The organism is Saccharopolyspora antiqui (assembly GCF_052246905.1).
Classification (GTDB): domain Bacteria; phylum Actinomycetota; class Actinomycetes; order Mycobacteriales; family Pseudonocardiaceae; genus Saccharopolyspora.
The window spans coordinates 168,168-223,332 of record NZ_JBQQBO010000006.1 but is presented as its reverse complement, the minus strand read 5'-3'; the positions used below and the strand labels follow the sequence as shown (position 1 = coordinate 223,332).

59 protein-coding genes (1 of these 59 running past the window's edge) are annotated in these 55,165 nt (G+C 69.2%); 29 read left to right on the top strand and 30 right to left on the bottom strand.

The genetic code is table 11. From position 1 onward, the window contains the following. Positions 1-115 precede the first annotated feature (115 nt). Positions 116-955, top strand: a complete 840-nt coding sequence (locus ACTWQN_RS13195) for a helix-turn-helix domain-containing protein (RefSeq protein WP_443203712.1) — start codon at positions 116-118, stop codon at positions 953-955. A 55-nt stretch (positions 956-1,010) separates the two neighbouring features. Here the strand turns inward: ACTWQN_RS13195 and ACTWQN_RS13190 are convergent, their stop codons facing one another. Then, positions 1,011-1,808 (bottom strand): helix-turn-helix domain-containing protein, encoded by a 798-nt coding sequence (locus ACTWQN_RS13190; RefSeq protein WP_443203711.1) that lies wholly within the window; start codon positions 1,806-1,808, stop codon positions 1,011-1,013. Positions 1,809-1,923: 115 nt separating this feature from the next. On the opposite strand from ACTWQN_RS13190, the gene ACTWQN_RS13185 reads away from it, so the two are divergent. Continuing rightward, positions 1,924-2,286, top strand: coding sequence for a nuclear transport factor 2 family protein (locus ACTWQN_RS13185; RefSeq protein WP_443203710.1), 363 nt, complete (start codon positions 1,924-1,926; stop codon positions 2,284-2,286). A gap of 124 nt (positions 2,287-2,410) precedes the next feature. On the opposite strand, the gene ACTWQN_RS13180 is transcribed toward ACTWQN_RS13185, so the two are convergent. From ACTWQN_RS13180 to ACTWQN_RS13170, 3 genes are read right to left on the bottom strand one after another with little or no spacing between them, the layout of a single operon-like run. Then, positions 2,411-2,581 (bottom strand): hypothetical protein, encoded by a 171-nt coding sequence (locus ACTWQN_RS13180; RefSeq protein WP_443203709.1) that lies wholly within the window; start codon positions 2,579-2,581, stop codon positions 2,411-2,413. After that, on the bottom strand, positions 2,572-3,039 hold the full coding sequence (locus ACTWQN_RS13175; RefSeq protein WP_443203708.1) for an LLM class flavin-dependent oxidoreductase: 468 nt from the start codon (positions 3,037-3,039) through the stop codon (positions 2,572-2,574). Before ACTWQN_RS13175 ends, ACTWQN_RS13180 begins: the two co-directional genes overlap by 10 nt. 1 nt (position 3,040) lies before the next feature. Beyond that, the gene (locus ACTWQN_RS13170) at positions 3,041-3,931 is read right to left on the bottom strand and encodes a zinc-binding dehydrogenase (RefSeq protein WP_443203707.1); all 891 of its coding nucleotides are present in this window, start codon (positions 3,929-3,931) and stop codon (positions 3,041-3,043) included. Between the two features lie 89 nt (positions 3,932-4,020). On the opposite strand from ACTWQN_RS13170, the gene ACTWQN_RS13165 reads away from it, so the two are divergent. Then, positions 4,021-4,596: a TetR/AcrR family transcriptional regulator gene (locus ACTWQN_RS13165; protein ID WP_443203706.1), complete on the top strand. Its 576-nt coding sequence runs from the start codon at positions 4,021-4,023 to the stop codon at positions 4,594-4,596. Between the two features lie 124 nt (positions 4,597-4,720). Here the strand turns inward: ACTWQN_RS13165 and pstB are convergent, their stop codons facing one another. The 5 genes from pstB to mshD all read right to left on the bottom strand — a co-directional run bounded on the left by pstB (position 4,721) and on the right by mshD (position 9,839). Then, complete coding sequence (gene pstB / locus ACTWQN_RS13160) at positions 4,721-5,497, bottom strand: phosphate ABC transporter ATP-binding protein PstB (protein WP_443203705.1); 777 nt, start codon at positions 5,495-5,497, stop codon at positions 4,721-4,723. An 11-nt stretch (positions 5,498-5,508) separates the two neighbouring features. Further along, positions 5,509-6,423 carry a phosphate ABC transporter permease PstA gene (pstA, locus tag ACTWQN_RS13155; protein ID WP_443203704.1) on the bottom strand — a complete coding sequence of 305 codons (915 nt, stop codon included), beginning with the start codon at positions 6,421-6,423 and terminating at the stop codon, positions 5,509-5,511. Further along, positions 6,420-7,382, bottom strand: a complete 963-nt coding sequence (pstC, locus tag ACTWQN_RS13150) for a phosphate ABC transporter permease subunit PstC (RefSeq protein WP_443203786.1) — start codon at positions 7,380-7,382, stop codon at positions 6,420-6,422. Before pstC ends, pstA begins: the two co-directional genes overlap by 4 nt. A gap of 166 nt (positions 7,383-7,548) precedes the next feature. Further along, positions 7,549-8,664, bottom strand: a complete 1,116-nt coding sequence (gene pstS, locus ACTWQN_RS13145; protein ID WP_443203703.1) for a phosphate ABC transporter substrate-binding protein PstS — start codon at positions 8,662-8,664, stop codon at positions 7,549-7,551. A gap of 221 nt (positions 8,665-8,885) precedes the next feature. Then, on the bottom strand, positions 8,886-9,839 hold the full coding sequence (gene mshD / locus ACTWQN_RS13140) for a mycothiol synthase (protein WP_443203702.1): 954 nt from the start codon (positions 9,837-9,839) through the stop codon (positions 8,886-8,888). Positions 9,840-9,898: 59 nt separating this feature from the next. Here mshD and ACTWQN_RS13135 point away from each other — a divergent pair, with 59 nt between their 5' ends. Beyond that, the gene (locus tag ACTWQN_RS13135) at positions 9,899-11,128 is read left to right on the top strand and encodes an APC family permease (protein WP_443203701.1); all 1,230 of its coding nucleotides are present in this window, start codon (positions 9,899-9,901) and stop codon (positions 11,126-11,128) included. A 136-nt stretch (positions 11,129-11,264) separates the two neighbouring features. Here the strand turns inward: ACTWQN_RS13135 and ACTWQN_RS13130 are convergent, their stop codons facing one another. Beyond that, a complete protein-coding gene (locus ACTWQN_RS13130) occupies positions 11,265-12,029 on the bottom strand; it encodes a winged helix-turn-helix transcriptional regulator (protein WP_443203700.1) in 765 nt (254 codons plus the stop codon). Between the two features lie 215 nt (positions 12,030-12,244). Here ACTWQN_RS13130 and ACTWQN_RS13125 point away from each other — a divergent pair, with 215 nt between their 5' ends. The 7 genes from ACTWQN_RS13125 to ACTWQN_RS13095 all read left to right on the top strand — a co-directional run bounded on the left by ACTWQN_RS13125 (position 12,245) and on the right by ACTWQN_RS13095 (position 16,308). Continuing rightward, positions 12,245-12,979 carry an alpha/beta hydrolase gene (locus tag ACTWQN_RS13125; protein ID WP_443203699.1) on the top strand — a complete coding sequence of 245 codons (735 nt, stop codon included), beginning with the start codon at positions 12,245-12,247 and terminating at the stop codon, positions 12,977-12,979. A 57-nt stretch (positions 12,980-13,036) separates the two neighbouring features. After that, positions 13,037-13,840 carry an LmeA family phospholipid-binding protein gene (locus tag ACTWQN_RS13120; RefSeq protein WP_443203698.1) on the top strand — a complete coding sequence of 268 codons (804 nt, stop codon included), beginning with the start codon at positions 13,037-13,039 and terminating at the stop codon, positions 13,838-13,840. Beyond that, a complete protein-coding gene (locus ACTWQN_RS13115) occupies positions 13,837-14,274 on the top strand; it encodes a TlpA family protein disulfide reductase (protein ID WP_443203697.1) in 438 nt (145 codons plus the stop codon). The genes ACTWQN_RS13120 and ACTWQN_RS13115 overlap by 4 nt, the downstream gene beginning before the upstream one ends. A gap of 100 nt (positions 14,275-14,374) precedes the next feature. Next, complete coding sequence (locus ACTWQN_RS13110) at positions 14,375-14,449, top strand: putative leader peptide (RefSeq protein WP_350945149.1); 75 nt, start codon at positions 14,375-14,377, stop codon at positions 14,447-14,449. Between the two features lie 107 nt (positions 14,450-14,556). Beyond that, entirely contained in the window at positions 14,557-15,006 is a 450-nt protein-coding gene (locus tag ACTWQN_RS13105) for a DUF4395 domain-containing protein (protein WP_443203696.1), read from the top strand. Positions 15,007-15,036: 30 nt separating this feature from the next. Continuing rightward, positions 15,037-15,885, top strand: a complete 849-nt coding sequence (locus ACTWQN_RS13100) for a sulfurtransferase (RefSeq protein ID WP_443203695.1) — start codon at positions 15,037-15,039, stop codon at positions 15,883-15,885. A gap of 123 nt (positions 15,886-16,008) precedes the next feature. Next, positions 16,009-16,308, top strand: coding sequence for a DUF1416 domain-containing protein (locus ACTWQN_RS13095; RefSeq protein ID WP_443203694.1), 300 nt, complete (start codon positions 16,009-16,011; stop codon positions 16,306-16,308). 90 nt (positions 16,309-16,398) lie between these two features. Here ACTWQN_RS13095 and ACTWQN_RS13090 read toward each other — a convergent pair whose 3' ends face one another. Further along, a complete protein-coding gene (locus tag ACTWQN_RS13090) occupies positions 16,399-17,196 on the bottom strand; it encodes a class I SAM-dependent methyltransferase (protein WP_443203693.1) in 798 nt (265 codons plus the stop codon). Positions 17,197-17,382: 186 nt separating this feature from the next. Between ACTWQN_RS13090 and ACTWQN_RS13085 the strand changes: the two genes are divergently transcribed. Next, positions 17,383-18,024, top strand: a complete 642-nt coding sequence (locus tag ACTWQN_RS13085) for a heme-binding beta-barrel domain-containing protein (RefSeq protein WP_443203692.1) — start codon at positions 17,383-17,385, stop codon at positions 18,022-18,024. A gap of 258 nt (positions 18,025-18,282) precedes the next feature. On the opposite strand, the gene ACTWQN_RS13080 is transcribed toward ACTWQN_RS13085, so the two are convergent. Beyond that, positions 18,283-19,131, bottom strand: coding sequence for an aminodeoxychorismate lyase (locus ACTWQN_RS13080; protein WP_443203691.1), 849 nt, complete (start codon positions 19,129-19,131; stop codon positions 18,283-18,285). A gap of 123 nt (positions 19,132-19,254) precedes the next feature. Between ACTWQN_RS13080 and ACTWQN_RS13075 the strand changes: the two genes are divergently transcribed. The 5 genes from ACTWQN_RS13075 to ACTWQN_RS13055 all read left to right on the top strand — a co-directional run bounded on the left by ACTWQN_RS13075 (position 19,255) and on the right by ACTWQN_RS13055 (position 23,710). Continuing rightward, positions 19,255-19,686, top strand: coding sequence for a Fur family transcriptional regulator (locus ACTWQN_RS13075; protein WP_443203690.1), 432 nt, complete (start codon positions 19,255-19,257; stop codon positions 19,684-19,686). A gap of 148 nt (positions 19,687-19,834) precedes the next feature. Further along, positions 19,835-20,977 (top strand): CAF17-like 4Fe-4S cluster assembly/insertion protein YgfZ, encoded by a 1,143-nt coding sequence (gene ygfZ, locus ACTWQN_RS13070; RefSeq protein WP_443203689.1) that lies wholly within the window; start codon positions 19,835-19,837, stop codon positions 20,975-20,977. Between the two features lie 189 nt (positions 20,978-21,166). Further along, a complete protein-coding gene (locus ACTWQN_RS13065; protein WP_443203688.1) occupies positions 21,167-21,727 on the top strand; it encodes an RsiG family protein in 561 nt (186 codons plus the stop codon). Continuing rightward, positions 21,724-22,653 (top strand): asparaginase, encoded by a 930-nt coding sequence (locus ACTWQN_RS13060; protein ID WP_443203687.1) that lies wholly within the window; start codon positions 21,724-21,726, stop codon positions 22,651-22,653. The genes ACTWQN_RS13065 and ACTWQN_RS13060 overlap by 4 nt, the downstream gene beginning before the upstream one ends. 247 nt (positions 22,654-22,900) lie before the next feature. After that, positions 22,901-23,710: a methyltransferase domain-containing protein gene (locus tag ACTWQN_RS13055; protein ID WP_443203686.1), complete on the top strand. Its 810-nt coding sequence runs from the start codon at positions 22,901-22,903 to the stop codon at positions 23,708-23,710. A 73-nt stretch (positions 23,711-23,783) separates the two neighbouring features. Here the strand turns inward: ACTWQN_RS13055 and ACTWQN_RS13050 are convergent, their stop codons facing one another. Beyond that, positions 23,784-24,671: a DUF8083 family protein gene (locus ACTWQN_RS13050; RefSeq protein WP_443203685.1), complete on the bottom strand. Its 888-nt coding sequence runs from the start codon at positions 24,669-24,671 to the stop codon at positions 23,784-23,786. Between the two features lie 240 nt (positions 24,672-24,911). Between ACTWQN_RS13050 and ACTWQN_RS13045 the strand changes: the two genes are divergently transcribed. Then, positions 24,912-25,100, top strand: a complete 189-nt coding sequence (locus ACTWQN_RS13045) for a DUF3073 domain-containing protein (RefSeq protein ID WP_010312648.1) — start codon at positions 24,912-24,914, stop codon at positions 25,098-25,100. 659 nt (positions 25,101-25,759) lie between these two features. Here the strand turns inward: ACTWQN_RS13045 and purM are convergent. The 6 genes from purM to ACTWQN_RS13015 form a co-directional block, all read right to left on the bottom strand. Further along, entirely contained in the window at positions 25,760-26,872 is a 1,113-nt protein-coding gene (gene purM / locus ACTWQN_RS13040) for a phosphoribosylformylglycinamidine cyclo-ligase (protein WP_443203684.1), read from the bottom strand. Positions 26,873-27,036: 164 nt separating this feature from the next. Next, positions 27,037-28,626 carry an amidophosphoribosyltransferase gene (purF, locus tag ACTWQN_RS13035; protein ID WP_443203683.1) on the bottom strand — a complete coding sequence of 530 codons (1,590 nt, stop codon included), beginning with the start codon at positions 28,624-28,626 and terminating at the stop codon, positions 27,037-27,039. A 129-nt stretch (positions 28,627-28,755) separates the two neighbouring features. Then, entirely contained in the window at positions 28,756-29,142 is a 387-nt protein-coding gene (locus tag ACTWQN_RS13030) for a sterol carrier family protein (RefSeq protein WP_443203682.1), read from the bottom strand. Between the two features lie 40 nt (positions 29,143-29,182). Beyond that, the gene (locus ACTWQN_RS13025) at positions 29,183-30,052 is read right to left on the bottom strand and encodes a DNA-binding response regulator (protein ID WP_443203681.1); all 870 of its coding nucleotides are present in this window, start codon (positions 30,050-30,052) and stop codon (positions 29,183-29,185) included. A gap of 226 nt (positions 30,053-30,278) precedes the next feature. Beyond that, positions 30,279-31,451 carry a S8 family peptidase gene (locus ACTWQN_RS13020; protein ID WP_443203680.1) on the bottom strand — a complete coding sequence of 391 codons (1,173 nt, stop codon included), beginning with the start codon at positions 31,449-31,451 and terminating at the stop codon, positions 30,279-30,281. Between the two features lie 241 nt (positions 31,452-31,692). Further along, positions 31,693-32,115: a PRC-barrel domain-containing protein gene (locus ACTWQN_RS13015; RefSeq protein WP_443203679.1), complete on the bottom strand. Its 423-nt coding sequence runs from the start codon at positions 32,113-32,115 to the stop codon at positions 31,693-31,695. 202 nt (positions 32,116-32,317) lie between these two features. Between ACTWQN_RS13015 and ACTWQN_RS13010 the strand changes: the two genes are divergently transcribed. Then, positions 32,318-32,896 (top strand): type VII secretion system-associated protein, encoded by a 579-nt coding sequence (locus ACTWQN_RS13010; RefSeq protein ID WP_443203678.1) that lies wholly within the window; start codon positions 32,318-32,320, stop codon positions 32,894-32,896. An 82-nt stretch (positions 32,897-32,978) separates the two neighbouring features. Continuing rightward, positions 32,979-34,856, top strand: coding sequence for a glycoside hydrolase family 15 protein (locus ACTWQN_RS13005; protein WP_443203677.1), 1,878 nt, complete (start codon positions 32,979-32,981; stop codon positions 34,854-34,856). A 191-nt stretch (positions 34,857-35,047) separates the two neighbouring features. Here the strand turns inward: ACTWQN_RS13005 and ACTWQN_RS13000 are convergent, their stop codons facing one another. Continuing rightward, entirely contained in the window at positions 35,048-37,213 is a 2,166-nt protein-coding gene (locus ACTWQN_RS13000; RefSeq protein ID WP_443203676.1) for a putative bifunctional diguanylate cyclase/phosphodiesterase, read from the bottom strand. A 544-nt stretch (positions 37,214-37,757) separates the two neighbouring features. Here ACTWQN_RS13000 and ACTWQN_RS12995 point away from each other — a divergent pair. The 3 genes from ACTWQN_RS12995 to ACTWQN_RS12985 all read left to right on the top strand — a co-directional run bounded on the left by ACTWQN_RS12995 (position 37,758) and on the right by ACTWQN_RS12985 (position 40,851). Continuing rightward, positions 37,758-38,489: a lysozyme gene (locus tag ACTWQN_RS12995; protein WP_443203675.1), complete on the top strand. Its 732-nt coding sequence runs from the start codon at positions 37,758-37,760 to the stop codon at positions 38,487-38,489. A 114-nt stretch (positions 38,490-38,603) separates the two neighbouring features. Continuing rightward, positions 38,604-39,767 carry a pentapeptide repeat-containing protein gene (locus tag ACTWQN_RS12990; protein ID WP_443203674.1) on the top strand — a complete coding sequence of 388 codons (1,164 nt, stop codon included), beginning with the start codon at positions 38,604-38,606 and terminating at the stop codon, positions 39,765-39,767. Then, positions 39,760-40,851, top strand: coding sequence for a pentapeptide repeat-containing protein (locus ACTWQN_RS12985; protein WP_443203673.1), 1,092 nt, complete (start codon positions 39,760-39,762; stop codon positions 40,849-40,851). Before ACTWQN_RS12990 ends, ACTWQN_RS12985 begins: the two co-directional genes overlap by 8 nt. A gap of 61 nt (positions 40,852-40,912) precedes the next feature. On the opposite strand, the gene purL is transcribed toward ACTWQN_RS12985, so the two are convergent. Genes purL through purS form a run of 3 tightly spaced genes read right to left on the bottom strand, consistent with a single transcriptional unit; the run spans position 40,913 to position 44,111 of the window. Next, the gene (gene purL, locus ACTWQN_RS12980) at positions 40,913-43,201 is read right to left on the bottom strand and encodes a phosphoribosylformylglycinamidine synthase subunit PurL (protein WP_443203672.1); all 2,289 of its coding nucleotides are present in this window, start codon (positions 43,199-43,201) and stop codon (positions 40,913-40,915) included. After that, positions 43,198-43,875: a phosphoribosylformylglycinamidine synthase subunit PurQ gene (purQ, locus tag ACTWQN_RS12975; protein ID WP_443203671.1), complete on the bottom strand. Its 678-nt coding sequence runs from the start codon at positions 43,873-43,875 to the stop codon at positions 43,198-43,200. Before purQ ends, purL begins: the two co-directional genes overlap by 4 nt. Continuing rightward, positions 43,872-44,111, bottom strand: coding sequence for a phosphoribosylformylglycinamidine synthase subunit PurS (purS, locus tag ACTWQN_RS12970; RefSeq protein WP_010312709.1), 240 nt, complete (start codon positions 44,109-44,111; stop codon positions 43,872-43,874). Before purS ends, purQ begins: the two co-directional genes overlap by 4 nt. A 261-nt stretch (positions 44,112-44,372) precedes the next feature. On the opposite strand from purS, the gene ACTWQN_RS12965 reads away from it, so the two are divergent. From ACTWQN_RS12965 to ACTWQN_RS12955, 3 genes are all read left to right on the top strand, one after another. Continuing rightward, complete coding sequence (locus ACTWQN_RS12965; protein ID WP_443203670.1) at positions 44,373-44,777, top strand: hypothetical protein; 405 nt, start codon at positions 44,373-44,375, stop codon at positions 44,775-44,777. Between the two features lie 111 nt (positions 44,778-44,888). Next, entirely contained in the window at positions 44,889-45,878 is a 990-nt protein-coding gene (locus tag ACTWQN_RS12960; protein ID WP_443203669.1) for an NAD-dependent epimerase/dehydratase family protein, read from the top strand. 95 nt (positions 45,879-45,973) lie between these two features. Further along, the gene (locus tag ACTWQN_RS12955) at positions 45,974-46,609 is read left to right on the top strand and encodes an MBL fold metallo-hydrolase (RefSeq protein WP_443203668.1); all 636 of its coding nucleotides are present in this window, start codon (positions 45,974-45,976) and stop codon (positions 46,607-46,609) included. Between the two features lie 183 nt (positions 46,610-46,792). Here the strand turns inward: ACTWQN_RS12955 and ACTWQN_RS12950 are convergent, their stop codons facing one another. From ACTWQN_RS12950 to ACTWQN_RS12940, 3 genes are all read right to left on the bottom strand, one after another. Further along, entirely contained in the window at positions 46,793-47,173 is a 381-nt protein-coding gene (locus ACTWQN_RS12950; protein WP_443203667.1) for an ATPase, read from the bottom strand. 94 nt (positions 47,174-47,267) lie between these two features. After that, a complete protein-coding gene (locus ACTWQN_RS12945) occupies positions 47,268-47,987 on the bottom strand; it encodes a DUF2334 domain-containing protein (protein ID WP_443203666.1) in 720 nt (239 codons plus the stop codon). Positions 47,988-48,189: 202 nt separating this feature from the next. After that, on the bottom strand, positions 48,190-49,083 hold the full coding sequence (locus ACTWQN_RS12940; protein ID WP_443203665.1) for a phosphoribosylaminoimidazolesuccinocarboxamide synthase: 894 nt from the start codon (positions 49,081-49,083) through the stop codon (positions 48,190-48,192). A 97-nt stretch (positions 49,084-49,180) separates the two neighbouring features. On the opposite strand from ACTWQN_RS12940, the gene ACTWQN_RS12935 reads away from it, so the two are divergent. After that, on the top strand, positions 49,181-49,831 hold the full coding sequence (locus ACTWQN_RS12935; protein ID WP_443203664.1) for a TenA family protein: 651 nt from the start codon (positions 49,181-49,183) through the stop codon (positions 49,829-49,831). 70 nt (positions 49,832-49,901) lie between these two features. Here ACTWQN_RS12935 and purB read toward each other — a convergent pair whose 3' ends face one another. The 4 genes from purB to ACTWQN_RS12915 form a co-directional block, all read right to left on the bottom strand. Further along, on the bottom strand, positions 49,902-51,335 hold the full coding sequence (gene purB / locus ACTWQN_RS12930) for an adenylosuccinate lyase (protein WP_443203663.1): 1,434 nt from the start codon (positions 51,333-51,335) through the stop codon (positions 49,902-49,904). Between the two features lie 92 nt (positions 51,336-51,427). Beyond that, entirely contained in the window at positions 51,428-52,258 is an 831-nt protein-coding gene (locus ACTWQN_RS12925) for a hypothetical protein (protein WP_443203662.1), read from the bottom strand. After that, positions 52,258-52,800 (bottom strand): RNA polymerase sigma factor, encoded by a 543-nt coding sequence (locus ACTWQN_RS12920; RefSeq protein WP_443203661.1) that lies wholly within the window; start codon positions 52,798-52,800, stop codon positions 52,258-52,260. The genes ACTWQN_RS12925 and ACTWQN_RS12920 overlap by 1 nt, the downstream gene beginning before the upstream one ends. A gap of 186 nt (positions 52,801-52,986) precedes the next feature. Next, positions 52,987-54,213, bottom strand: a complete 1,227-nt coding sequence (locus ACTWQN_RS12915; protein ID WP_443203660.1) for a threonine synthase — start codon at positions 54,211-54,213, stop codon at positions 52,987-52,989. A 196-nt stretch (positions 54,214-54,409) separates the two neighbouring features. Here ACTWQN_RS12915 and ACTWQN_RS12910 point away from each other — a divergent pair, with 196 nt between their 5' ends. After that, positions 54,410-54,676 carry a hypothetical protein gene (locus ACTWQN_RS12910; protein WP_443203659.1) on the top strand — a complete coding sequence of 89 codons (267 nt, stop codon included), beginning with the start codon at positions 54,410-54,412 and terminating at the stop codon, positions 54,674-54,676. 67 nt (positions 54,677-54,743) lie between these two features. Further along, positions 54,744-55,165: the 5' portion of an ABC transporter transmembrane domain-containing protein gene (locus tag ACTWQN_RS12905; RefSeq protein WP_443203658.1), read on the top strand. 1,138 nt of this gene lie beyond the right edge of the window; only the first 422 of its 1,560 coding nucleotides appear in the window; it begins with the start codon at positions 54,744-54,746; its stop codon lies beyond the right edge, outside the window.

Sequence of the window (55,165 nt, the reverse complement as noted above, 5' to 3'; positions counted from 1 at the left end):
AGTATTAATACTCGGTCTCAGTACTCGCTGTTGTGATCATCGTATGCGATCCTCGTTCGGGTGAGAAGGTACCGGATCGCGTCCAGCGGGGTGTGCGGTGCGTAAGAGTCCTACCGTGCATCGCAGACGACTGGGCAGCGAGTTGCGCCGACTGCGCGAATCCGCCGGGCGCACGCACCGCGAAGTCGCGGCCCACCTGGACTGCTCCCAGGGCAAGATCAGTCAGATCGAACTAGGCAGGGTGCCGGTGCGCACCTCTGACGTGCGGCTGATGGCCGAGTTCTACGGCGCCACTCCCGATGAGCTCTCGTCGCTGGTGGACCTCGCGCAGGACTCCAAGCAGCGCGGCTGGTGGCAGCAGTTCCCGAGCACCGCGCAGCGTCCCGGCCTGCAGACCTACCTCGGGCTGGAGACCTCGGCCAAGGCGGTCAGCTGCTACGGCGCGGACCCGCTTCCGGAGCTGCTGCAGACCGCCGAGTACAGCCAGGCGCTGCTGAGCACCGATGCGCACGTGCACGGTCCTGACGAGCTGGCGGAGCGGCTGACCGTGATCTCCACCCGGCAGCAGCGGCTGCTCGGGGAGCATCCGCTGGAGCTGTGGGCGGTGCTCGACGAGTCGGCGCTGCGCCGCGCCGTCGGCGGGCCCGGGGTGATGCGCCAGCAGCTGGAACACCTGGTGCTGCTGGGATATCGCCGCAACGTCACCATCCAGGTGCTGCCGTTCCGGGTCGGCGGGCATCCGCTGATGAGCGACCGGATCGCGGTGTTCTCGTTCCCGGACGACGCCGACCCCCAGGTCGTGCACCTTGGTGACTCGGCGAACTCCCGGTTCCTGGACAAGACCGTGGACACCGCCGACTACCTCAAGGCCTTCGAGCAGGTCTGCGGGCTGGCGCTCAGCCCCAAGGATTCCAGCGCGTTCATCTCGGCCATCGCCGACGAAATCCCGCTGTGACACGTCTTTCCAGCTGCGAGTGGGGCGGGTCCGCAAGGCATCCAGGAAAAGGCGCCTAGCGAGAACCGGCGCTCCGGAGGGTGTCCATCGTGGGTTGGTCGGCGGGGAAGAACGACTCGATGGCCAGTTCGGCGACCGTGATGTCCAGCGGTGTGCCGAAGACCGCTGTCATGCTGAAGAACGCCAGCCGCTGGTCGCGGTGCCGAAAACGCAGTGGTACCACGACATCGCCCGCACCGGGCAGCTCGACTTCGGGTTCCGGCTGGTCGCACGGGTAGCCGCGCAGTTCGGCGAGCAGGTCGGTGAGCGCCGGATCGGCGGTTGCCGCGGCTTGGCGGCGCAGGCGGCCGAGGACGTGCGCGCGCCACTCGCCGAGGTTGAGGATGTTCGGCGCCATGCCCTCGGGGTGCAGGCTCAGCCGCAGCACGTTCACCGGCGGTGTGAGCAGATCCGGGGCTGCGCCTTCGAGGAACAGCTGGATGCTCGCATTGCCGTCGACCAGCTGCCAGGCCCGGTCGACGATCAGCGCCGGATAGGGCTCGTGCCCGGCCAGCACCTGGCGCAGCGCCGCCCGCACCGCGGTGAGCTCCGGCGCGTCCAGGCCGCTCGCCGGATAGGCCGGTGCGTAACCGCCCGCGAGCAGCAGCCCGTTGCGTTCCCGCAGCGGGACGTCGAGGTGTTCGCTGAGCCGCAGGATCATTTCCCTGGTGGGTTTGGACCGGCCGGTCTCCACGAAGCTGAGGTGCCGGGTGGAGATGTCGGCGTCCAGCGAGAGCTGGAGTTGGCTGAGCCTGCGCCGTTCCCGCCACTGCCTGAGCAACGCACCGACCGGGCGCGATTTCACCGTCGTCACACCACGACCCTAACCAGCCGGGCCATTACCTCTGGCGTAATCGACGCGATGACTTCCGGGCAGCAGGCTGGTGTGCACCGACGGCCGCTGTGGCCGCCCGACGAAGGGGAATCCCATGAGCTCCAACGAACTCCTGGACCGCTACATCGCCGCTTGGAACGAGCGGGACGCCATCAAGCGCCGCGCGGCGGTCGACGAACTCTGGACGGCTGAGGGCACCTACACCGACCCGCTGGCGGACGTCGAGGGGCGGGAGGCGATCGATTCCGTGATCGCGGCCGTGCAGGGCCAGTTCCCGGACTTCGTGTTCCGGGCCGGGGAGGTTTTCGACGCCCACCACAACATCGCCCGGTTCACCTGGGAACTCGGCCCGGCCGACGCCGAAGCGGTGGTGGTCGGCTTCGACGTCGCGGTCCTGGACGACAACGGCCGGATCCGCAACGTGCACGGCTTCCTGGACAAGGTCCCGACGATGTGAGCGGAATGGGTGAACGGCTGTCGCCGGGTAGGAGCGCGACTCACTCGGCATCTTCCGCTCACACCCGACTGGTCGTGGGTGCGGAAGCGGGCTCCAATCCGCTTCCGCGCTCACATCTCCTTGTTCAGCTGGGCCAGCAGATCCTTGCCACCACTCGCGGTTCGGCCGCGGTGCGGTGCAGCTGCGGCAGGACGTGGTCGTCCAACGTCCTCGGCCCGGCCCACACCGTGATCGTGCCGTCCGCGAGTTCGCCCGCGATGCGCAGCATGACCGGGCCCAGGGCGGCTACCAGCACCCCGGGCGGCTCGCCCCAGGGACGTCGATCCGCCCTCGGGCTTTCAGCGTCTCGCCGTCGAAGTCCACGGTTTCGCCGCGCAGCACGGGCCGCAGGGCCGTCAGGTATTCGCGCAGGTGGCGGGCTGGTTTGTCAAAGGAATAGCCGAACTGGTCCGTGATGATCGTCCGATGGCTCGTGCCGATGCCGAGGTCGAGCCGGTTGCCCGTGACGGCCTGCGTGGTCAGGGCTTGAGCGCCGAGCGCCAGCGGATGGCGCGGGTAGGTCGGCACGACCGCCGTACCGAGGCGGATGCCGGGGACCGCGCTGCCTGCCACCGCAAGCGATGTCAACGCATCGCCCGCGGTGTGCTGGCCCAACCAGAAACTCGCCAGACCGGCGTCGGCGGCGTTGCGCACCTCCGCCACGAGATCGGTGTGCGGGAGCCCGCGATCGTCAACGCTCAACCCGATCCGCATGTCAGCGCACCACATCCAGCACGGCCTTGCCCGCGACGCGCCGTTGCAGCAGCGCTTCGGCGGCCTCGTCGAGGCGGTTCCACGACCCGCGCCAGCCGACTTCCGGGGACAGCCGACCGGCCGCGACGAGATTGACCAAAGTGGACAGATCTTCGGCGGGCGCGGCCACGTCGCCCCAGGTGTTCATCGACTTCGACGGACCGACCGCGAACAGCGAATACGGTTCGAACACCGCCGCTTCGCCGGATGTCCAACCGATGTTCTGCACGCTTCCGCCCAACTTGACCAACCGCCACGCCTCGACCAGCAGCGGGCCGCCGACGTTGTCCAGCACCAGATCGACCGGCTGCACATCCGCCAACTCGGACACCACCTCGTGCGCGCCCAGTTCGGCCAGCCCATCCTGGCGGTTGGCCTGCGCGATGACGTGCGCACCGCCGAGCGCCGCGAGCTGCACGGCATACCGGCCGACCCCGCCGGAAGCGCCGGTGATCAGCACCCGCTTGCCGAGGATGGGTGCGGTTCGAAGGGTGCGCAGCGCGGTCATCGCCGCCATCGGCAACGCCGCCGCTTCGGCCAGGTCGACCGACTCCGGCACCTCCGCGACGGCGTCGGCGGGCACCGCCATGCGCTGCGCCCAAGCGCCCGCGCCGAAGGCGATCACCCGCGCACCGACCGGCGGGCTGCCGTCCGCTGCCTTGGCGATGACGCCCGCGGCGTCGTAGCCGTGCACGGTGCCCGCGGGAAGCCGACCGGCGAAGGCGATTTCGCCGTGGTTGAGCGAGATGTGCTGGACGTCGAGCAACACCTGCCCCGGTCCCGCAGCGGGCTCCGGGACCTCCCTGATGCGCAACTTCGCCGACGCGGCCGGGTCGACGACGAGTGCTCGCATTTCCCCTCCAAATTAACCGGACCACCAGTCCGTTTCTGTCACGGTAGCATAGGCGGACCGACAGTCCGGTTCATTCGAGGGGAGGAGATGTGCCGAGACAGGAGCGCGCCGACGCGGTCCGCAACCGCCAAGCCGTGCTGCGGGCGGCCGAACGGCTGCTGGTCGAGCGCGGCGGCGACCACGTGTCGGTCGACGCGGTCGCCGCCGAAGCCGGGGTCGGCAAGGGCACGGTGTTCCGCCGCTTCGGCAGCCGAGCGGGTCTGATCAGGGAGCTCCTGGAAGAACGCTCCCGGGCGCTGCGCGAAAGCGTCACCGACGGCCCACCGCCGCTGGGGCCGGGCGCACCCGCGCGCGAGCGGCTGCTGTCGTTCCTCGCCGAGCTGACGACCATCGGCGAGCAGAACGCGGCCCTGCTCTCAGCGCACGAAGCGGCCTGCGCGGACCACAAGCACGAAGACCCCAGCTACCGCTTCTGGGCCCAGCACATCGCGAACCTGATCACCGCGGAACGCCCGGACCTAGACGCGGACTTCCTCAGCCACGCCATCCTCGCGACCTTCGACGCAGACCTCATCCGCCACATGCGAACCCGAGGCCCAGGCACCTTCACCAAAGCCCTGCAATCCCTCGCCACCACACTGCTCACCTCCCCAGTAACCGAGTGAAGGGCACCTTCGACCGACTAAGCCGGTCAAAGGTGCCCTTCACTCACCACTTGATCAGGTGAAGCGTGAGGGGCACCCGTGACCCAGTTACTTGGTCACGGGTGCCCCTCACTCGGTGTCGGGATCAGCCGAAGCGGCCGGAGATGTAGTCCTCGGTGGCCTTCTGGGTCGGGTTGGAGAAGATCTTGCCGGTCTCGTCGATTTCGACGAGCTGGCCGGGCTCGCCGACCGCGCGCAGGTTGAAGAACGCCGTCTGGTCGCTCACCCGCGCCGCCTGCTGCATGTTGTGGGTGACGATGACGATCGTGTAGTCCTGCTTGAGCTGCGCGATGAGGTCCTCGATCGCCAGCGTGGAGATCGGGTCCAGCGCCGAGCACGGCTCGTCCATCAGCAGCACGTCCGGACGCACCGCGATCGCCCGCGCGATGCACAACCGCTGCTGCTGACCGCCGGAGAGCCCACCGCCCGGCTTGCCCAGCCGGTCCTTGACCTCTTCCCACAGGTTCGCCCCGCGCAGCGCCTGCTCGGCGACCTCGTCGAGGTGCTTCTTGTTCTTCTCGCCGGCCAGCTTCAGGCCCGCCACCACGTTGTCCCGGATCGACATCGTCGGGAACGGGTTCGGCCGCTGGAACACCATGCCGATGGTGCGGCGCACCTGCACCGGGTCGACGTCGCTGGCGTAGACGTCCTCGCCGTCCAGCAACACCTTGCCGTCAACGCGGGCACCCGGGATGACCTCGTGCATCCGGTTCAGCGAGCGAAGCACGGTCGACTTGCCACAACCGGACGGCCCGATGAAGGCGGTGACGCTGCGGGCGGGGACCTGCAGGGTCACATCCTGCACGGCGTGGAACTTGCCGTAGAACAGGTTCAGGTCCTTGACGTCGAGACGCTTGGCCATGTTTGAAGTCCCTACTTCGTCTTGATCGCGAAAAGCCTGGACAGCAGCGTCGCGACAAGGTTGATCAGCATGATGACGAGCACGAGGGTCAGCGCGGCGCCCCACATCCGGTAATCACCGGCCAGCGTGCCGGTGCGGCGCTCCATGTAGATGGTCAGCGGCAACGACGCCATCTCCCCATCGAAGAGGTTGAAGCTGATCGCGCTGGAGTAGCCCACCAGGATCAGCAGCGGCGCGGTTTCGCCCAGCACGCGGGCCAGGCCCAGCATCACACCAGTGAGGATGCCGGACAGAGCTGTCGGCAGCACGATCCGCACGATCGTCTTCCACTTGGGCACGCCGAGCGCGTAGGACGCCTCGCGCAGCTCGTCCGGCACGATCACCAGCATCGTCTCGGTCACCCGGACGACCACTGGCAGCATCAGCAGCAGGAGCGCGAACGCCACCGCGATGCCGCTGCGGTGGAAGCCGAAGGTGGTGATCCACAGCGCGTAGATGAACAGACCGGCCACGATTGACGGCAGACCGCTGAGGATGTCCACCATGAACGTGGCGACCTTGGCCAACCGCGACTGGCGCCCGTATTCGACCAGGTAGATGCCCACCAGGACGCCGAGTGGCACCGCGAAGACCACGCACACCAGCCCTTGCAGCAGGGTGCCGACCAGCGCGTGGTAGATACCGCCGCCGAAGTCGTTGGGCAGCAGGCCGTTGAACGAGTGCGTCCACCAGTCAGCGCTGAGCACCGGCCGCAGGCCCCGCTCCAACAGCGTCCACAGCACCCACAGCAACGGGATCACCGCGACCACGAACGCGGCGGCGAACAACGTGGTGGCGACGTTGTTCTTGAGCTTGCGGGCGAGGCTGATGCTCTGGAACGCCGGTGGGGTGGCGAGCCGTTCCACGTCAGCGGTGTCGGTCCTCATGCTTTCTCCCCACCGCTGGTGCTCTCGATCCAACGGGCGATCGCGTTGACGGCGAAGGTGATGACGAACAGCACCAACCCTGCCGAGATGTATGCGCCGACCTGCAGATTGTTGTTGAACTCCGCTGCACCGAGCGCGATCTTGGACGCGAAGGTCGCACCGGCGTCGAAGATGCTGTAGTTGGGCGGAGCGGTGACGGCACTGAGGACGATGGTAAGCGCCATCGTTTCGCCCAGCGCCCGGCCAAGCCCGAGCATCGAGCCGCCGATGAAACCGTTGCGCCCGAAGGGCCAGACCGTGGCGCGCACGACCTCCCAGCGGGTGGCGCCGAGTGCCAGCGCACCCTCGATGTGCGTGCTGGGGGTGCGGGAAAAGACCTCGCGGGTGACACCGGTGATCGTTGGGATGATCATCACGGCGAGCACGATCCCGGCGGTGAACACGTCCGTCCCCGAACCCATCGGCCGCACGTTGCCTTCGGCGAACAGCGGGATCCAGCCGAGGCTCTGGTTCAACCACAACGCGATCGGCCGCAGCACGGGCGCCAGCACCAGGTAGCCCCAGAGGCCGTAGACCACCGAGGGGACCGCGGCGAGCAGGTCGACGACGTAGGCGAATGGGCGCGCGAGGCCGCGCGGCGCGTACTGGGTGAGGAACAGCGCGATCCCGCAGGACAGCGGCATCGCGATCACCAGGGCGACCACCGAGCTGGCCACCGTGATCCAGGCGAGGTCGAGGATGCCGAACGTCAGGTTGTTCGGATCCCGCGTGTCCCACTCCCGGCTGAACAGGAAGTTAACCTGGTCGACCCGCAGCGCCGGTACCGCGCGGATCAACAGGAAGATCCCGATCGCGGCGATGAGCGCCACCACGAAGGCACCGGAGGCGGTCGCGACCGAGGAGAACACCCGGTCGCCGAAGCGGAACGTCTTGCCCGCAGAAGTGTCTGGAGCGGAAATGGGAGCCTCCGGTCCGGAACTGGGCGCCGAAGCGCCCCGCGAGGCACCGGAGGTGCGGTTCGCGGGGCGCAGATCGGCTCTCGTCGAGTCGGTCACTGCTGTTTGCAGCCTCTCACTTCGTCCGTTCGACCCGTTGTTCGCCCTGGATGTGTGCGACTTGGGTTACTCACGAGATTGCGTTGACCGCGTCGAGGACCTTGGTCTTGAAGCCCTCCGGCAGCGGGACGTAACCGGCGCTCTCCAGCTCCTGCGCGTTGGCGTTGGCGGCCACCGTCAGGAACGCCTTGACGGCCTTCAGGGTGTCCGGGTCGTAGCCCTTGGAGCAGACGATCTCGTAGGTGTTGAGCACGACCGGGTAGACGCCCGGGGCCTTGTTGCCGTAGATCGAGTCGAGGTTGACCCGCAGGTCGTTGCCCTGGCCCTCGATCTGGGCGCCGTCGATGGCCTTGCCGATGTTGGCGGTGCTCAGCTCGACCGGACCGGCGCCGCTGTCGATCTTGGCGATGCCCAGGCCCAGGTTCTTGGCGAAGGACCACTCGACGTAGGTGAAGCCGCCCTCGGTGGCCTTCACCGACTGCGCGACCTGGTCGCTGCCCTCGCGGCCCTGACCGATCCCGGGTCCGCCCTGGAAGGTCTTGCCCTCGCCGGTCCATGCGCCGCTGGTGGCGGTGGTCAGGTACTTCTGGAAGTTCTCGGTGGTGCCGGACTCGTCAGAGCGGAAGAACGGCACGATGTCGATCGACGGCAGCTGGGCGTTGGGGTTCAGCGCCTTGATCGCCGGGTCGTCCCACTTCGTGATCTGGCCCTGGAAGATCTTGCCGATCACGTCGGGGGTGAGGGTCAGGTCGGTGACGCCGGGCAGGTTGTAGGAGATGGCGACCGGACCGAAGACCATCGGCAGGTTCCAGGCCGGGTTGCCCTGGCAGCGCTCGGCGGCCTTGGCGACCTCGCCCTTCTCCTCGTTCAGCGCCGAGTCGGAACCACCGAAGTCGATCTGGCCAGCGACGAACTGGGAGACACCCCGGCCGGAACCGGATCCGGTGTAGTTCACCTGCTGCCCCTGGCACTTGAGGCCGTAGTCGCGCTTGAACACGTCCATGGCGTTCTTCTGCGCCGACGAGCCCTCCGCGGAGAGGGTCTTGGTGCCGCATTCGACCTGCAGGCTGTCCAGGGCGGGGTTGCCACCACCGGCCGGGGCGTTCTGGTCCGAACCACAGCCTGCGAGCACGAGCGCGCCCGCAGCGAGGACGGCGAGCGCAGCAGTGTGCCGCTTGATCTTCACTTCGTTCCTCCAGTTAAGGAAACTCCGGCGTTGGGCGGCCGAACCGGCGCAGGCCCGTGCTTCTGCCGCTCAGTGGGGACGCTAAGGAGTCGGGGTAGACGCTCGCCGCCATCGAAGTGAACGGAAGGTGAACAAGGCACGCTAAGTAAGCAGACCCACATTCCAACGGGGGAATCAGTGCTTACCACTGACGTGGCTAGGTGACGCTGGGCAGTGCCCGATCAGCGCCCAAATTGCACGTCCGTATCCCATTTGTCGAACCCGAGACGCCGGTAGATCTTGATGGCGGGCGCGTTGTCCGCCTCCACGTAGAGCATCACCTGGCGGCATCCGACGTCCCGCAGATGCCGAAGTCCGGACACGGTGAGTGACCGACCCAAGCCGCCGCCCTGCGCGTCGGGATCGACGCCGACGACGTAGACCTCGCCCATGCCGTCGGGGTGCACCTTGGTCCAGTGGAAGCCGAGCAGTTCGTCACGGCTGTCCACGGCGAGGAAGAACCCGGCCGGGTCGAACCACTCCTCGCGCTCCTTGGCGCGCAGGTCCTGCTCGGTCATGCCGCCCTGCTCCGGGTGCCAGGCGAACGCCCGGTGGTTGACCCCGACCACCGCGGCCTCATCCCGGTTCACTCGGAAAGTGCGAATCCGGACACCTTCAGGTGTTTCGACGGTCGGCAGCTCGGGTTCGGCGAGTTCGCGGCCCATCCGCCAGAGCTCGCGGGGACGGCTGAACCCGAAGCGCTCGGCGAGCCGCACCGCGCCCGGGTGCTCGCCGTGCGACCAGATCCGCAGGCGGCCCAGGTCCGGCGCGGGCTCGGTGGACAGCTCGGCGCGGTCCAGCAGCGCCTCCACCAGCCGGGTGCCGGCTCCCTTGCGGCGGTGGTCCGGGTGCACCGCGAGCTCGGCGACCAGTTGGCCCGCGGTCTTCTCGTACTCGGTGTCCAGGTGCGCGTAGCCGATCAGCACGCTCCCGGCATCGCGCACCACGAAGTGCTCGGAGCGGACGTCGGCCTGCACCGGCTCGATCTGGTGGATGACGTCCCGGTGCGCCTTCAGGCGCAAGATCACATGTTCGCCGACCGGGGCCACCCCATCGGCCTTCTCCGCCTTGTCGAGCAGGCCCATGACCTCGGCCGCTTCACTGCTGTCGAGTCCGTTTCGCCAAGTCAGCTGCACGCCATCGACGTTACCCAGGATCCTTGCGGTTGACGCGGTCACGACGCTAGGAACAACACGTGACCCAACTCAGCCGTCGGCTGACGACCGCCGACGCGGTCGTCATCGGGCTCAGCTCCATGATCGGCGCCGGGTTGTTCAGCGCCTTCGCCCCAGCAGCCGCGGCAGCCGGATCGGGCCTGATCATCGGCCTGGTGCTGGCCGCGGTCATCGCGTTCTGCAACGCCAGCAGCTCCGCCGTGCTCGCCGCGCAGTACCCGGCGGCGGGCGGCACCTACGTCTACGGCCGCGAACGACTCGGCCCGTTCTGGGGCTACCTGGCGGGCTGGGGTTTCGTGATCGGCAAGACCGCCTCATGCGCGGCGATGGCCCTGACCGCCGCCCAATACCTCCTGCCCGCCCATGCCAAGCCCGCCGCCGCGGTGTTCGCCGCGGCGCTGGGCGCGGTCAACTACGTCGGCGTCACCCGCACCGCCAAGCTGGCTCGCATCCTGCTCGGGATAACGCTCGCGGCGCTCGTGTGCACCGTGGCGGCCATCTGGCTCGGTGGCGCCCCGGCCACCGAGCCGATACCAGCGCCGCCCGCGCCGTTCGGCGTCCTGGAGTCCGCCGGGCTGCTGTTCTTCGCGTTCGCGGGCTACGCGCGCATCGCGACGCTCGGTGAGGAGGTGCGCGATCCCGAGCGCACGATCCCCCGCGCGATCCCGATCGCGCTCGGCATCGTGGTGTGCCTCTACTTCGTGGTCGCCGCCTCACTGCTGGTGGCGCTCGGCCCCGCGAACCTCGCGACCTCGTCGGCTCCGCTGGCCGACGCGGTGCGGGCGAGTGGCTTGCCCCAGCTGGTGCCGGTCGCGGTGGTCGGTGCTGGGGTGGCTGCGCTGGGCGCATTGCTGGCGCTGCTCGCGGGTGTCGGCCGGACGACGCTGGCGATGGCCCGGGAACGGGACCTACCGGCCCCGCTGGCCGCAGTGCACCCGCGCTTCGCGACACCGCACCGGGCGGAGCTGGTGATCACCGTCGCGGCCGTCCTGCTGGTGCTGGTCACGGATCTGCGCGGGGCGATCGGCTTCTCGTCGTTCGGGGTGCTGGTGTACTACGCGATCGCCAACGCATCGGCGTTCACCTTGCCGCGCGCCCAGCGCTGGTTCCCCCGCGCGCTCCCGGTGTTCGGGTTGGCGGGCTGCGTGGTCCTCGCCTTCGCCCTGCCCTGGACGGCGGTGCTCAGCGGTCTGGTCTGCTTCGCCATCGGCGCCCTGATCTGGGCCTGGCGCCACCGCACAACGACCTAGCCGAGCGACGATCGGCCAGCGGCGCGGGGGACGATGGCCGTCACGATCCGGGCGGTCGGCTCCGGACACACCTCGAACAGCAGCTGATAGGCACCGGGATGCGTGAAGGGCACCGCCGACTGATCGGCGGTGCCCTTCACGGCAGGGTCAAGTGCGCGGTGATCGCCTCGCGGGCTTCCGCCTCGATCACCGCCTGCTGCGCCTCGGCCACCTCACCGACCAGCGGGGAGTTGGAGCGGTTCGGGCGGACGAACTTGTAGCCGACGTTGCGGACCGTGCCGATCATCGAGTCGTGCTCCGGGCCGAGCTTCGCGCGCAGCCGCCGCACGTGCACGTCCACCGTGCGGGTGCCGCCGAAGAAGTCGTAACCCCACACCTCCTGCAGCAGCTGCGCGCGGGTGAACACCCGGCCAGCGTGCTGGGCGAGGAACTTGAGCAGCTCGAACTCCTTGTAGGTGAGCTCCAGCGCCCGCCCCTTCAGCCGCGCGGTGTAGGTCGCCTCCTCGATCACCAGGTCCCCGACGCTCAGCGAACCGTCACCGGTGGCGCTGGTGTTGCTGCGGCGCGAGACCAGCAGCCGCAGCCGCGCGTCGATCTCGGCCGGACCGGTGGTCGGCAGCAGGATGTCGTCGACGCCCCATTCGGCGCTGATCGTGACCAGACCGCCTTCGTTCACCAGCGCGACCACCGGCACGTCACCCGCCGACAGCAGGCGGCACAGGTCGCGGGCACCGGCCAGATCGGTCCGGGCGTCGACGAGGATCACGTCGTGCGCACCGCCGGAGAGAATGGCGCCGGGATCGGCGGGCAGGGTGCGGACTCGATGCGGTAGCAGGGCCAGCGAGGGCAACACCGCTTCGCAGTCTGATTCGCTGGTAAGCAGCAGCAGCTCGGAGCTCATCTGGGGGGCCTCCGTCCCAAAGGCGAGAACAACCGACGACCGGCGGGAATGGTGACCATCCGCTCGACGAACGGATGGCTCGGCGTCGTTGCCTGTGGATGGCAAGGAGAATAACCGAAATGCGGTGGAAAAACCCAGGTCCAACCGGCGGCATCACATTTGTGAACAACAGGCGATCTTTTGTTACGGACATATGTCACAACAGCCCGGTCGCATTGTCCGCCGCGGACGGCACCGTGCTTCGCGGCCTGCTCTACCCGGGGCCTGGACTACCCGCCGAACTGGGTTTCGTGGTCGGGCACGGTTTCACCAACCACGTGCGCAAGCCATACGTGCGAAAGGTGTTGGAACGACTGTCCGACCACGCGCCGGTGCTAGCGGTCGATTTTCGCGGGCACGGCCGTTCCGGTGGGCGGACCACCGTCGGCCCGGCCGAGGCGCTGGACATCGCCGCCGCTGTCGAGCACCTGCGCGGCCTCGGCTGTAACCGGGTGGTTACGGTTGGTTTCTCGCTGGGCGGCTCCGTGGTGCTCCGCCATGCGGCCCTGTCCGCCGGGCCCGACGCGGTGATCTCGGTGAGCGCTCCGGCGCGCTGGTGGGTCCGCGACACACCAGCGATGCGCCGGGTGCACTGGCTGCTCGAACAGCCGCACGGCCGGTGGAGCGCCCGGCTGCTCGGTGTCCGCCTCGCCCCGCCGTGGCCCGACGTGCCGATCTCGCCGATCGAGCTGATCCCGCTCATCCAGGTGCCGCTGCTGATCGTGCACGGCGACCAGGACCACTACTTCCCGGCGGCCGACGCCATCGCGCTCAGCGAGGCGGGCGGCGGCGAGCTCTGGCTGGAGGAGGGCATGCGGCACGCGGAGAGCGCGACCAGCCCCGAATTGGTGGACCGCATCGCCCGGTGGGCAGCCGATACAGTGGGGCCACCCGATCGTGGTGGCCGCTAGCGCTCGGGCGGAGCAGCCGTCGGCCATCTGCCAGGCCCTGACAGAACGGACCGTTCGGTGAAGAAGCTGGTCATCGCACTCGTCATCATCATCGGTGTCCTCATCGGTGCCGACTTCGGCGCGGCCGCGATCGCCGAGTACCAGGTCTCCAAGCGGGTGGCGGCGCAGTTGCACCTCAGCGAGGACCCCGAGGTGCGGATCAACGGCTTCCCGTTCCTCACCCAGGTCATCGCCGGGAACTACCGCGACGTGCAACTGGTGGCCAACGCGGTGCAGGTCGGTCGGCTCAACGAGGTCGGCATCGAGGCCGACCTGCACGGCGCGCGGGTGTCCACCGCCAGCCTGCTGGCCGGTACCGCCGACCACCTGACCGTCGATCAGCTGATCGGCCGGGTGAAGCTGAAGGCCTCCGACGTCGCCCGGCTGATCGGCATACAGGACCTCACGATCAACCCGGCGGACAAGGACGCGCTGGCCGACGACGAAGGCAACATCAGCAGCGCGGACGAGCAGCTCGCGGCCGGTACCGACGACACCAAGGCCGTGGTGCAGCTCGACGGCACCGTGAACATCGCCGGTTCCGACAACAAGGTGCGCGTGATCGCGGTGCTGTCGCTGGTCAACGGAAAGATGGAGATCGACCCGCGGAAGCTGGACCTGAACAACAGCGCGCTGGGGCCGATCGAACTGCCGCCGCTGTTCGAGCAGTCGGTGCTCCAGCAGTTCAGCACCACCCTCGACCCCGGCATGCTGCCCTTCGAGATCACCCCGACCGCGGTGCGCGCGGAACGGGGCGCGCTGGTCATCGAGGGCACCGCGGACAACGTCACCATCAACTCCAGCGGGGTCAGCACGGGGTGAACGCGGGAACCTGGGCGCTGCTGATCGCCGTCGTCGTCGCCGTGGTCTTCGGCCTGGTGTGGCGCGCCAGGGAAGGCCGGGTGCGCACCAAACCCAGCGAGGAGATCTTGTTGGACCAGTTCCCCGAGGGCCTGCGGCAGCAGTTGGCCGACGCCCCGGACGAGGACGCGAAGGTGACGTTGCTGCAGCTGTCCACCACCTTCTGTGCACCGTGTCGGCACACCCGCATCCTGTTGGCCGACTTCGCGCAGCGCACCGACGGCGTCCGCCACGTGGAGGTCGACCTCACCGATCACCCGGAGTGGTCGACGCCACTGCGGGTGCACCGCACCCCGACCACGCTCGCGCTGGACGGCGCCGGGCGGGAGCTGTTCCGGGTCGGCGGCGTGCCGCGCCGCGACGAACTCGCCGCTACCCTGCGACCACACCTGTGACCACGCGGCCTTGCCTGCCGCACAAGGTCAAGCCGGGCGATTACGTCTCACCTAGTGAACGAGGTTCCCGCCGATCGGTCTAGCCGGTAGCCTGCGATCCGTGCATGTACTGCTGACCCGAAGGCGCGCGGTTGATCTTTGCCGCGTGGGCAGCAGCCTGTGTTGCGGGCACTGACCGGGCGGTAGTACGTCTGCACCTTGCGCGGTTTTGCCCCGGCAAGGGTGAGCGTCGAAAACCGCCTGACGGACTCGGCAGCCGAAGTCCACAGTCAGGAGGTCCCATTGTCTGCCGGAACACTCGACCCACGCGGCGTGCGCTTCACCGCCGGGATCACCAGCGTGATCCTGGCCCTCGGCTTGGTCACCACCAGCTGGCGGGTGCTGGCCGCCCAGATGGTGCTGTTCGGGTTGTGCGCGTTCATCGGAATGCAGCTCAACCCGTGGGGCTACCTCTACCGGCAGGCAGTGCAGCCGCGCCTGGCACCGGTCGACCCCGCCGATCGCGAAGACCCCGCACCGGTCCGGTTCTCCCAGGGCGTCGGTTTCACCTTCGCCCTGGTGGCCACCATCGGCTATGCCGCCGAGTGGACCACGCTCGGCATCGTCGCGAACGCGTTCGCCCTGGTGGCGGCGCTGCTCAACGCGGTGTTCGGGTATTGCCTCGGCTGCCAGATGTACCTGTTGCTCCGGCGCTTCGCCCCCGCCGGTGCGTCCACATCAGACACCCGCTGAACCATCGAAGATCAACGAAGGAGTCGCTCGATGAGCCGCGCAGAGGTCCTGGTTTCCACCGAGTGGGCCGAACAGAACCTGAACACCGCCGGGGTGGTGTTCGCCGAGGTGGACGAGGACACCACCGCTTACGACGGGGGTCACATCCCCGGGGCCATCAAGCTGGACTGGAAGAACGAGCTGCAGGACCACGTGCGCCGTGACTTCGTCAACCGCGAAGGCTTCGAGAAGTTGCTGTCCGCCAAGGGAATCCGCAACGACGACACGGTGATCCTCTACGGCGGCAACAACAACTGGTTCGCTGCCTACGCGTACTGGTACTTCAAGCTCTACGGGCACGGCGACGTCAAGCTGCTCGACGGCGGCCGCAAGAAGTGGGAGCTCGACGGTCGCGAGCTGACCAAGGAAGAGCCGAACAAGGCCGCCACCACCTACAAGGCCCAGGAGCCGGACACTTCGATCCGAGCGTTCCGGGACGAGGTCGTGGATGCGATCGGCAACAAGAACCTGGTCGACGTCCGCTCGCCCGACGAGTTCGCCGGCAAGCTGCTCGCCCCCGCGCACCTGCCGCAGGAGTCGGCGCAGCGCGCCGGGCACATCCCGTCGGCGATCAACGTGCCGTGGAGCAAGGCCGCGAACGAGGACGGCACCTTCCGGTCCGACGAGGAGCTCACCGAGATCTACGCCGAGGCCGGGCTCGACACCGCCAAGGACACCATCGCCTACTGCCGGATCGGGGAGCGCTCCTCGCACACCTGGTTCGTGCTGCGCGAACTGCTGGGCAACGACAACGTCAAGAACTACGACGGCTCCTGGACGGAGTACGGCTCGCTGGTCGGCGTGCCGATCGAGAACCCCGCCGAAGAAGCCAAGAACTGAAAAGCACTGTTCAAGTGCGGCTCGCGCAGCGGACCTCAGCCGCCACCTGAGGACCGCGGCAGGTCGCAGGCACGGCCCGAGCGGCCCGAGCCGCTTGGAAAATCGCACGAAGGAGCGTTGAGCATGAGTGGATGCGGAGCGCCGCAGCAGTCGGCCACGGCGGTCGCCGAGGACACCGACCAGGTCGTGGTGACGGGCAAGGTGCGGGCCGGGGACCAGCCGGTCGGCGGGGCTTTCGTCCGCCTGCTGGACGCCTCTGGCGAGTTCACCGCAGAGGTCGTCTCCTCGCCCGAGGGTGACTTCCGGTTCTACGCCGCACCAGGCACCTGGACCGTCCGCGCCCTGCACCGCGACGGCAAGGGCCAAGCAGACGTCACCACCAACGGCCCCGGCGTCCACGCGGTGGACATCACCGTCGCCTGACCCAGCGAATTTCCCTGAGTGAAGGGCACCTTCGACCGACTTACCCGGTCAAAGGTGCCCTTCACTCTTCACACTCCCGTGTGATCGTGCTCAGGCTGCGGTCTTGGCGCGGAGGAGGGCGAAGGCCCGTTCGTCGCGGTCTTGGGAGCGCGGGTCGGAGTCCTGCTGGCAGCCGACCGTGGTGAAGTCGACGACCTCCCAGCCGGTGCGGTCGAACAGCCGCCGCAGGCCGGTCTCGCTGAAGATCCAGAAGTTCGTCGCGTCGTTGTTGGCCTCCGCCGGATCCAGCAGGTAAGCCACCGGCTGCTGCTGGATCCGGGTGCCATCCGGCGCCACCTGCGCGATCCGGGTCGACACGAAGCACAGGTCGGCCCGCTGGGCCAACCGCTCCAGCACGAAGAACGGGTTCTTCAGGTGGTAGAGCAGCCCCAGGAAGAACACCGCGCCGTAGTGCTCGGCGGGCAGCCGGAACTGCGCGTCCAAGTCGATCTCGTGCACCTCGATGCCGGAATCCAACTCCTCGACCAGCCGACGCGCGCCGCGCAACCCGTTGAAGTTCGTCGGCGCGTTGTCGATCAGATCGACCTGGCAGCCGAGCTCGGCCTCCAGGAAGAACCCGAAGTCACCGTCGGCGGCGCCGATGTCCGCCACGCGGGTACCGGCCAGCGTCCCGAAGACCTCCCGCCGCGGCCCGGTCAGCAGCGCGTCCAGGTGGAAGATGTTGGCCATCGTGTCGTACGGGTACCAGCCGAAGTCGCTGGGCGCGATCTTGTCCTTGCGCGCCAGCAGATCCTCGCGGAAGGCCAGCGCCCGCTCGCGCAACGTCTCGAAGTCCATGTGATCCCCGTCCCGGCTGTCGGTCTTGGCGCGGCACCCGTCGCAGATCATGCCCGACGCCACAGTCCACCGGGGCGTCGCGGTGGTTATCCTTTGCGGGTGGAACTCATCGACTTCCTGCACTACGGTCTCGTCACGCTCGTCGGGCTCGCCGCGGTCGCGACCATCTGGTTCGCCTGCTACGTGGTGTACCGCCTGTTCAGCGACTGATCTCCCGGCACCGGTAACCTCGATCCGATGACTGCAACGCCGAACGCACCACAGCCCGGTAGCGGCGATGCCGCGGTCGCCGCGGCGGCGGAGCGCGCCAAGCTGACCCGGCACCGCAATCTGCCGGAGTTCGACGACCTGCCCGGTACCGGCGACACCGCCAACCTGCGCATGGGCCCGTCGCTGAACGACGCCTGCCTCGCGCTGCTCCCGCTGGTCGGCGTGTGGCGCGGCGAGGGCGAGGCGTCGCACCCGGCGCTCGACGAGGCCTACCGCTTCGTCCAGCAGGTGACCATCGCGCACGACGGCCGCCCGTTCCTGACCTACACCAGCCGCGCGTGGCGGCTCGACGGCGAGGGCGGCGAGGTCGTCGCACCCGCGTTCCGCGAGGTCGGCTTCTGGCGCCCGCAGCCGGACGACACGATCGAACTGCTGATCGTGCACGAGACCGGCGTCGCGGAGATGTTCTTCGGTGCGCCGCGCAACCAGACCAGCTGGGAGTTCGGCACCGACGCGGTGCTGCGCACCCCGACCAGCGATGACGTGACCGCGGCCAGCCGGTTGTACGGCGTCGTGGCGGGCTCGCTCGCCTACGTCGAGGAGCGCGCGACCTCGGAACACGAGCTGCAGCCCCGTCTTTCCGCGAAGCTCGACCGCGTCGTCGGCTGACGTCCTCCGCTCGACGCCGATCCGGTTGTCATCGTCAACGGCTCCCGGTTCGAGGCCTACGACGAAGCGGCCTTCGCCGCGCACGCGGCCGGATTCCGGATGGCGGCCGACGAGACGCTGGCGGGTCTGCTCGACGAGTACGCGAAGGTGTCCGCGCGCACCGACGAGATCATCCGCGAGTCCCTGGACGGCCAGAAGACGATGGGCTGACGACGTGTCCCGGGGAGCCGCGCCCCGGGACACGCACGGCGCCAGCGGTCAGTAGTTCGACTCGTAGAGCCGGTTGATCTCGGCGTGCAGGTCGGCGTCCGCCTTGATCTCGGTCCTGTCGATGGAACGCACCTGGGTGACCAGTCGCACGCTGGAGGCCAGCCACACCCCGTCGCTGTCGAACAGCGCCGAAACCGGGAACTTCTCGATCTCGGTCTGCCAGCCCGCCTTCTCCGCGGCCCGGAACAGCGCGCCCTGCGTGGTGCCCTCCAGGATGCCCGCGCTCGGCGGCGTGGTCAGCAAGGTGCGGCCCTGGGCGATCACGACCGTCGAGGTCGGGCCCTCCAGCACCGAACCGTCGGTCGCGGTGAAGATCACCTCGTCCGCGCCGCGCGCCTCGGCCTCCCGCATCGCGGCCATGTTCACCGCGTACGACAGGGTCTTGGCGGACAGCAGCAACCAGGGGGCGCGCTCCTTCAGGTCCGGTGCGTAGCCGCGCTCCAACGTCACGGCCGCGACGCCTTCGCTGCGCTTGCGCAGGGTGTCGGCGCCGATCTGCATGCCCATCGCGAAGCCGTTGGGCGTGCCGTCGCCGCCGTCGATGCCGCGGGTGCACACCAGCTTCAGCGCCATCTGCGGGTCGGTGTCCCACGGCCAGTTGTCGATGACCGCCTGGGTGGCCCGCTCCCACGCGGCGCGCTCGGGCAGCCGCAGCTGCATCAGCCCGGCGGAGCGCTCCAGTCGGTCGAGGTGCGGTCCGAGTTCCCGCGGCTGCCGGTCGGCGACCAAGATCGTCTCGAAGATGCCGTCACCGCGCATCACCCCGAGGTCGTCGGCGCGGAACAGCGGTGTCTGCGGATCAACGATCGTCCCATCCAAAAGTGCCAGTACGCGCATGCCGGAAGCCTAGAACCTCGCGGGCTGCGACCGGCGGCGGCCCGCGCGCGCAACCGGCGAGTTCCGTCCCGGCGTTACGATCGGAGTGCCGACCTCACAACGCGTCGAGCACAGGAGCGGGCATTGAGCGAGCAGGGATCGCTGCGCAGCACCTTGCACCAACGCGGCATGCGGATGACGCCGCAACGCCAGCTGGTGCTGGACGCGGTGCGCGAGCTGGGGCATGCGACACCGGAGCAGGTCTGCCGCCGGGTGCAGGGCACCGCCTCTACGGTGAACATCACAACGATCTACCGCGCCCTCGACCTGCTCGAAGAACTCGGGTTGGTGCGGCACACGCATCTGGGGCACGGGGCGCCGACCTACTCGGCCGAGGCGCACGAGCACGTCCACCTGGCCTGCCACCGCTGCGGGACCATCGACGAGGTGCCGACCGAGCTGCTGGACGATCTGACCCGGCAGCTGCTCGCGCAGCACGGGTTCGCCCTGGACCCCACCCACCTGGCCCTGTCCGGCCTGTGCCGGAACTGCCGCGACGCCGCCCCGGAGGACTGATGGGCCACACTTTTCCTACTGGCTCATCGAGGCCGACCGGGTGCGGGTGTCCCGCAGAGCACCGAGGACTGATGGGCCACCACACCTCCCCACCGGCTCATCGAGGCCGACCGGGCGCGGGTGTCCCGCAAAATACCGAGGAGCGCTGATGAGTTCACCCCTGTTGGACCTGCCGGGTGCGGTACCCGCACCGGGGGATGCGGTGGACGTCGGCGTGCCATGGCACTTCGGTGACCCCTTCGCCGAACAGCGCTCGGCGACCCGGTCGGCGGTGCTGGTGGACCGCTCGCACCGGGAGGTCATCGGGGTGCCCGGCGAGGAGCGGTTGAGCTGGCTGCACCTGGTGCTGTCCCAGCACCTCACCGAGCTGCCGGACGGGCAGGGCACCGAGGCGCTGGTGCTGGACAGCCACGGCCACGTCGACTGCCACCTGCTGGTGGCCCACCACGAGGGCGTGGTCTACCTGGACACCGACGCGGGTGCGCAGGCCACCAGCGCTTTACCGACGATCGGGGTGGACGGCAAGCAGTCGCTGCCCGACTACCTCGACGCCATGCGGTTCTGGTCCAAAGTGGAGCCTCGGGATGCCACCGCCGAGTTCGCGGTGCTGACCGCCATCGGCCCGGACGCGGGCGGCATCCTCGGCCAGTTCGCGCCGGTGCCGGCCAAGCCGTACGAGGTGCGCGCCCTGCCCGGCGGTGGCTTCAGCCGCAGCGTGCCGTTCCGGGCGCTGCCCACCATCGATCTGGTGGTGCCGCGGGAATCTCTGGTGGAGTGGTGGACGAGGCTGACCGATGCGGGCATCCGGCCGTCCGGCACGCTCGCCTTCGAGGCGCTGCGCGTGGAGGCGCTGCGGCCGCGGGTCGGGTTGGACACCGACGAGCGCGCGATCCCGCACGAACTCGGCTGGGTGCACGTCGCCGCGCACGTGGCGAAGGGCTGCTACCGGGGTCAGGAAACCGTGGCCAAGGTGCACAACGTGGGCAAGCCGCCGCGACGCATGGTGCTGCTGCACCTGGACGGCTCGGTGGAGATCCAGCCGGAGACCGGCGATCCGGTGTGGCACGGCGACCGCAAGGTCGGCCGGGTGGGCAGCGTGGTGCAGCACCACGAGCTCGGGCCGGTGGCGTTGGCGCTGCTCAAGCGGTCGACCCCGGTGGACGCCGAGCTGATCGCCGGCGATCCGGAGCAGGACCGTGCGGTGGCGGCGGCGGTGGATCCCGACTCGGTGCCACCGGACACCGGTGAGCCGCCGGGGCGCGTCGCGGCCCAGGGGCTGCGCGGCCGGTAGCCGCGATGTTTGACGAGGCGGGTATCCCTGGAGATGTGCAGGCCAACCGCCTCGTGGCACTCCCACCCGGCCACTGGCCGTTGCACCCTGCACCGCTGATGCTGGGAAATTGCTCGGTTTCGCACGAATGTTGAAACAACATCACCCGAAGTGTTGGCGAGCTCTACTGAATTGCCGGAGGATGGCCACGTGATCGAAGTCCGCCCGGGTGGACGGCGCCGCATCGACAGGGTCCTGTCCCCGGACTACACCAGTGGCATGGAGCACCGCACGCTCGGCGAAGTGCGAGCGTTGCGGGACGAGGCGGCACAGGAGGAAACGGATCTCTCCTACCTGCGCCGGGTGTTGCACGCGCGGATCGACATCGTGCGCGCCGAGCAGCGGCGACGTCGGGAAGGCGGGGCGGCCTCCGTCGTCGAGCAGTTGGTGAACATCCTGGCGGACAATGCCGTCGGACCGGCGGCCGGTTCTGGTCGGTACCAGACGACCGAGCCGTCGCGGGCCGAGGCGCACCGCAGGCACGTCGAGGCGCTGGTCTCCGACGTCGACCTCTCGGACGTCATGTCGCTGTCCGAGACCAAGCTCGACCGGGCCCTGCTCGCCTACACCGGGGAAGAGGACTCGGTGTCGCAGCGCCGCCGGGAGGTCCAGGACGTGGTTGACCGGCTGAACGCGGAGATCGCCCGCCGGTACCGCGAGGGCGCCGCGTCGGTGGACGATCTGCTCGCGGAGGAACGGGATCGGCGGTGACCGACCCGGTCCCGCTCGTCGAACTGGTCCGAAGTGGACTCCGGGAATGCCTGCACCACGGCTCGGTCGTGGTGCTCGACGCGGATGGTTCGGTGCGGTGCGCCATCGGTGAGGTGGACGCGCCGATGTTTCCGCGCTCCTCGCTCAAACCCGCGCAGGCCGCCGGAATGCTGCGGGCCGGGCTGGAACTGCCGCCGCCGGATCTCGCGCTCGCCGCGGCTTCGCACAGCGGCGAGCCGGAGCACGTGCGGCGGGTCAGGGCGATCCTGTCGCGGCACGGGCTGACCGAGGCGGCGTTGCAGTGCCCGCCGGACTGGCCGCTGAACCAGCAGGCCCGCGCCGCCCGCGCCGACAAGCAGCGCAGCACCATGAACTGCTCGGGCAAGCACGCCGCGATGCTCGCCACCTGCGCGCTGCGGGGCTGGTCCACTGAGGACTACCTCGATCCGAAGCACCCGCTGCAGATCGTGATATCCGACACAGTTGTGGAGTTGGCCGGGGAGCCGATCGCGACAACCGGGGTGGACGGCTGCGGCGCCCCGGTGTTCGCCGTCTCGCTGACCGGCCTGGCCCGGCTGTTCCGGCAGCTGGCGATCGGTGAGCGCCAGGTCGCCGACGCCATGCGCGCGCACCCGTGGCTGGTCGCCGGTACCGACCGAGAGGACACCAGGTTGATGCGCGGCGTGCCGGGTCTGGTGTCGAAGGGCGGCGCCGAGGGCGTCATCGCGGTCGCACTGCCCGACGGGCGTGCCGTGGCGGTGAAGATCGCCGACGGCGCGAATCGGGCCCGCCTCCCGGTGGCAGCGGGCGCGCTGCGCTCGCTCGGCGTGCGCAGCGCGGAACTCGACGCGCTCGCCGAGGAGCCGCTGCTAGGCGGCGGCAAACCAGTCGGCGCGCTACGTCTACTACCCGACGTCTTCGCCTGATCCCACCCCGATCGCAACCGCACTGGCGCGACCGCACTTCGCGCACCACAGGGTGGCAGGACGAGGTGAGGGGCACCCGTGACCCAGTTACTTGGTCACGGGTGCCCATCACCCCTCACCTGAACGGGGTCGTGAGTGCGTAACCCGGGGAGCCGGAGACCGCTTGTCTTATTTGCTTTCCAACAGCAACTTCTCCGGAGTACGCTCACATATTGGTACCGATATTCCATATGTTGAGACGGATGACATGAGTGCACAGCCGGACACCTACACCCATGGACACCACGAGAGCGTGCTGCGATCGCACCGCTGGCGGACCGCCGAGAACTCCGCCGCGTACCTGATCCCGCATCTGCGGCCCGGCACCGGCGTGCTCGACATCGGCTGCGGGCCGGGCACCATCACGCTGGACTTCGCCGCCCTGGTCGGCCCTGGCGCGGTGCTGGGTGTGGACAACGTCGAAGATCCGCTGGAGATCGCCCGCGGCGGAGCCGCCGAACGCGGCCTGGACAACGTCACCTTCGCCAACGCCGATGTCTACGGCCTGCCCTACGCCGACGACTCCTTCGACGTCGTGCACGCCCACCAAGTGCTGCAACACCTGAACGACCCGGTGGCCGCACTGCGCGAGATGCGGCGGGTGTGCAAGCCGGAGGGCATCGTGGCGGCCCGCGACGCGGACTACGGCGGCATGCGCTGGTCGCCGGACAACCCCGTCCTGGACCGCTGGCTGGCGCTGTACCGCGACGTGGCCCACCACAACCGGGCCTTCCCCGACGGCGGCCGTTACCTCAAGACCTGGGCCCGCGAGGCGGGGTTCAGCGAGATCACCTGCACGGCATCGGCGTGGTGCTTCGCCACCCCGGAGGAGCGCACCTGGTGGGGCAACCTGTGGGCGGACCGCATCCGCCAGTCATCCTTCGCCGAGCAAGCCATGAGCCATGGCCTGACCACCCGTGACGAGCTGGAAGAACTCGCCGCCGCCTGGCACGCCTGGGTCGACTCCGAAGACGGCTGGTTCGCCGTCCTCAACGGTGAGATCCGCTGCCGCCCGTAGTGGGCCGCCGCGGGTTCTTCTGGCGCGGCGTCCGATGATCCACCGCCCGCACCGCCACGCGATTCGAGCCTGGTCAGTTGTGGCGTTCGCGGGCGGCGAATTCCGACCAGAAGTCGCGCAGCGCTTCGTAGCGGGTGGCGACTTCTTCGGCGTCGTCGGCTTCCATCGCATCGACGATGGCGTGCACGTCCTCCGCCGAGGTGTCGGCGTCCAGGTCGGCCGTCGTCATCAGCTGCACCAGGCCGCCGTAGTCCAACTCCACCGCGGAATGCGGGTGGAAGCGCTCCAGCCAGCGACCGGTCTCCCGCAGGATCCGCGTCGGCCCTTCCTCACCGATGGACTTCCGCCCGATGGCGTGCGCCCGAGCGACCCGCCGCCGCGCGTCGGCCATCGCCACCCGCCAGCACACCCGGCGCCGACCCGGCTCGGTGAACACGCACCGCTCAACGGGATCCACCAGCACGAACCAGGGCAGCGGCACGGTCCAGGTGGACGACAGCACGTGCACGGCGCCGCCCGCCAGCTCGCTGACCACCGCGCTCGCCCGCACCCTGGCCTTCTCCACCGGCACCGACAGCGCCTCGGACCGCAGCGGGATCTCCGCCTCCCCCAGGAATCCGACCAGCGCCGCGGCTGCCCGGCCGCGCAGGTCCAACGGGCACACCAGCGGCCCCGGTCCGACGGTGGCCGCCGGGGCGCTGGGCACTTCCGCGGGATCGATCACCAACACGTCGCCGACGCCTTGGACCGCGCCGTCGGCGGTTTCGCCGGGCAGCAGCCGGGGTGGCGCGGCGAGTTGGCTGCGCAACCAAACGTCCTGTTCCCGCAGCCCGGCGTCGAACTGGTCGACCGCCCCGCGCTCAACGGCTGCCGCCAGTTGCTCGCGCAGGGGGGAGTCGAAGGACGACAAGGGCTCGTACACCCTCAGATAGGCGACGAACGGCTCTGGCACAGCGTGCATGTTGCCATGCGGCCCGCGAACTGCTGCGGCTGGCTCGCTGCGGCCCACCGAGAAACGGCAGCGCGCGGGGTGATCGGGGCCGCGAGTGCGACGTCACCCAAGACACGTCCACTCAGTCCTGGCACCACGTCGCGTTGAACCGCCTCGACACGGTACGGTAGTTACAGGAAAAGTTGTCGAGATCATGCGGGGCCGACATTCCCCTGTCCGCCCCGCAACCCTGTGCGAGGGGGTCGAGCCATGGGGCGCGGCCGGGCTAAGGCCAAGCAGACGAAGGTGGCCCGCGAGCTTAAATACAGTTCCCCCGCCATGGACATCGAGGCGTTGCAGCGCGAGCTGTCCGTCTCGGAGTCCGGCGAGTGGTCCAGCGAGGACCGCGATGACTCGCGCGACGACGGGTACGACGACTACGACTACGACCGACGTTGAAGCACATCACCACCGAGGGCGGCGGATGAACGCTGTTCGCTCGATGGCGAGGTGCGTCGCAGTCGTCGTCTGACCCGATGTGCATGAGCGGGTGGGGTTGACGGTTCGCAAGTCCCACATAGGAGGAGCACCGTGAGTGGCGTTGCCGGAGCCTCCGGCGACGCCACTCACGTCTGTGCATTACCAGTGGACAACGCCCGTCCAGTGCGCGTTTTCGCATAGCGGTGCGGGTACGAAAGAGCTGGCGCGCGCGGGCCGCCTCTCGGCGGGTGGCGCTGCAGGGCTCCGGCCGAACGGTATTCCCTGCAGGCGGTATTTGGAGCCCGGGGGCACGCGCGCACGCCAGCTATCTGTTCAACGGCCGGGCACCCCGCAGGATTCCCGGCCGCGATCAGAGATTTCGCGCTGCGGCTGAGATTCGACCACCCGCACAGCGAAGCCGTTCAGGCGATTGCTCTTTGATCTTGTTCTTTGAAGCGGCGCAGCCGCTTAACCCACCCTCGCCACTGGCATCACCGCGGGTTCTCAAAGGTTTTCTCGCGAGGACAGCCACGACCTGGTGTATCGGACATACATGATGTCGGGGATCCCGGAGACGAGAAGGCCTCTGAGGTTCCGCTACCCGCACCGCCACGCAAAACGAGTACCAGGACAGGCAGTCAGAAGCGCGGGTGGTTGCCGCGCAGCACGACCCGGTCCTGCTCGTCGGTGCCCTCGACGGTCGGCTGCTTGGCGATCTCGCCGAGCACCCAGGCGGGCACGTGGCGGGCCGTGAGCACCGCGAGGGCGCGGTCCACGTCTTCGGCGGTCACCACGGCGACCATGCCGATGCCCATGTTGAAGGTGCGCTCCATCTCCTCGGTCTCGACCCGGCCGCGCTGGGCGATCAGCCGGAACACCGGTGCCGGGGTCCAGCTGCCGCGGTCCAGCACCGCGGTCAGGCCCGTCGGGATCACCCGTGCCAGGTTCTGCGCCAAGCCACCACCGGTGACGTGCGCGAACGTCCGCACCCCTGCCTCGGCGGCCAACGCCAGGCAGTCCTTGGCGTAGATCCGGGTCGGCTCCAGCAACTCCTCGCCCAGGGTGCGGCCGAACTCCTCGACGTGGCCCTCCAACGGCATCCGAGCGATGTCCAGCAGCACGTGCCGGGCCAGCGAGTAGCCGTTGGAGTGCAGCCCCGAGGAGCCCATCGCGATCACCACGTCGCCGGGGCGGACCTTTTCCGGACCGAGCATCGCGTCCGCCTCGACCACCCCGACACCGGTGGCCGAGATGTCGTACTCGCCGGGCGCCATCATGCCGGGGTGCTCGGCGGTCTCCCCGCCCAGCAGCGCGCAACCGGCCTGCACGCAACCCTCCGAGATGCCCTTGACGAGATCGGCGATCCGGTCTGGCACGACCTTGCCGACCGCGATGTAGTCCTGCAGGAACACCGGCTCGGCGCCGCACACGACCAAATCGTCGACCACCATCGCGACCAGGTCGATGCCGACCGTGTCGTGCAGGTCGAGGGCCTGCGCGACGGCGAGCTTGGTGCCTACCCCGTCGGTGGAGGACGCCAGCACCGGTTCCTTCCACCGGTCGAGCTTGAGCCGGAAGAGCCCGGCGAACCCGCCCAGGGAGCCGAGCACCTCTGGCCGGGTCGCACGCTGCGCCCACGGGCGCATCTTCTCGACCGCCTCGTCACCGGCCTCGATGCTCACCCCCGCTGCGGCGTAGGTGGCTTTCGGACGCCCTGTCTGGGCAGACCCTGCGAGCAGGTCTTCGGACACGACTGGCTCCACATCTTGGTGCGATTTGCGATTCGCCGGACGCGCATGTGTAGCACGGACAACGCTACGCGCCGACGGCGAACCCTGGAGGTCTCAATGGCCGCGATTCTCGGCGGCTCCCGGATTCGCTCCGCGCAGCCGATCCCCTGCGCGGAGCCGAATTCTCAGGGACGTTGCAGCGCGTCCGCCGCGCCGTAGCTGCTCGGCAGCACCGGTTCGGCCGGTCCCGCAACACCGCGTTCGGCCCCGTTGAGGCCCTCCAGCAGGTACTTGCCGATCCGGGCGTCGTCCGGCAGCGGGATCGGGTATTCGCCGTCGAAGCAGGCCGCGCACAGCCGCGTGCGGGGCTGTTCGGTGGCCGCGACCAATCCGTCCAGCGACACGTGGCCGAGGCTGTCCGCGCCGATGGAACGGCGCACCCCGTCCAGGTCCAGACCGTTGGCGATCAGCTCGGCGCGGGAGGCGAAGTCGATGCCGTAGAAGCACGGCCACTTCACCGGCGGCGAGGCGATCCGGACGTGCACCTCGATGGCGCCGGCCTCGCGCAGCATCCGGACCAGGGCGCGCTGGGTGTTGCCGCGCACGATGGAGTCGTCCACCACGACCAGCCGCTTGCCGCGGATCACCTCGCGCAGCGGGTTCAGCTTCAGCCGGATGCCCAGCTGCCGGATGGTCTGCGAGGGCTGGATGAAGGTGCGGCCCACGTAGGAGTTCTTCACCAGACCGTTGCCGTAGGGGATGCCGGAGGCCTGCGCGTAGCCGATCGCGGCGGGCGTGCCGGATTCCGGGACCGGGATCACCAGGTCGGCGTCGACCGGATGTTCCTTGGCCAGTCGACGGCCGATCTCCACGCGGGTGCCGTGCACCGAGCGACCCGAAATCGTGGTGTCCGGGCGGGCCAGGTAGACGTACTCGAAGATGCAGCCCTTCGGTTTCGGGCTGGCGAAGTGCTGGGAGCGCAGCCCGTCGCCGTCGATGGCCAGCAGCTCACCCGGCTCGACCTCGCGGACGAACGACGCGCCGACGATGTCCAGCGCGGCCGTCTCGCTGGCCACCACCCAGCCGCGTTCCAGCCGACCGAGCACCAGCGGCCGCACACCCTGCGGATCGCGCACCGCGTAGAGGGTCTGCTCGTCGCAGAAGACCATCGAGAAGGCGCCGCGCAAGGTCGGGAACAGCTCCATCGCGGCCTGTTCGATGCCCTTGTCGGCGGCGTGCGCCGCGAGCAGAGCGGTCACCAGGTCGGAGTCGCTGGTGGCGCGCTCACAACCGTTGGCGGGGGAGGACGTGTTGGCCGCGACCGTGTCCACCCCTTCGGCGATGATGCGTTCCAGCAGTTCGGCGGTGTTGACCAGGTTGCCGTTGTGGCCGAGGGCCAGCCCGCTGCCGGTGGCGGTGGTGCGGAAGGTCGGCTGGGCGTTCTCCCAGCTGCCGCCACCGGTGGTCGAGTACCGGGCGTGCCCGACGGCGACGTGGCCGCGCAACGACGCCAGGGTCTGTTCGGTGAAGACCTGGCTGACCAGACCGAGGTCCTTGTAGACGAGCACCTGCGAGCCGTCGCCGACGGCGATGCCGGCGGCTTCCTGGCCGCGGTGCTGGAGGGCGAAGATCCCGTAGAAGCTCAGCTTGGCGACCTCTTCACCAGGGGCCCACACCCCGAAGACGCCGCACTCCTCGTGGGGGATGTCCCGTTCGAGGCTGGCGAGATCCGTTCGCGTACTTGCATTTGCCGGTTCGGGCCGGTCGGTGACCACCGAGAACTCCCTGGAGGACGGAGCCGGGTTGCACCTAAGTGTAAGCCGGTGGAACCCGGCCGAGGCCGCCCCGCTCGGTGTTGGGTATCTCATCCCACAGTCGATCATCAACGCTGCGTGCCGGGCCGGTCACGATCCGTCGACGCGCACCAGCGGCAGCCACTGCGAAACGTCCGAGCGGGAACCGGAGGCGGTGAGCCTGCCCTGTTCGACCGCGTCCGCCCAGCCGAGCCGCCCGGTCGCCAGCAGCAGCCAGGTGCGCGGGTCGGTCTCGACGACGTTGGGCGGGGTGCCGCGGGTGTGCCGCGGACCGGTCACGCACTGGACCGCCGCGAACGGCGGCACCCGCACCTCGACGCTGTTGCCCGGCGCGATCTGCTCCAGGGTTCGCAGGCTCAACCGCACCGCGGCGGCGAGTTCGGCACGCGCGGGCCGCTGGGCGTCATCGTCCAGCCACGACCGCACGGCCGCGACGGCCTCGCGAACTTCACCGGGATCAACGGCACGTCGAGCCATACCCGAAGCCTACGAAACCGCCCCGCCACCGGGGCCCGGTTCACAGCCAGCCGAGCTTGACCGCCTGCATGCCCGCCTGGAAGCGGGTTTCGACGCCCAGCCGCGAGATCAGCTCGCGCACCCGGCGGTGCGCGGTGCGGGCGCTGAAACCCATCAGCCGGCCGATCGTGTCGTCGGTGGCGCCGGAGGCCAGCAGCGACAGGATCCACCGCTCTTCCTCGGTGGGCTGCAGCTCGTGACCGGAGAGGTCCTGGTTCGCGGTGAACGGCGCGGCGAAGCGCCACAGGTCCTCGAAGATCCGGGCGATCGCCGCCAGCATCGCCGAACTGCGCACCACGACCGCGCTTTCCACCGAGGTCTCGCTCACGGTCAGCGGTAGCAGCGCGATCTCGTTGTCCACCATGATCAACTTGGTCGGTGCCACGTGGATCACCCGCGCCTGCTCGCCCATCGCGACCAGTTTGGTGGTGATGTCCAGCTGCGGCGGCCGCGCCAGCGCGGACCGGTCGTAGAGCACCTGGTACTGGACGCCTTCGGCGAGCTTGCGGGACTCCAGCGAATCCAGCGGACCGGTCGTCACGTACGGCGGCTTCGCCACCCCCTGGACCAGCTGCGTCGCGTTGCGCTGCAGTTCGTACGCCGCCCAGCCGACCCGCTTGGCGCCGTGCACGACTTGCAGCACGCCCCCGCTGCCCACCTGGGCGCGGGCGGCTCGCGTCACCGACGCGACTTGCGCCTGCACGGACCGCTCGGTGAGCGGCTCCGTGGCGGCGGTGTCCCTGGCTGGCTCGTCGACTTCGGTCGACGGTTGTGTCAGCTCCTCGGTGTATCCGGGTAGCACGGCACACCCCTCCTCGATGTGCCCTGGCAGTACCGATTCGGCACCGGTACCGCGGCGGACACTGAACACCCCCGTGGTTGGCAACGTATTCCACCGGGAACGACCGCTGGAACCGACTTTCGCAGGATCAAGCTGATCGACCTTCGATTGACCCCGTTCGGCGGTGCCAGGGCGTACCCCATATGCAGCAATCGGAAGCAGTGCGCAAGCGGCCTCGCCGCAGCGCGACTTGATCATGCACGGCGGGCCCTTCCCGTGCTTCCAGGAAGGGCCCGCGTCGTGCACTGCTAACGGATCAGAGCTCGCCGATCTGCAGCAGGTCGGCGATGGTGCCCTCCGGGGCGCCCTGGATGACGCCGGCCGACGCCTGGCCCTGCAGCCCGGCGATCACCTCCGCGGGAGCCGCGTCCGGGTTGGCCGCCAGGAACAGCGCGCCGACACCAGCCACGTGCGGGCTGGCCATCGAGGTGCCGCTCATCGACTCGGTGCCCCCACCGGGAACGGTCGAGACGATGTCCACGCCGGGGGCGTAGCCCTCGACGGTGGCGCCGAAGTTGCTGAACGAAGCCGAGGCGTCCGCGTTGTCCGACGCGGCGGTGGTGAACACGCCCTCCGCGCTGGCCGGCGAGACGTTCTCGGCGTCCTGGCTTTCATTACCGGCCGCCACCGCGAGGAACACACCGCTGTTGACCAGGTTGGTCGCGGCCTCGTCCAGCGCCGGGTCCTTCGGGCCGCCCAGCGACATGTTCGCCACCGACGGGCCCTGGTGGTTCTGCGCGACCCAGTCGATACCGGACACGACCTGCTCGGTGGTGCCGCTGCCGTTGTCGTCGAGCACCTTCACACCCACCAGGTGGACGCCCTTGGCGACACCGTAGGTGGTGCTGCCGATGGTCCCGGCGACGTGCGTGCCGTGACCGTGGCCGTCCTCGCCGGTGCCACCGGTGGCGTCGAAGCCGATCTCGGCACGGCCGCCGAAGTCGGGGTGCGACGGGTCGATGCCGGTGTCGATGATGTAGGCGGTGACGCCCTCACCGGTGCCGGCCGGGGCGTAGGTGTCGTCCAGCGGGAGGTCCGGCTGGTCGATCCGGTCCAGACCCCACGATTCGACCGCCTTGGGGGCGACCGACGGCTCGACCTCGACCCGGTAGCTCTGCGAGATGTTCTCGACCTTGCCGTCGGCCCGGATCTTGTCGAGCTGCGCGGGGTCCAGCTTCGCCGAGAACCCGTTGATGGTGTTGCTGTAGACGTGGCGTGCCTGCACGCCGAGCTCTTCGGCCACGCCCTGCGGAGCGATGCCGTCCTTCAGGTTGACGATGTAGACGTCCCCCGAGTCCTGCGCCTGCAACTGCGGGTGCAAGGTCAGCGGTGCCAACTCGATGTGCGGCTGCGCGCCAGCCGGTGCTCCGGCGAACACGAGCGCCGCTGCGGCAACGCCTGCCCCGGTGCCGTAGAGCAGCTTCCTCATGTGTCCCCTCCTCCATTCAAATTCGCTCGGGTGGGGCCGAGCGAAGGTGTTTCACGCCGGAACGTAACCAGGGAAAACACTCGTCCGGGTGATGTTGGCGATTTGTCGCCACACAATCGGACGGAGGGGTGAACGAATTCCCAGCTCTCGGTTTCTTACCGGGAATGAGCAGGCAAAACCAGGCCCGCCGAGATTTCCCGGCGGGCCTGGTGATTCGTCGTTTTCAGGGTGATTTACCGGTTCAGGTGGCGGCTACCCAGCGTCGCAACTTGAGGCGGACGGCCTCGATGTATTCGGGCTCGATCTCGCAGATCTCCTCGGCCGACTCGGCACCGTCGGGAGCGACGCCGTAGGCCGTTCCGTAGTACAGGTACAGCGCGCGTTCGTGCTCCAGCAGCAGATCTCCCTGGTGCAGGCTGACCCGGGGCGCGTGCCGGACCGCTTCCTTGCCCACCGCCACGGTGAGCGTGTCGCCGTCGAAGGCCGCCCCCTCCAGCGGCACGAAGCTCTCGTTCGTCCCGAAGAGTCCAGTTTGGACGGTTATCCAGGCGGGTTGTTCGGTGTCGTCGTCGATGAACAGCTGGCCGACGATGCCGACCCGCTGCCCTTCCGGATCGAATACCTCACACCCGAACATCCGCAACGCTTCTCGCTGACCGATCATCGCCGCCCTCCCTTCCGCCGACCACCTAGCCAGTCTCCCCCTGGTCCGGTCGAAACGGCACCTCGGAACGGCTGGTCCCGGACCGTCCACTGGACACACTCCCGGCGACTGGCACTCTCGAAGGCGCGCTCGGCACCCGCGGGGCGCCCCGAGCACAGCTACTCCTGATCACAGCTACCCCGATCAAAGCTACGGAGCCCCGATGTCCCAGCCCGCCGACCGCCCCGCCCCGCCGATCACCGCCGAAATGCGGGAGCACGCCAAGCAGAACCCCAACAGCTGGCTGTACATCGCCGATCCCGGCTACGCCGACGACGACCAGGAGGTGCCGCCGGAGGGCGTCGTGGGCGCCTACCGCATCGACCACGACGGCGAGATCGACGAGAACTTCCAGTTCAACGACCGGTACCAGCCATCCGAAATGATGGCCAACCAGCAGGAACCGACCAATGCGCTGGAAGAGGTGCTGGCTCGGATCGCGGCCGGGCAATTACCGGAGTCCGCATTGCCCACCGCGGTGCTCGACGCCGAACTGCTGCTCTACGCGCCGAGCGCGACGGATCGGATGATCTACACCGCCGAGATGTCCGACGGCAGTCGGCTGGTCCCGGCCTGCACCTCGGTGTCCCGCGTTCCGGGCGACTGGCCGGGATTCCGCCGGGTGCCGGGTCACCTGCTGCCGGAGCTGCTCGGGGGGCTCGATCTGGGCCTGAACCTGCACGAAGCGATCCAGGCGGTGATCCCGAACAGCGTCCTCGTCCAATCCGCCGGGCGCCCTTGATCGCAGCGCGCCGGTTGGAACGTGATCGTCCGGCAGTCGGCAAGGGTGGCCGTGGCCGGGTGCGATGCCTAGCCTCGGCAGGGTGACCCGCGATCATCCGCGCGGCAGGCCCGGGCCCATCGAGGACTACGCCCTGCTCTCCGACCTGCGCACGGCCGCGCTGGTCGGCAAGGACGGCTCGATCGACTGGCTCTGCCTACCCCGCTTCGACGCACCGTCGTGCTTCTCCCGACTGCTGGGCACCGACCGGGACGGCCACTGGAAGATCGCGCCGACCGCGCCGGTCCGCGAGGTGCACCGCCGGTACCGGGACAACTCCCTGGTGCTGGAAACCGACTTCCACACCGACGACGGAGTGCTGCGGTTGATCGACAGCATGCCGCCGCACGAGAAGAACCGGCACGATCAACCGTGCCTGGTGCGCACCGTCGAAGGGCTCTCCGGCGAGGTCGACATCAAGCTCCGCTGGGTGGTCCGCTTCGCCTACGGCGACGCGGTGCCCTGGGTGCGGCGGGTGCGCGAAACCGAGCCAGTGCTGGACGAATTCGTCCTGGCCATCGCCGGTCCGCACACCGCGGTGCTGCGCGGCGACATCCTGCCGCAGCGCGCTGAAGGTGAACGCGCGCACGAACTGGTGGTCACGGTGCGGGCCGGGCAGCGGCTGTCCTGGGTGATGCAGTGGTCGCCGGATCCGCAGGACCTGCCCGCGCCGATGGATCCGGAGCAGGAGATCCAGGACAGCGAGGACTTCTGGCGGGAGTGGACCGAGAAGATCAGCTACACCGGACCGCACGCGAACGCGGTGTACCGCTCGCTGGCCACCCTCAAGGCGCTGACCTACGCACCGAGCGGCGGGATCATCGCCGCCCCGACCAGTTCCCTGCCGGAAGCCATCCCGGGCAACCGGAACTGGGACTACCGCTACTGCTGGCTGCGCGACGCCACCCTGGTCCTGCTGGCGCTGGACGACTTCGGCTGCCTGACCGAGGCCACGGCCTGGCGGGAGTGGTTGGTGCGCACGGTCGCGGGTGATCCGGCGGACCTGCAGATCATGTACGGCGTCGCCGGCGAACGGCACTTGATGGAGTGGGAGGCCGACTGGCTGCCCGGCTACCACGGCATCGCACCGGTGCGGATCGGCAACGCCGCCTACCGGCAGACCCAGCTCGACGTGTACGGCGAAGTGATGGACGCGCTGCACCTGGCCCGCGAACGCGGCCTGCCGGAAAGCGAGGAGACCTGGGCGTTGCAGCGCGGCATGCTCCGGCACCTGGAGAAGATCTGGCCGCAACCGGATCGCGGGCTGTGGGAGGTGCGCGGCCCGGACCGGCACTTCACGCATTCGCGCGTGATGGTGTGGGTGGCGTTCGACCGGGCGGTGCGCGCCGCCGAGGAGGACGGCTTGCCCGGACCGGTGAAGCGCTGGCGGGCGATCCGCAACACGGTGCACGCCGAGGTCCTGGAACAGGCCTGGAACCCGGAGCTCGGTGCGTTCACCCAGTACTACGGCGGAAACACGCTGGATGCGGCCACCTTGCTGATGCCGTCGGTCGGTTTCCTGCCCGGCGACGACGAGCGGGTGGTGCGCACCGTGGACGCGGTGCAGCGCGAACTGCAGCACGACGGCGTGCTGGTGGACCGCTACACCACCGGTGATCAGCCGCACGAGGTCGACGGGCTCGTGGGCCGGGAGGGCGCGTTCTTGGCGTGCTCGTTCTGGATGGTCGACGCGCTGGCCTACTGCGGACGGCAGGCGGAGGCCGAGCGGATGTTCGCCGAACTGGTGGGCCTGGCCAACGACGTTGGCCTCTACGCCGAGGAGTACGACGGCGTCGACGGCCGGTTCGCCGGCAACTTCCCGCAGGCGTTCAGCCACCTGGCACTGGTTAACTCGGCGGCGGTCCTCTTCGGCGGCCGAACCCGAGCCCAGAAGAGCCGCCGCAACGGCCTCACCCAGTAGTTCCGCCTGAGACTCCGCGTCCCGCCCACCCGCACGAACCAACCGGCAACCGCCGCCACGGGTTCACAACGATGAGGACCAGGTGAAGGGCACCTTTTACCAAGTTAGTTGGTGAAAGGTGCCCTTCACTCCTCACCCGAACGGCGCCAGCGCCAGTTGAACCGGCTTGCGAAGCGGTTCGCGGACGATCGTTAGTCCAGGTGCTGTGCGATGTAGGTGCTTATGTCGGCGGGGGAGCTGGGGCGGGCGAACAGGTAGCCCTGGCCTGTCTCGCAGCCGATGTCGGCCATCCGGCGGGCCTGCGCCTGGGTCTCCACGCCCTCCGCGGTGACGGTCAGGCCGAGGGCATGCGCCAGATCGACCAGGGTGCCGACGATGCGCGCATCGACCGGGTCGGCCCGCTCCGCATCCCGCAGGCCCTCCATGAACGACCCCGCGATCTTCAGCTCGTGCACCGGAAGATGCCGCAGGTAAGCCAGGTTGGAGTACCCGGTGCCGAAGTCGTCGATGGCGATCCGCACGCCCATCCGGGACAGCGCGCGCAGCGCGTCCAGCGGCTCGTCGGCGGTGCCCATGATCGCGCTCTCGGTGAGTTCCAGCTGCAGCCGGGACGGTGCCAACCCGGTCTCGGCCAGGATCTCCGCGACGTCGGTCACCAGGTTCGGATCACGCGACTGCCGCACCGCCAGGTTGACGCTGACGAACGGCGCCGCCGCCCCGAACTCGTCCTGCCACTGCTTCGCCTGCCGGCAGGCCTGCCGCAGCACCCACCGGCCCAGCGGCACGATCAGCCCGGTCTCCTCGGCCAACCCGATGAACCGGTCCGGTCCGAGCCGCCCGAGTTCCGGGTGCGCCCAGCGGACCAGCGCTTCGACCCCGACGACGCCGTTGTCCCGCAGCCCGATCAGCGGCTGGTAGTCCACGTAAAACTCTTCGCGTTCCAGTGCGGCGGGCATCTTCGCCGCCAAGTGGAACTGCGCGACCTCGGTGGCGTTGCGGTCCGGGTCGAACAGCGCCCACCGGCCCTTGCCCTCCTCCTTCGCCCAGTACAGCGTGACGTCGGCGTCCCGCATCAGCTCCGCGGCGGTCTGGCCCGACACCGGCCGTTCGACGATGCCGATGCTGGCCGACACGGACAGCTCGTGGCCGCCGATGCGGATCGGTTGCTCCAGCGCGTCCAACACCGTGTTGGCGACCTCGATGGCCTGGTCGGTGCCGAACGAGTTCTGGATCAGGATCACGAACTCGTCGCCGCCCATCCGCGCCACCAGCCGGTCGCCGCCGTGCACCGCGATGGCGAGCCGGTCGGCTACCGCCACCAGCAGTTCGTCACCGACGTGGTGGCCGAGGCTGTCGTTGATGACCTTGAAACCGTCCAGGTCCATGTAGCACAGCGCCACCCGCTCGCCGGACTCGTGCTGCCGCAGCACCGCGGTGAGCCGTTCCAGGAACAGCGCCCGGTTGGGCAGCGCGGTCAGCGGATCGTGCATGGCTTGGTGCCGCAGGCGTTCCTGCAGCAACCGGCGGTCGGTGACGTCCTCGATCATCGCGACCTGGTACAGCGGCAGGCCGTCCTCGCCGCGGACCAGGGACACCGTCAAATCGGTCCACACCGTGCTGCCGTCGGGCCGTTCGAAGTGCTTCTCACCCCGGTACTGGTCGCGCTCGCCGCGGACCAGTTCCTCGTACATCCGCCAGATGACATCGGTGTCGGCCGGGTGCGCCATGTCGTGCACCAGCATCTGGCGCAGTTCCTCGGCCGGGCGGCCCAGGATGCGCCGCAATGAATCGTTTACCTCAAGGATCCGGCCGGCGGTGTCGGCGATTCCGATGCCGATGGCGGCCTCGGCGAAGATGGCGCGGAACCTGGCCTCGCTGGTGCGCAACGCCTGTTCAACCGCGTCACGCGCATCCAGCACGGCCTGCCGGATGGCCTCCTGCTCGTCCAGGGTCCGCTTGCGGGCGGCCTGGACGAAGCCGGAGCACAACGCACCCTGCAACGCGGCGACCCGCCCGCGCCAGCCCGGACCGCTGCCCAGCCGCAGGATGTCCAGGATTTCGTCGCCGATCAGGTCGACGGTGCGCGCCAGGGATTCGGCACTGGTGAAGTGCACGGCGACCAGGTCGACGCCGACGGCCCGTGCGGCCGACGGATCGAACGGGTCGCTGAGCAATGCGTCGACCAGGCGATCGGTGTACCCGTACAGGCGGCCTTCGACCTCGGCGCTGGTCATGGGCACGTAGCTGGTGCCGATCAGGGCCTGTGCCCAAACCGCGGCGAAGCGTCGTCGGTCAGCTCGGTTCACCTCGGCGGTCACCTCGTGAGCGCTGGGCACCGGCGCTGTCCAGCCAGTCATGCCTGGGCGCCCTCCACTCGTACTCGCCTGGGCCGTTCTCGTTCGGAGCATACGACTGGATCGGTCTGGCGGTCGAACATCATGTGCGACACCTGGGGTAGCCGCACACCTCATTCGAGCAGGCCAACCGAGTGGTTATGCCTTACGGACCGGTCACGACCCGTAACCACTTGATCGCTGGCGCACGGCGGCCGCGATCGATCTGATGTTTTCGACGCTCAGCCCGCGCGTGAGGTTGTGCGCTGCGCGAGACACACCACAGGGGCCGGTTGGTTCACTCGCGAATGTCCGGATTGAGCCATTCTGGTTAAAAAATAACACAGGATCTACATTGCAAGAAAACGATTCGCCACACTCCCGGGGCAGAAGGCGCCGTCCCCCGACGACGCACCGCAACCATCCGTGAGAGGCCCCGATGAACCATCCGAGTGGACGTGGTCGCCGATTATCGATGTTCTCCTTACTATCGATTGCCTGTGCAGGCGTCCTCCTCCTGTGCTCGCCCGCGCAAGCCAGCACACCCCTTCCAGGAAGGGAATTCGCGATGGGCACCCAGGTCACCGGCGAACCGCCGAGCGGAACTGAAACCGACACCCCGATGGGCTCGCAGATCCGCAAACACGAGGGCGGCGATCCACTGCCCATTCCCGACATCGACCCACTGGCCACTGTGCCCGGTATGGACGTCAGCGGTCACCAGGGCAATGTGGACTGGCAGTCCTGGTGGGGCCAGGGCATGCGGTTCGCCTACGTCAAGGCCACCGAGGGCACTGGCTACGAGAACCCGTACTTCGCCCAGCAGTACAACGGCTCCTACAACGTGGGCATGATCCGCGGCGCCTACCACTTCGCGCTGCCGGACCGCTCCAGCGGCGCGGCGCAGGCCAACTTCTTCGTGGACAACGGCGGCGGCTGGTCCAAGGACGGCAAGACCCTGCCGGGTGCGCTGGACATGGAGTACAACCCCTACGGCGACACCTGCTACGGCAAGAGCAAGAGCGCGATGACCGCGTGGATCAAGGACTTCAGCGACACCTACCACGCGCGCACCGGACGCTGGCCCGTCATCTACACCAGCACCAGCTGGTGGAGTTCGTGCGTGGACGGCGATTTCAGCTCGACGAACCCGCTGTGGGTGGCCCGCTACGCGAGCACGGTCGGCCCGCTGCCCTTCAACTGGCAGGTCTGGACGATCTGGCAGTACACGTCGTCGCCGCTGGACCAGAACACCTTCAACGGCGCTTTCGACCGGCTCCAAGCCCTCGCCAACGGCTGACCCGCCCGCCCGCGCGGTGCAGGGCCGGGAACCCGGCACCGCATCTCCGGCTGAAGCCGTCGGAATATCGCCGTTCACCGCAAAACCGCGCTCCCGCGAGGCAGAATCCCACGCATGGGTGAGCGCAAGATCGGTTTGGTCGCGACGATCGCGCTCGCGGTCGTCGTCCTGGTCTGCGTCAGCGCCGCGTTGCTGGCTTTCGACCCGCGAACCACCGGTGCCGACGCACTGCGCACCGGCGGGCTCGCCGCCGGATCGGTCGTCGCGCTCTACGCACTATGGCTCAACGACCGGCGCCGTCGGGTCGAGGAGCAACGGCAGGAGCTCGAAACCCGGCGGCAGGAACTGGATCGGCAGCGCTACGCGCTTGAGCAGCAACGGCAGGCCCTGGAAGATCGACGGACCGACCAGGATCGGGACCGAGCGGCCGACGAGCGCTTCGCGCGGGCGGTGGAGCTGCTCGGCAATGAGGCCGACCAAGTGCGGGTGGGCGCGATGCACGCACTGGCTGGACTCGTTGGAAACCACCCCGAATACACGCAGACCGTGCTCGACGTGCTGTGCTCCTACCTTCGCCGCCCGTTCGACCATCCGAAGTGGATCCCGCAGGAGACCCTTTCACCGGACCCCGAACAGTGGCCCGAGATCAGCCCGGAGCTGGAGCGCGAGCGGTACGTCCGGCAGACCGCGCAACGGCTGATCCGGGACCTGCTGCCCAGCACCGACGCCCCAGACCCGGTGAGCTACCACCTGGACCTGACGCGTGCCGCGTTGGAGCGGTTCAACCTCAGCGACCGGGTGGTGGGGCGGATCGCCGCCTACCGGTGCCGGTTCCGGTACACCACGAATCTCAACCGCGCCGTCTTCCACGGCCCGGTGCACTTCCGGGACAGCGTGTTCCTCGGCCGGATCAGGGCGGAGGACACGCGGTTCCACGACAAGTTGGAGCTGCGCGGAATGCACGCAAACGGGCCGTGCGGCTTCGAACGCGCCCGGTTCGACGGGGAGGTGGACGTCAAACGCGTCGTGTGCCGGGAAGGCGTGTACTTCACCGACGCGGTCTGCGGCGCTGGCCTGGACCTCCGCCACGCACACTTCGACGGCGGCGTAGACCTCCGGCTGCGCGAGCCGCTGCCCAGCGTCGCGTTGTACGACACCGAGGTCGGCACGTCGATCTTGGCTGAGCTACCGGAGGACTGGGCGCTCGAACCCCTGCCGAGTACGAATCGCGCACGCATCCGCGTGCACCCGATCGAGCAGGATTCCGCACATGGGTGAGCGCAAGATCGGATTGGTCCTGACGATCGCGCTCGCGGTCGTCGTCCTGGTTTGCGTCAGCGTCGCGTTGGTGGCGTTCGACCCGCGAACCACCGGTGCCGACGCACTGCGCACCGGCGGGCTCGCCGCCGGATCGGTCGTCGCGCTCTACGCACTGTGGCTCAACGACCGGCGCCGCCGCGTCGAGGAACAACGGCAGCAACTGGAGAACCGGCGTGCCGATCTGGACCGCGACCGCGTTGCTGACGAGCGCTTCGCCCGCGCCGTGGAACTGCTCGGGCACGAGACCGATCAGGTCCGCGTCGGCGCGCTGCACGCGCTGGCCGGACTCGCCCGCAGCAATTCCGACTACACCCAAACCGTGCTCGACGTGCTGTGCTCGTACCTGCGGCGGCCGTTCGACCATCCGCGCTACGGCGATGATTCCCCGGACGGCTCGGTGCCGGTGAACCTGGGCGCGCCCGCGCCGTGGCCAGCGAGCGCACGCGACGAGGCCGAGCGGAAGTTGCAGGTGCGGCTGACCGCGCAGCGGCTGATAGCGGACCTGCTGCCGCGTGTCGGCGATGCCGATGCACCGGCCTACGACCTCGACCTCACCAACGCGACGCTGGAGTACTTCGACCTGGCCGACCGCAAGACCGGCACGCTGGTGCTCCGCTACGCGCAGCTGTTCAGCAGCAACAACTTCAGCCGCTGCGAGTTCCACGGCCCGGTGTGGTTCACCGGCACTGCGGTGGGATCCGGTCGGCTGTACGGCAGGTTCCGTTGCGAGGACGCGGTTTTCCACGAGCGCGGCTGGTTCACCGGCGTGGAGTTCCACGGCCGGGCGAGCCTGGACCGCACCCGCTTCCGCGGCCGCACGAGGTTCGCCGACAGCCGCTTCGCCGACTCGGTGTCCATGGTGGACACCGTGTTCGAAGGCCCGGCCGACTTCCGCGCGGTCCGCTTCGAAAGCCACGTCGACCTCAGCGGCGCCACCTTCCAGGACAAGGTCCAGCACACCGACCTGACCACCACCCCCAACCGCACCGTCACCCTCCCGACGAACTGGCCCGAACAACCACGCTCGTCCACGAGCGGGTGACGAGTGAAGGGCACCTTTGACCGAGTAAGCCGGTCCAAGGTGCCCTTCACTCGGTTCAAAATCACCCGAAGAGGTTGGGGAGGGTGGCTTCCCAGGCTTCTCGGAGTTCGGGGAGGGGGATGTCGGTTACGTCTTGGATGTCCAGGGACTGGGCGCCTGCGTCGGCTACGCCGATCTTGGCCCATGGGAGTTGGCGGGCCGTGCACATGTCCGTGAAGCGGAGTTCTTCGGTGCGCGGGACCGCGACCAGGACTCGACCGGCGGATTCGGAGAACAGCCAGACGAACGGGTCCGCGCCCTCCGGCAGGACCACTCGGGCACCGCACTCGCCGATCAGCGCCGTCTCCAGGAGCGCCTGGGCCAGGCCGCCTTCGGAGAGGTCGTGCGCCGCGGAGATCATGCCGTCGCGGGAGCCCGCGACCAGGATCTCCGCCAGGAGCTTCTCGCGTGCCAGGTCTACCTTCGGCGGGGTGCCGCCGAGGTGGCCGTGGGTGACGCGCGCCCACTCCGAGCCGCCGAACTCCTCGCGGGTCTCGCCGAGCAGCAGCAGCGTTTCGCCTTCCTCGCCGCCGATGCCGGTCGGGATGCGACGGGTCACGTCGTCGATGGTGCCGAGCACGCCGACCACCGGGGTCGGCAGGATCGGCGTCGCGCCGGTCTGGTTGTAGAAGCTGACGTTGCCCCCGGTCACCGGGATGCCCAGCTCCTGGCAGCCGTCCGCCAGGCCGCGCACCGCCTGCTGGAACTGCCACATCACAGCCGGATCCTCCGGCGAACCGAAGTTCAGGCAGTTGGTGACCGCCACCGGCGTGGCACCGGTGGTCGCCACGTTCCGGTAGGCCTCGGCGAGCGCCAGTTGCGCGCCCGCGTACGGGTCCAGCCGGGTGTAGCGGGCGTTGCAGTCGGTGGCGACCGCGATGCCGCGCCCGGTCTTCTCGTCGATGCGCAGCACACCACCGTCGGACGGCTGGGCGAGCACGGTGTTGCCGCGCACGTACCGGTCGTACTGGTCGGTGACCCACGCGCGGGAGCACAGGTTCGGCGACGCCGCCATCCGCAGGATGGTTTCCCGCAGCTCGTCCGGAGTGGACGGACGGGCCAGCGTGTTCGCGTCGTCCGCCACGATCAGGTCCTGCTCGGCGGGGCGCTGGACCGGCCGCTCGTACACCGGCCCCTGGTGCGCGACGGTGCGCGGCGGCACGTCCACCACGAGCTCGCCCTGCCAGTAGATCTCCAGGTTCTCGCCGTCGGTGACCTCACCGATGACCGTCGCGGTGACGTCCCACTTCCGGCAGACCGCCATGAAGTCGTCCACATTGGACGGATCGACGACCGCGCACATCCGCTCCTGCGACTCGCTGGAGAGGATCTCCGCGGCGTTCATCCCGGTGGCGCGCAGCGGAACCTGGTCCAGGTCGACCCGCATGCCGCCGTCACCGGCGGAGGCCAGCTCCGAGGTGGCGCAGGACAGGCCCGCGCCGCCGAGGTCCTGGATGCCCACGACCAGTCCCGCGCGGTACAGCTCCAGGCAGCACTCGATGAGCACCTTCTCGGCGAACGGATCGCCGACCTGCACGCTGGGCAGCTTCTTGCGACCGGTGCCGCTCTCGTCGCCGTCGAAGGTCTCCGACGCCAGCACCGAAACGCCGCCGATGCCGTCCAGCCCGGTGCGCGCCCCGAACAGGATGATCTTGTTGCCGGTGCCGCTGGCGTGCGCCAGGTGCAGGTCCTCGACCTTCATCACACCCACGCACATTGCGTTGACCAGCGGGTTGCCCGCATAGGACTCGTCGAAGACGACCTCGCCGCCGATGTTCGGCAGCCCCAGGCAGTTGCCGTAGCCACCGACCCCGGCGACCACACCGGGCAGCACCCGCTTGGTGTCCGGTGCGTCGGCCGGGCCGAAGCGCAGCGGATCGGCCACCGCGACCGGGCGGGCGCCCATCGCCATGATGTCGCGGACGATGCCGCCGACCCCGGTGGCCGCACCCTGGTTGGGCTCCACGTAGGACGGATGGTTGTGGCTCTCCAGCTTGAAGGTGACCGCCCAGCCGTCGCCGATGTCGACCACACCCGCGTTCTCGCCGATGCCCGCGAGCATCTTCTCGCGCATCTCGTCGGTGGTGGTCTCGCCGAAGTACTTCAGGTGCACCTTCGACGACTTGTAGGAGCAGTGCTCGCTCCACATCACCGAGTACATGGCCAACTCGGCCTCGGTGGGTCGGCGGCCCAGGATCTCCCGGATCCGGGCGTACTCGTCGTCCTTGAGACCCAGCTCGCGGAACGGCTGGGCGACCTCCGGTGTGGACTTCGCGTGGTCGACGCTATCGACCTTCACCAAGTTGCTCACGCTGCCACCAGTGCATCCAGAACGGACAGGAACATGCCGAGGCCGTCGTCGGTGGGACCGGTCAACGGGTCGATCGCGTGCTCCGGGTGCGGCATCATGCCCGCGACCCGTCCGCGCGCGTCGGTGATGCCCGCGATGTCGCGCTGCGAGCCGTTCGGGTTCTCGCCGGTGTAGCGGAACAGCACCCGGCCTTCGCCTTCCAGCTCGTCGAGGACGGCCGGGTCGGCCATGTAGTTGCCCTCGCCGTGCTTGATCGGGATCAGCAGCTCGGCGCCCGCGTCGTAGCGGGCGGTCCAGGCGCTGGTGTTGTTCTCCACCCGCAACCACTGGTCGCGGCAGACGTAGTGCAGGCCCGCGTTGCGGGTCAGCACGCCGGGCAGCAGCCCGGACTCGCACAGGATCTGGAACCCGTTGCAGACCCCGAGCACCGGCATGCCCCCGCGGGCCGCCGCCACCACCTCGGTCATCACCGGGGCGAACTTGGCGATCGCGCCGCAGCGCAGGTAGTCGCCGTAGGAGAAGCCGCCGGGCACGACCACCGCGTCGACTCCGCGCAGGTCGTGGTCGGCGTGCCAGAGGGCGACCGATTCGGCGCCCGCGCGGCGCACGGCGCGGGCGGCGTCGACGTCGTCGAGGGTGCCGGGGAAGGTGATGATGCCGATCTTCGCGCTCATGCTTCCACCCGGCGCACGGTCCAGTCCTCGATCACCGGGTTGGCCAGCAGCGTCTCGGCGATCTTGGCGAGCGTGTCGTCGTCGACGTCGTCGGCGACCTCCAGCTCGAAACGCTTCCCCTGGCGGACTTCGGTGATGCCGTCGAACCCGAGCCGGGGCAGCGCGTTCGCCACCGCCTGTCCCTGCGGGTCGAGGATCTCCTGCTTCGGCATGACGTCGACAACGACTCGGGCCACGGGGGCTGCTCCCGGTTTCCGTGCAGATCCGCCGGGTCCCGGCGGAAGGCCAGCAGTACTGGCAAAGCGTAACTGAGCTGGGAATTCACCCGGTCCGCCAGGGGTCTCGGGTGCGGCGTGGCTCACCACGACCTCGACGATCTGTGTTGTGCCCCACATTTGCGTCGATTTGTCTAAACCTCTGGCTCGTCGGACGTCTATTACGACCGGGGCACCCGAAGCCCCGCCTTGATCGGAAGTCACTGAGGGGAACGCATACCGATGCGCACATTCAAGACGCTGATGGCCGCTGGACTGCTCGCCGGTCTGGCGCTGACCACGACGGTTCCGGCGATGGCGGCGCCGAGCACCGAACCGGCCGCCGTCGCGCCCGCCGAACAGCCCAGGCTGACCGCCGACAAGTCGCAGGTGCGGCCGGGCAACACGCTGGTCATGCGCCTGGACCACGGTCTGGAGGGAGTCAACTGGATCTCGTCGGCCGCGTTCGTGCGCAACGGCGAGCACCCGGTCGGCGCGGACGAGGGCCTCGCCCAGATCGTGACCGACCGCGACGGCTACGCCGAGGCGGTGGCCACCATCGCCGACATCGCGCCCGGCGATTACGTCGTGCACACCCGCGTCGGCGGTGGCGCTGGCCCGACGATGACGATCAGCGTGATCAAGTAGTGCGGCCCGCGAGTGCGTCGGGGCGCTCCGGCGCCTCGGCGCACTCGCGGGCTCGTTCACCGGTAGCGAGAACGCTCGCGGTGTCGGGGCGGCTGGGAGCAGTGTGCCGGTATGCGAATGCTGGTACTGGGCGGAACGGTTTTCCTGGGCAACGCGGTGGCGGCCGAGGCGGTTCGGCGCGGACACGACGTCTGCTGCGCCGCCCGCGGTTCGAGCGGCGCCGTGCCCGACGGCGCGAAGCTGATACCTCGCGACCGGGGGCAGGGGCTCGGCGCGCTGGCGGGCGAACGATTCGACGCGGTCGTCGATGTGGCGCGGAATTTCCGCTGGGTGCGGGACGCGCTCGACGCGCTGGGGCCGACGGCCGGGCACTGGAGTTTCGTGTCCACCATCAACGTCTACGCGGACAACGAAACGATTGGTCAGAGCACCGATGGGCAGTTGCTGGACCCGATCACGGACTCCGATGACGTCAGCACGCCCGAGTCCTACGGCGGCATCAAGGTGGCTTGCGAGAACGCGGTGCGCGACGCCGTCGGCGACCGGGCTTTCGTGCTGCGCCCCGGTCTGATCAGCGGGCCCGACGACCGCTCGGACCGGTTCGGGTACTGGCCGACGCGCATCTCACGAGGCGGCCGGGTGCTCGTACCCGACACCCCGGACCAGCCGATCCAGCACACCGATGTGCGCGACCTGGCGGCCTGGATCGTGACCGCGGCGGAGCAACGCACCGCCGGAACCTTCGACTCGGTCGGCCCGACCACCGCGTTGGGCGCGCTGCTCGAAGGGATCGCCGAGGTGGTAGCGCCACCGGGCACCGAACTCGTGGCGGTCGCACCGGAAGCGCTGACCGGGGCGGGCGTGCAGCCGTGGAGCGGACCGAAGTCGTTGCCGCTGTGGCTACCGGCGAGCCACCACGGCGTCGTCTCGCACGACGCGAGTCCCGCCCTGGACGCCGGGCTGCGCATCCGGCCGATCGCCGAGACGGTGTCGGCGACCCTGGCGACCGAGCGCGACCTCGGCCTGGACCGGGAACGCCGGGCCGGTCTCAACCCCGCCGAGGAGGCCGACCTGCTCGCCACGCGCCAGCGGCCTCGGTGACCTTCGGCGCGCTCGTGGCGGCCGCAGCACCGGCTGAGCATGCCGTCGGGGCGTGCGAGAGTTGAGGAGTTCTGGCACTTCGAGGAGGAATCACCGTGCAGATCACCCACTTCGGACACGCGTGCGTGCTGGTCGAGACCGATTCGGCTCGGCTGCTGATCGATCCCGGCGCGTTCTCCGCGGACTTCGAGGACCTCCGCGACCTCGACGCCGTGCTGATCACGCACCAGCACCTCGACCACCTCGACCTCGACCGGCTGCCCGCCCTGCTCGCGGCCAACCCGAACGCCCGCCTGGTGGCCGACCCGGGTTCGGTTCCGGCGATCGCCGAGAAGGGGCTGTCGGCCACCACCGCGCGAGCCGGTGAGTCGCTGGAGCTCGGCGGCGCGGCGGTCAACGTGGTCGGCGGGTCGCACGCGGTGATCCACCCGGACATCCCGGTGGTCGACAACATCGGCTTCATCGTCGACCACGGCGCCTTCTACCACCCGGGCGATTCGTTCTTCGTGCCGGAACAGCGGGTCGACGTGCTCGGCCTGCCGACCGGGGCACCGTGGCTGAAGCTCTCCGAAGCGGTCGACTTCCTGCGCGCGGTGGCGCCGCGAGCGGCGGTGCCGATCCACGAAGCGGTGCTCGCGATGCCGCAGATGCACTACCGCATGTTCGAGCAGCTCGGTCCGAAGGACACCACCGTCGACGTCCTCACCAAAGGCACCCGAACCACCATCTGACCCGGCACGACCGCTGGCGCCCTCCCGGCGTGCACCGGGAGGGCGCTGCGGGCGATTTCGCGCGAAATCGCCACCCACTCCCCACGGGAAGCGTCAATTTCGCGCGAAACCGCTGAGCACCGGCACAAGAGCGCAGAGATGCGGCCGGATTCGGCCCGGTGCGTCCGGCGCCAGTGGACGTGTTCAGCCGTCGAAGCGGTCGTCGTCGTACACGTCGTCGCGGTGGTCGTCGTGCTGGTCGTCCAGGTGGTCATCCCGGTCGTCAAAGTCGTCGTCGAACCGGTCGTCGAACTGGTCGTCCGTGCCGAACTGGTCGTCGCAGTCGTCGAAGCGGTCGTCCGCATCGTCGAAGCGGTCATCGGCGTCGTCGTCGAACCGGTCGTCGTCGACGCACGTCAGCGCTGGTTGGGGGGCCAGGGGCAGGTCGGTCGAGGCTGGTTGGGACGGTCCGATCGGGGCTGGGTTCGCGCCGGGGCCGGAGGCGAGCGCGACTCCGGTGCCGCCGAGGCCCACCAAGGTCACCGCCGCTGCCGCCACCAACCAGGTCCGCTTCGTGTTCCGCATGGTTCCCGTCTTTCGCTCGCTGGGCTTTCTCCCTGATGACAACCAGCATCGATGCCGATCGTGAGGCAGCCCTGAAGCTCGAATGAAGGGATCTTCATCCGCTTTCGCGGTCCGCCGACGCCGATCGGCGGGCGAACGCGGCATAGGTGACCGGCCGCGCGCCGTGGTGCAGCGCCAGGTCGACGGCATCCAGAATCGCCTGCCGCGCACCGGGCTTGCGCAGTTCAGCGGCATCCACCGCGAGCCGGACCAACCGGCCGCGGCGGGCCGCCCGACCGACCCCCAGCACGAGCGCCCGGCACCACCACGGCTCGGCGCGCTCGCCGGGACCGAGCATCCGGATCCGAGCCCGGTGCACCCGACCCGTCGCGAGTTCCCGCACCGCCATCGCGTCGGCGCAGACCGCGAAACCGCGACGCTGCAACGCGGTCACCGTGCCCGGCGAGGCCAGCCAGCGCGGCGGGATGAAGACGTCGGTCCGCAAACCGACCTGCTCCAGCACGGCCGAAGCCGCCACCAGGCGCAGCCCCGCTTCGTGCGCCGGAAGCCGCGCGGCCGGTGCGAGGCGGGCTCGCAGTCCTGGCGAAACCCGGGCGAAGCCGTACATGCTCACGGCGTCCTGCCGCGCCAGGCGCTCGGCCAGCCAGTGCAGCACCGGGGACTGCGCGCCGCGCGCTGCGAGGTGGTCCGGGCGCGGCGCGATCAGCAGGGACAGCGGGACCTGGCGACGGTCCAGGTCCGCGGCGAAGTCCGCGCACTGGTCCAACACCCGGTGGCCCAGCCCGGACAGGGACACCACGAGCGGCGTGCTCACGGTGCCTCATTTGGCCTGGTCCGGGTGTCCAAGACCTGACCGCCAGGTGTCCCCTCGGCGCAAATCCGGCGAACCTCCACGCCGTCACCTTCGACACGCCCGGGCACATCGGGACGCCGACACGCCGATGCCTACCCCCACCGGGCGAAAGCAGCACGTGAGTGGTTGTCCGGGATTTCCCTCCCGAGCACGCCGCGCCTGCTTACTCCGTCGGCGCCAGCCAGTCGGCGAAGGCGCGACCGGTGATCCGCTCGTAGGCCTCGATGTAGCGAGCGCGGGTGGTGGCGATGATGTCGGCGGGCAGCGGGGGCGGCGGGGTGTCCGCCGCGCGATCCCAACCGGAAGCCGCCGAGGTCAGCCAGTTGCGCACGAACTGCTTGTCGAACGACGCCTGCACCTTGCCCGGCTCGTACTCGTCCGCTGGCCAGTACCGCGACGAGTCCGGGGTGAGCACCTCGTCCCCGAGCACCAGGGAACCGTCCGCGGCGAGGCCGAACTCGAACTTGGTGTCCGCGACGATCACGCCGCGCCCGCGCGCGTGCTCCGCGGCCCGCCGGTACACCCGCAACGTCAGATCCCGCAGCTGCGCGGCGCGTTCCGCGCCGACCTGCGCGGCCACCTCCGCGAAGCTGACGTTCTCGTCGTGGTCGCCGATCGCGGCCTTGGTCGCCGGGGTGAAGATCGGCTCCGGCAGCTGGGACGCCTCGGTGAGCCCGTCCGGCAGCCGCACATCGCACACCGCACCGGTGCGCTGGTAGTCGGCGAGCCCGGAGCCGGTGAGGTATCCGCGCGCCACGCACTCCACCGGCAGCATCTCCAACCGACGCACCAGCAGCGCGCGACCGCGCACCTCGCCGGGGATCCGCGGGTCGTCGGCGGCCACCAGGTGGTTGGGCATGACATCGGCGAGCAGCTCGAACCAGAACACGCTCATCGCGGTCAGCACCCGGCCCTTGTCCGGGATCGGCGTTTCGAGCACGTGGTCGTAAGCCGACATGCGATCGGAGGCCACCAGCAGCAGGTGTTCGTCGTCCACGGCGTGCAGCTGGCGAACCTTGCCTGCCGCGATCTGGGGGTAATCGGCGAGTGCAACCACGTGCGAGATTGTCTCGCACCAGGAGTCGGGTACCCGCACGCGGGCCGGGCCGGTGGTATGAACCCGGCATGGCCCATCCGGCGCACAGGAGGATTCCGTGACCGAGACATTCACCGACTGGCTCCGCCAGCGCAGCGAGCCCGACTGGACGGCGGTCGTCACCCACCCGTTCGCCCAGGGCCTGTTCGACGGGCTGGTCCCGGTCGATTCGATGCGTTCCTACCTGGTGCAGGACTACCAGTTCGTGGACGACTTCCTGGCGCTGCTCGGTGCCGGGCTGGCCAGGGCCGACCGCTACTCGTCGCGGCTGGCGATCGCGGGCAGCATCGCCGTGATCACCAGCGAGGAGAACACCTACTTCCAGCGCGCTTTCGACGCGTTGGGGGTTGGCGAGTCGGACCGGGTGCACCCGAAGTTGGACGAGGCGACCGTGGCGTTCCGGGAGCTGATGCGGGACACCAACGCGCGCGGCAGTTACGCCGAGGTGCTGACGGTGCTGACCGTCGCGGAGTGGGCCTACCTGGAGTGGGCGATGCGCGCGCCGGCCGCGCTGCCGGAGAACTTCGTGCACGCCGAGTGGATCGCGCTGCACAACAACCCCGACTTCCAGGGCTGGGTGCAGTGGCTGTGCCGGGAACTGGACCGGGTGGGCGCCGATCTCGACGAACGCGACCGGGCCCGCTGCCTCCGCCTGTTCCAGCAGGCAACCCGCCGCGAACTGGACTTCTTCAACGCCCACTGGCAATGACCCGAACAACCGGCACCCCACCCCCACCCACTGATCGGGCGACTCCGAACCGAACGAGTACTGGGGTGGGTCAGAGGATGTCGGTGGGGTGGTAGGTGGCTGCTTCGGGGTGGCGGGTGGTGATCTTCTCGATCTCGGCCACCACGTCGCCGACCTGGGCGGCCGCTGCGCCGGTGAAGGCGAGGCGGTCCGCCAGCAGGGCGTCCAGTTGGGCGCGGTCCAGTGGTAGGCGGTCGTCGGTGGCCAGGCGGTCCAGGAGGTCGTTGCGCTGCGCGCCCTGCTCGCGCATGTCCAGCGCGACGGCCACCGCGTTCTCCTTGATCGCCTCGTGCGCGGTCTCGCGACCGACACCGGCCCGCACCGCCGCCATCAGGACCTTGGTGGTGCTCAGGAACGGCAGGTAGCGGTCGAGTTCGCGGGCGATGACGGCCGGGAACGCGCCGAACTCGTCGAGCACGGTCAGGAACGTCTCCAACAGCCCGTCGAAGGCGAAGAACGCATCCGGCAGCGCCACCCGACGCACCACGGAGCAGGACACGTCGCCTTCGTTCCACTGGTCGCCGGCCAGCTCGCCGACCATCGAGAGGTAGCCGCGCAGCACCACCGCGAGCCCGTTGATCCGCTCGCAGGAGCGGGTGTTCATCTTGTGCGGCATCGCGCTGGAGCCGACCTGGCCGGGCTTGAAGCCCTCGGTCACCAGCTCGTGCCCGGCCATCAACCGGATCGTGGTGGCCACATTGGACGGTGCGGCGGCGAGTTGGACGAGCGCGGTGAGCACCTCGAAGTCCAGCGAGCGCGGGTAGACCTGGCCGACGCTGGTCAGCGTCCGGCCGAAGCCGAGGTGACCGGCGACGCGGCGCTCCAGCTCGGTGAGCTTCGCGGTGTCGCCGCCGAGCAGGTCGAGCATGTCCTGGGCGGTGCCGACCGGGCCCTTGATGCCGCGCAGCGGATAGCGCGCGAGCAGTTCCTCCAGCCGGTGGAAGCCGACGAGCAGCTCGTCGGCGGCGGTGGCGAAGCGCTTGCCGAGCGTGGTCGCCTGCGCCGCGACGTTGTGCGAGCGCCCAGCCATGACCAGCTCGCCGTACTCACCGGCGAGCTTGCCCAGTCGCGCCAGGACGGCGACCGCGCGGTCCCGGACGTGCTCCAGGCTGCGGCGGATCTGCAGCTGCTCGACGTTCTCGGTGAGATCCCGCGAGGTCATGCCCTTGTGGATCTGCTCATGACCAGCGAGGGCGTTGAACTCCTCGATGCGCGCCTTGACGTCGTGCCGGGTGATCCGCTCGCGGTCGGCGATGGAGTCCAGGTCGACCTGCTCCAGCACCCGCTCGTAGTCGGCCACCGCCCGCTCGGGGATCTCGACGCCGAGGTCGGCTTGGGCGCGCAGCACCGCGAGCCACAACCGGCGCTCCAAGACGATCTTGTGCTGCGGCGACCACAGCTCGACCAGCTCGGGCGAGGCGTACCGGGCGGCGAGGACGTTCGGAATGCTGGGCTTGACCGTCACGAACAGCCAGGATACCGGCGGGGTGCACCCGTTCGGCCCACCCGGTCGGCGGCAGCGCGAACGCTCCCGCCGACCGTGGGTGGTGGCGCAGCTCAGGGTCGCAGTGCGAGCTGGGGATCGGTGGCCAGTGCGATGAGTTCAGGCGAGTCCATCGGCGGCTGGGTCATCGCGTACATCCTCCGCAGTTCACCGTCGCTGAAGTGCGAGGCGGTGGCCACCACGAGCGTGCCATCAGCTCTGAAGTGGTGGACGACGTGGCTCGGCGGGTAACGACCGTCTTCCATGGTGGCAACGCTGTCCACGACGACGGACCCGTCGGCTTGGACGTGCTGCGCGCATTGCAGGATCACGCGAAAAAGCGGGGTACCACATGCTTGCGCAGGCGAGCGTTCGACCGAGCCCGGCGCGAACACGCGCACTGCCAACTCCACCGATACGGCTTTCCCCGGCACTGCCTCGACCGTCCTGGCGAACGCGGCACTCACGTAGACCTCTGCCGGTGGACTGGTCCTCAGCCCAAGCCCGAGACCGGGTTTGGCCCCAGGTTCGGTGGTGAAGTCGCGGACGGCGGGCACCACCTCGGGAACAGCTTCGGCCAGGTACCCCTTGATCCGTTCGCCCTCGGCGACCAGTTGCTGGTCGGTCAGCCGCAACGGAACCATTCCCGTCGGTGCCCAACCGATCGGTTCGGGCACCGCGACCTGCGGCGGGGACGCGGGCGGGACCGTCATGGTGTGCAGCATGCTCGGCGCGGTGGCGGCGCCGACGACCACGACCAGGGTGGCGACTACTGCGCCGATCATGGCGCGGCGCCTGCGCTGCCTGCGCCTGGCCTCGGCGACCAAGTCGTTCGGGCCGAAGCCGAGTGGTGGTTCGTCCGCCACGGCGGCCCGCATTCCCTCGCGCAGCAGTTCTTCCTGCATCACTGGCTCCTCCTCGTAGTCGCGTGGGCCAGGTCGGGATCGGTCCTGGCGATCGCCGCGCGCAGGTTCTCCAGTCCGCGCGACGCCTGGCTCTTGACCGTGCCTTCGGCGCACCCGAGCGCGGCGGCGACCTCGGCGGTCGGCAGGTCCTCCCAGTAGCGCAAGACGAGCACTGCCCGCTGCTTGGGCGGGACCTCGGACAACGCGCGCAGCACCAGGTCCCGGTCCCATGCGCGCAGGCCCGACTCGGCCGGATCGGCGGTGCCGTCACCGGTGTCCGGCAGCGAACCGTCGCGCCGTTCCGCGCGCCGCCACGGGCGGCGGCTTTCGTCGAGCCACACCCGGAGCAGTGCCTTGCGCGCATAGGCGTCCACTGTGGAGCGATCTATTCGCCGCCACGCCCGGTAGAGCTTGAGAAGAGTGTTCTGGACGAGGTCTTCGGCGAGGTGCCAGTCACCGCACAGCAGGTACGCCGAGCGGCGCAACCACAGCGCACGTTCCCCGGCGAACTCGCGGAACTCCTGTTCCTGTTCGGCCCGCATAGAGCTTGTCCCCTTTCCGCGCTACCACCGCTTGAGTACGGGAGCGGACCGGCTGGGGTTGCACGCGGACCGGCGACATCAGCGAGCAGACGACGAAAAGGTCCGTTCGCCGCAGCAGATCTCAGCGAACGGACCATTCTCAGCGGCGTTGCGGTGACCTCACGAAGTCGCCGTCGCGCCGGGTGCTCAGAGACCGGTGTCCCAGAGCGGGGAGTCGGCGGGGATCAGCGGGAGGTCGGCGGGGACGAAGTCCGGGTATTTCTGGCCCGCTCCGGTGTTGAACAGCACGACGCGGTCCGCGTCGTGCACCGCGCCGCTGCTGCGCAGCCGCCGCAGCGCGGCCAGCGTCGCCGCGCCCTCCGGCGCCGGGTAGACGCCCTCGGCCGTCGCCATCTCCCGGGTGGCCGCGCGCATCTCCTCCTCCGACACCGACACCGCGGTGCCACCGGAAGCGCGCACCGCGTCGAGGATCAGGTAGTCGCCCACCGCGACCGGCACGCGCAGGCCGCTGGCGTCGGTGGTCGCGTCCTCCCAGCGCGGCGCGTGCCGCTCACCGGTGTCGTGGGCGCGCACGATCGGCGCGCAGCCCTCGGCCTGGACCACCACCATGCGGGGCCGCTTGGCACCGATCCAGCCGAGCGCCTCCAGTTCGGCGAACGCCTTCCACATGCCGACCAGGCCGGTGCCGCCGCCGGTCGGGTAGATCACCACGTCCGGCAGTTCCCAGCCGAGCTGTTCGGCCAGTTCGTAGCCGAGCGTCTTCTTGCCCTCGACGCGGTAGGGCTCCTTGAGGGTGGACACGTCGAACCAGCCGCGCGCCGCCGAACTCGTCTTGACCAGCTTTCCGGCGTCGTCGATCAACCCTTCGACCAGCCAGGTGTCGGCGCCGGAAACCACCGCCTCGACCTGGTTGATGCGCGGGCAGTCGACGGGCATCACAACACCGGCGGCAAGTCCGGCGCGGGCCGCGTAGGCGGCGAGCGCACCGCCCGCGTTGCCCGCCGAAGGGGCGGCGACAGCAGCCGCGCCGAGCTCACGAGCGCGGGACACCGCGGCCGACATGCCGCGGGCCTTGAAGCTCCCGGTCGGGTTCTGGCCCTCGTCCTTGATGCGGACGTCGGCGATCCCGAGCGATGCGGCGAGCTTCGGCGCGGTCAGCAGCGGGGTGAAGCCTTCGCCGAGGCTGACGATGTTCTCGTGGTCGCGGATCGGCAGGAGCTCGCGGTACCGCCACATGGTCGACTCGCGGGACGCGAGGTCATCCGGCCCGAGGGTGACCTTCGTCAGGTCGTAGCGCGGGTAGAGCACCTTTTCGCATTCGGTGCACAACCGGTGGGGTACGTCCGCGTCGTAGGTCTGTCCGCAGTAGGTGCATTCGAGGTGGGTCAGCGTGCTGCCGGTGGAAGTCGCCATGACGGCATCCTCGCTGGCGGCACCCACCAGGTCCAGCCCGCCCCCGGGCACCGACCGACCGTCCGGCAGGCGGACCGCCCCGCGCCGCGACGCACATTAATTCAAACCTAAATAATCCAACGGATGCTGGACGCGCCCAAAAGGTGAACATATCGTTGGTGCACATCGAATGGCGCGAACAAAGGGATTCGAACGGATGATCAGCGACGTCTTCCGCGATGAAGGGCAGGACGTGTTCTGGATCGTCGGCTCAGGTTGCATCGTGCGGCATGCCACCACGCTTCGCCCCGGCGCCGTGTACGCAGGTCAGCAAATACCGTCCCTGTGCGACGTCCGGCTGAAAGTTCCGCAGCCCACCCCGAGCGGCCGGGAGCCGAGCACCAAACCGATCACCGACAAATGCCCGGAATGCGCGCGGAAAGCGACCGACTCCGCTTTCTCGGAAATAACCTGGGACTTCTGACGCACCGCGCCCGTCGGTAAAAATCGGTCGCCGCGCGACGGGCCGTTGAACTAGCGTCGGTGCCGCTATGGCACCGAGCAGTTCATCCCGATTCCTGTGGTCTTTGCTGGCGCAACGGCCCGGCTTGCTGACCCTCGCGACGATCTCCGGTGCGTTGTGGATGCTGCCGACGGCGCTGCTGCCGCTGGTCGTCGGTGCGGCGATCGACGCCGGGATCCGCAACCACGACAGCGGTGCGCTGCTGCGCTGGGTGCTGGTGGTGCTCGGTCTCGGTGCCGCGCAGATGCTCGCCGCGGGCATCCTGAACTGGGCCTCGCACACGCTTTGGCTGCACGGCACGGCGAGCGCGCAGCGGGTCGTGCTGGCGCACGTGGTGCGCCTCGGCGGCACGCTGACGCGCAAGGTCCGGGCCGGTGAGGTGGTCGCGGTCGGCGCATCGGACATCTACCGCATCGGCGGGTTCTTCGAGGTGATCGGCCGGGCGACCGG

Excerpts from the sequence above, each read along its gene's own strand:
- ACTWQN_RS13015 (WP_443203679.1), bottom strand. The coding sequence starts at position 32,115 with ATGATCGGTCAGCGAGAAGCGTTGCGGATGTTCGGGTGTGAGGTATTC.
- ACTWQN_RS13010 (WP_443203678.1), top strand. The coding sequence starts at position 32,318 with ATGTCCCAGCCCGCCGACCGCCCCGCCCCGCCGATCACCGCCGAAATG.
- purQ (WP_443203671.1), bottom strand. The coding sequence starts at position 43,875 with ATGAGCGCGAAGATCGGCATCATCACCTTCCCCGGCACCCTCGACGAC.
- ACTWQN_RS12910 (WP_443203659.1), top strand. The coding sequence starts at position 54,410 with ATGATCAGCGACGTCTTCCGCGATGAAGGGCAGGACGTGTTCTGGATC.
- ACTWQN_RS12915 (WP_443203660.1), bottom strand. The coding sequence starts at position 54,213 with ATGGCGACTTCCACCGGCAGCACGCTGACCCACCTCGAATGCACCTAC.
- ACTWQN_RS12950 (WP_443203667.1), bottom strand. The coding sequence starts at position 47,173 with ATGCGGAACACGAAGCGGACCTGGTTGGTGGCGGCAGCGGCGGTGACC.
- ACTWQN_RS12985 (WP_443203673.1), top strand. The coding sequence starts at position 39,760 with ATGGGTGAGCGCAAGATCGGATTGGTCCTGACGATCGCGCTCGCGGTC.
- ACTWQN_RS13055 (WP_443203686.1), top strand. The coding sequence starts at position 22,901 with ATGAGTGCACAGCCGGACACCTACACCCATGGACACCACGAGAGCGTG.
- ACTWQN_RS12965 (WP_443203670.1), top strand. The coding sequence starts at position 44,373 with ATGCGCACATTCAAGACGCTGATGGCCGCTGGACTGCTCGCCGGTCTG.
- ACTWQN_RS13085 (WP_443203692.1), top strand. The coding sequence starts at position 17,383 with ATGACTGCAACGCCGAACGCACCACAGCCCGGTAGCGGCGATGCCGCG.
- ACTWQN_RS12990 (WP_443203674.1), top strand. The coding sequence starts at position 38,604 with ATGGGTGAGCGCAAGATCGGTTTGGTCGCGACGATCGCGCTCGCGGTC.
- ACTWQN_RS13000 (WP_443203676.1), bottom strand. The coding sequence starts at position 37,213 with ATGACTGGCTGGACAGCGCCGGTGCCCAGCGCTCACGAGGTGACCGCC.
- ACTWQN_RS13090 (WP_443203693.1), bottom strand. The coding sequence starts at position 17,196 with ATGATCTGCGACGGGTGCCGCGCCAAGACCGACAGCCGGGACGGGGAT.
- ACTWQN_RS13095 (WP_443203694.1), top strand. The coding sequence starts at position 16,009 with ATGAGTGGATGCGGAGCGCCGCAGCAGTCGGCCACGGCGGTCGCCGAG.
- pstB (WP_443203705.1), bottom strand. The coding sequence starts at position 5,497 with ATGGCCAAGCGTCTCGACGTCAAGGACCTGAACCTGTTCTACGGCAAG.
- ACTWQN_RS12960 (WP_443203669.1), top strand. The coding sequence starts at position 44,889 with ATGCGAATGCTGGTACTGGGCGGAACGGTTTTCCTGGGCAACGCGGTG.
- ACTWQN_RS13130 (WP_443203700.1), bottom strand. The coding sequence starts at position 12,029 with ATGAGCTCCGAGCTGCTGCTGCTTACCAGCGAATCAGACTGCGAAGCG.
- ACTWQN_RS13100 (WP_443203695.1), top strand. The coding sequence starts at position 15,037 with ATGAGCCGCGCAGAGGTCCTGGTTTCCACCGAGTGGGCCGAACAGAAC.
- ACTWQN_RS13050 (WP_443203685.1), bottom strand. The coding sequence starts at position 24,671 with ATGCACGCTGTGCCAGAGCCGTTCGTCGCCTATCTGAGGGTGTACGAG.
- ACTWQN_RS13175 (WP_443203708.1), bottom strand. The coding sequence starts at position 3,039 with ATGCGGATCGGGTTGAGCGTTGACGATCGCGGGCTCCCGCACACCGAT.
- ACTWQN_RS12920 (WP_443203661.1), bottom strand. The coding sequence starts at position 52,800 with ATGCGGGCCGAACAGGAACAGGAGTTCCGCGAGTTCGCCGGGGAACGT.
- ACTWQN_RS13185 (WP_443203710.1), top strand. The coding sequence starts at position 1,924 with ATGAGCTCCAACGAACTCCTGGACCGCTACATCGCCGCTTGGAACGAG.
- ACTWQN_RS13170 (WP_443203707.1), bottom strand. The coding sequence starts at position 3,931 with ATGCGAGCACTCGTCGTCGACCCGGCCGCGTCGGCGAAGTTGCGCATC.
- ygfZ (WP_443203689.1), top strand. The coding sequence starts at position 19,835 with ATGAGTTCACCCCTGTTGGACCTGCCGGGTGCGGTACCCGCACCGGGG.
- ACTWQN_RS12925 (WP_443203662.1), bottom strand. The coding sequence starts at position 52,258 with ATGCAGGAAGAACTGCTGCGCGAGGGAATGCGGGCCGCCGTGGCGGAC.
- ACTWQN_RS13020 (WP_443203680.1), bottom strand. The coding sequence starts at position 31,451 with ATGAGGAAGCTGCTCTACGGCACCGGGGCAGGCGTTGCCGCAGCGGCG.
- ACTWQN_RS12995 (WP_443203675.1), top strand. The coding sequence starts at position 37,758 with ATGGGCACCCAGGTCACCGGCGAACCGCCGAGCGGAACTGAAACCGAC.
- ACTWQN_RS13080 (WP_443203691.1), bottom strand. The coding sequence starts at position 19,131 with ATGCGCGTACTGGCACTTTTGGATGGGACGATCGTTGATCCGCAGACA.
- pstA (WP_443203704.1), bottom strand. The coding sequence starts at position 6,423 with ATGAGGACCGACACCGCTGACGTGGAACGGCTCGCCACCCCACCGGCG.
- ACTWQN_RS13030 (WP_443203682.1), bottom strand. The coding sequence starts at position 29,142 with ATGGCTCGACGTGCCGTTGATCCCGGTGAAGTTCGCGAGGCCGTCGCG.
- ACTWQN_RS13045 (WP_010312648.1), top strand. The coding sequence starts at position 24,912 with ATGGGGCGCGGCCGGGCTAAGGCCAAGCAGACGAAGGTGGCCCGCGAG.